Source organism: Yersinia massiliensis CCUG 53443 (assembly GCF_000312485.1).
Classification (GTDB): domain Bacteria; phylum Pseudomonadota; class Gammaproteobacteria; order Enterobacterales; family Enterobacteriaceae; genus Yersinia; species Yersinia massiliensis.
The window spans coordinates 837,163-894,833 of record NZ_HE997643.1 but is presented as its reverse complement, the minus strand read 5'-3'; the positions used below and the strand labels follow the sequence as shown (position 1 = coordinate 894,833).

Below are 57,671 nucleotides of genomic sequence, written 5' to 3'. Positions count from 1 at the left end.
GCACAGCGAAAGACGCCTCTGGTTCACCGTCGGCTAACTGCTGATAGGCTTGATGTATGGATTGTTCGAATTCAGGATGGAATGGCGTCTCAATGACCCATTGACGAATCTGTGCGCCGGCTTTGGCTAATGCCGCGATATCATCAACGTCAGTTTGGTCCAACAGTTGATAGATACGTTGGTTAACACCGCTTTGCTCCAGAAAGTCATTAAACGCCTGAGCGGTTGTGGCAAAACCATTGGGTACCGAAACACCCAGTTCAGAAAGGTTGGTTATCATTTCACCCAGGGAGGCATTCTTGCCGCCAACCCGATCAACATCTTGCATGCCAAGCTGGTTGTACCAAAGCACATTACACAGGTTTAGGCCGTTGTTGGACATCGAAACAATCCTTTTTACATTGTTTATAGTGACGATACCGTCTGTAGGGGACAAATCGTGATTACCGCAGCTGATAAATCAGCAACACCCAATGTCATTGACGTGGCAGGTAGGCAGCAAACAAACGAATCCCGATGAACACCTATTCAATAGGGCCAACGGCAGTAAGTGATTCGGGTGAGTGCGTGCCGCTAACACCCCTGCAGCGTCAAGGACGAAGGATATGTTTTAGACTAGCATAATCATCCATACCCCATGGACAGGTGAATCGATCAAGCCAACAAGAAAAGTTATTTTTGGGTGATTTTGGCAGCAAACACTTTACCGTGTTGCCGAATAAGGCACACTGATTGCGCTAAACTTGCACAATGATGGTCTTTTAAGGAAGGTCATTTATCCCAACAGCAAAATATCGAGGAGTCCGCGTGGAGAGAAGTGTGTTTTATATTTCGGATGGGACAGCTATTACCGCAGAAGTTCTGGGGCATGCCGTTTTGTCACAATTTCCGGTTAAAGCCACCACCTTTACGTTGCCATTTGTTGAAAGTGCGGCCAGAGCACAAGAGGTTTGCCAAAAAATTAATGATATTTACCAACAAACCGGCGTCAGACCACTGGTGTTTTATTCGATAATCAGCCCTGATGTGCGGGAACTCATTCAGCGCAGTGAGGGGTTTTGCCAAGATATCGTGCAGGCCTTAGTTGCACCACTCCAGAGTGAACTCGGTGTCTCACCACAACCGGTACTTAATCGCACCCATGGTTTAACCGAAAGTAATCTCAGCAAATATGATGCCCGGATAGCCGCTATCGATTATGCCCTGGCCCACGATGATGGCATTTCTTTACGTAATCTCGACCAAGCACAGGTGATTTTATTGGGTGTTTCTCGCTGCGGTAAAACCCCCACCAGCCTCTATTTAGCCATGCAATTTGGTATTCGTGCCGCCAACTATCCATTTATCGCCGATGATATGGATAATTTGCAACTTCCTGCCGCACTAAAACCCTTTCAGCACAAATTATTTGGCCTGACGATTAACCCTGAGCGTCTGGCAGCTATTCGCGAAGAACGACGAGAAAATAGCCGTTACGCATCACTGCGCCAATGCCGGATGGAAGTGGGCGAAGTAGAGGCATTATTTCGCAAAAATCAGATTCGCTATCTGAATTCTACCAACTACTCTGTCGAAGAGATCTCTACCAAAATTTTGGATATTTTGGGGCTAAGCCGCCGGATGTTCTGATTGATTATTTGCCAAATTTATTATTTACGATTTATTTTATAAAAATTCGTATTAATAGCAGGAAGGCGGTTGAATTCATCGAGTTTTGGTTTATTGTGATCGCCATCACTTCCCGGTATTCCTGCCGCAGAGAAGAACAGATTTAGAGACTTTCCATGCACAAAACAGATGAACTGCGGACCGCGCGCATCGACAGCTTAGTTACGCCATTACAACTGGCGGAAAAGTTGCCGATCTCTGAGGCCATTGCAGATAACGTGACAGCGTCACGTAAACGGATCGAGAAAATACTCACCGGTGAAGATCCACGCCTGTTAGTCGTCGTTGGCCCTTGTTCGATTCATGACCTTGATGCTGCTATTGATTATGCTACTCGCTTGAATGTATTGCGTGAGCGTTATCAAGACAGCCTCGAAATCGTTATGCGCACCTACTTCGAGAAACCTCGCACCGTGGTGGGCTGGAAAGGACTGATTTCTGACCCTGCTCTTGATGGTTCTTGTCAGGTCAATCTTGGTATTGAGATGGCACGTCGCTTGTTGCTGGCAGTTAATGAAATTGGGCTACCGACCGCAACTGAATTCTTGGATATGGTGACCGGTCAGTACATCGCCGACCTGATCAGTTGGGGCGCAATTGGTGCGCGGACCACTGAAAGCCAAATTCACCGAGAAATGGCCTCTGCGCTCTCTTGCCCTGTCGGCTTCAAAAATGGCACTGACGGCAATACTCGCATTGCCATTGATGCTATCCGCGCCGCTCAAGCCAGCCATATGTTTTTATCGCCGGATAAAAATGGCCAAATGACAATTTACCAAACTAGCGGGAATCCTCACGGGCACATCATTATGCGTGGCGGTAAAACCCCTAACTATGGCGCATCAGATATCGCAGCCGCTTGTGACAGCTTACGTGAGTTTGATTTGCCAGAGCACTTGGTGGTGGATTTCAGCCACGGTAATTGCCAGAAAATGCACCGTCGCCAACTGGAAGTTGCTGCCGATGTCGGTCAGCAGATCCGCAACGGCTCAACCGCTATCGTCGGAGTGATGGCCGAAAGCTTCCTGATCGAAGGAACGCAGAAAATCATTGCCGGACAACCGCTGACCTATGGGCAATCTATCACTGACCCATGCCTGAATTGGGCCGATACCGAGCAACTATTGAGCTTACTGGCCGATGCTGTTAGTAGCCGATTTTAACTCGCGCAGTGATAGAGCAGAACAAAAGGCCCAATGGGTCCCTCAATAAGCTTCTGTTCTATCACTGTATTAAGTCATATCACTGCATTTAGTCATCTGAAGTGTGTAGCGTTAGCGAATATTAGCTTGAGCAAGAGATTTCCAGATGCTTTCCCCAATCGGGCGGTAAAGCAGCAAGGTCATCAAACTCAGGTTGATCTTTGAAAGGTTGCTGCAACGCCTGATGTAAACGCTGTAATGGCTGTATATCCTCTTTTTCAGCGTGCTCAATCGCGTGCTGAGCCAAATAATTGCGCAATATATACTTTGGATTCACGGCTTTCATGAGCAACTGACGCTGAGCATCCTCTGCCGATTCTTGTTTCAAACGTGAACGATAGCGTTTGTACCAACTGTCAAAGCTAGCTCTATCAACAAAATCATCCCGCAATGGCGATTGCGCCGAATTGACTTCAACCTCGCTCAACAACCGGAACGTGCGTGTATAATCGCGACCTTCTTTGATCATTAAACTCAATAATTCCGTCAACACATCATTATCTTGGTCGGTTTTTTCAGTAAAGCCCAACTTAGCACGCATCTGTTGACCATAAGCGGCCATAAGCTCCGGCTCATATGCCTCTAGTGCCAACTCTAATTGCTGTACTGACATCAAGCCAGACAGCGCTTGACCTAATCGATGCAAGTTCCATAGCGCAACAGCGGGTTGATTATCGAACGCATATCGACCTTGGTGATCGGAATGGTTGCAGATATAACCAGGGACATAGTCATCAAGAAAACCGAATGGGCCATAATCCATAGTGATACCCAGAATCGACATATTATCGGTATTCATCACACCATGGGCAAAACCGACGGTTTGCCAGTGGGCCATTAAACGCGCAGTGCGTTTGACGACGTCGGTAAACCACAATAGATAAACCTCTGATTGCCCTACCCACTGCGGCCAATGGCGAGCAATAACGTAGTCAGCAAGTTGCTTAACCTGCTCAGGTTGTTGCCGATAATAAAAATGCTCGAAATGGCCGAAACGCACATGGCTTTCAGCCACCCGCAATAGCATCGCACCGCGCTCTGGTTGCTCGCGATAAACAGGATGATTACTGGTGACGATGGTCAATGCTCGGGTGGTCGGTATCCCCAAATGGTGCAGGGCTTCTGAGGCCAAAAACTCTCTGACCACAGAACGCAACACGGCGCGGCCATCTCCCATTCGCGAATAGGGGGTTAGACCCGCACCTTTCAAATGCCAATCCATGCTGCGGCCATCACTGAGTTGCTGCTCCCCCAGCAAGATACCGCGTCCATCACCCAACTGGCCCGCCCACATACCAAATTGGTGACCACTGTAGACTTGCGCCAACGGGTCCATACCGGGTAAAACCGCATCGCCCGACCATATAGTCGCTTTGGGGCCACTAAACCAACTGGCATCTAACCCCAGTTCTTGCGCCAATGGCTCACTATGATAGAGCAACCGCGCGCCTTTTAATGGCGTGGGGGTTAGTGGCGTATAAAAACCCTGCAATTGATGTGCATAGCTGTTATTAAATTGTGGGGCATTATCGAACTCGGGCGTGTTATTCGAGCTAGAAATATTATCTGAGGCCATTACCGTAATACCTCCACCAACCAGTGGCGAACTTGCTGTAACTCAGATTGCGACTCAGGGAAATCATCGCTTAATTGTTCACATACAGCGTGAATGGCATCCGGCTGATATGCCACACCTTGCAAGCGTTCTGCCAATGCCTCCAATGGTGCTGGATTCAAACTGTCAGTAAAGATTTGACAGCGATCGATTGCGCCCTGTAATACATCAAAATGTAGCTCAATTCCGCCCCAAGCAAAGCGGGTATCGACCAAATGGCTAAAAGCTGGCGCCTGACCGAAATTCCATGCCCAACTGCTCTGTTTGGCAAATTGCTCAGTGAAACCTGGTAGGTCAGGCAAAGCTTGTGGCGAGATAATTTCTGCGGCGACTGTCTCATCGTAATAATCGAAGAATGACTGTTCAATGGCTGCACAAATTTGCTGGTGGTCGATCCCCGGTAACAGCTCCACTAAGTTGGTGACTCGAGAACGTACCGAGGTAATCCCTTTCGCCTGCAATTTTTTTGGATCGGGATTGAGGTAATCAGCCAAACGGTTGAGATCAGCACTCAGCAATAGTGTGCCATGATGGAAGCCTCGATCTTTGGTTTCTTTATAAGCTGAACCCGACACTTTACGCTCGCCATCTTCTTTGATCACCACGAGGTCATTACGGCCGGAAACCGTTGCTTGAATGCCCAATGAGGACAGTGCATTGAGAATAATTTGAGTGGATATGGTTTTATCGTATTCCGGTTTACCCGCCATAAAGGTAAAACAGGTATTGCCCAAGTCATGAAAGACGGCCCCGCCGCCACTGCTACGACGCGCCAACTTCACGCCATCTTGCTCCATACGCCGAGTATTGCACTCTTTCCACGGATTCTGGGCGCGTCCGATGACCACGGTATTCGCGTTTCTCCACAAAAAAAGTACCCGCTGATCTGGGGACATTTGGCGGAAAATACACTCTTCTACCGCTAAATTAAACCAAGGGTCATAAGAGTCAGAAATGAGTAAGCGAAGGGATGACATAAACGCGGCTCCGAACCAAAATAGGCAGCCACTAAGATAACATAACCCGTGCCGATATCTTCAGGTTCAGCCTATCGATTCAATATCCTACTTAGATACGGCGCGCTTGCCAGTAGACACGTTTCCAGTACACATTTTCTAGCGATGAGCGAATAACGCCTTTACTGGTTGAGGCGTGAATGAATTCATCATTGGTATCGTAAATACCGACATGTAAGCCATTCTGACCACTACCAGTTTTGAAAAAGACTAAATCGCCGGGCATCAACTCATCACGAGAGACTTTCGTCCCGAGTGTGGTTTGCGCCACTGTCGTGCGGGGTAATTGCATATCAAAACGATCGCGGAACGTACGGTAAACAAATCCAGAGCAATCAACGCCGCGCTGATCCAATCCACCATTACGATAAGGCGTGCCTTCCCATTGACGCAGTTGCTCGTTCAGTTTGGCAACCACTACAATAGAATCAGACAAATGACCACTTGGTGTCGGAGCATGGCTGCTACAACCGGCTAGAATCATGCTGACCAGAAAGATCCAGAAACGCATCCGCATCGATATTCCACCAAGGGTAAGGGCTCAGCCAATTCACCGGACAACGAGATATACGGCGGGACATCTGGCTAGCAACAGGCATCATTAGGGCTAATTTAGCTATCGAGTGCGGAAAAAACAAGTTATATGAATGAGATAATGGCTTTAATCGACTTTGAGCGGTTTTGAATTGACCAACCAGATGCCCAATAGAATGAAACCTGCCCCGATCGTTTTCAGTAGCGTTGCAGGCTCATTGAACCAAGGCAGTAACACCGCGGCCAAATAAACCAGTGCGTAGCTGAGACTGAGTAGCGGGTAAGCACGATTGAGAGGCAAGTATTTTAAGGCAAAAAACCAGCACATCATTGAGAAAGCATACCCTGTCAGCCCCAAGGTCACTGCGAATAATTGTGTAAGATGACGCGCTAAGAACTCCGCATTGATATCAGCCAAAGACATCAATGGTGTGTGCATCATGCCCCATTTCAGCATTAATTGGGCTACCGTCACCAATACCACACTGCCGATTCCCCACAGATAACCTTTCATCAATGCCAACTTATTAACAGAATGCCAAACATAATGGCAGCGATTCCCAACCAATGGCGAAGCGTTGCCTTTTCGCCATAAAAAAGCTGCGCAGCCAGTGTGACCAACACGAAGTTAAAACTGAGTAACGGATAAGCGACACTCAGCGGCAGATGTTGCAGTAAACGTAGCCACAGCAACATCCCCAAACCGAGTAATAACACGGCCAAAGCAAGCCAACGCAATGTCAGAGCCAGCCTCGTTTCATGAGACTGCTCCCAACATTGCGCAGCTTGTTTTTGACACAACTGGCCCGCACAGGTCAATAAGCTGACCATGACCAAAAGCAGGTAGCTTGTCATTGTGATTTTTTGTACCACAAAAGAGCCAACCGATTCATCAAGTTAACCTTATCTGCCGCAGGTAAATTAGCAGGAATTTCCCCCTCGCGAGACATTTGTACCACTAGCGATACGTCACCTTGTTGCCTTGCATGCGCCAGCCATTGGCTGAACTCTTCACCACTGACGAATTGATCTTGGCTGTCAGCGTAGTTCAACCCATACTTTAACTCGCCCTTCTCATTGAACATCAGGATATCGCTACGTTTCAGTTCCCATGCTAATCCTGCGGCAACACCCACACTATCAGTGAGAACATAGCGACTCCCCTTTAGCTCATCGATATTATTCTGAATAAAACTTTGTGGCTGTTTGCTATCAATCACCTGCTGCGGGATAAGGTAAGCAACCAGCAGAATGAACAGCAATGGACATGCCGCTGCCCAGCGCCAGTGACGGGCGTTATGGCGCAACGTAATGAACCCCACCAGCCCCCATCCAGCAAAGGAAAGCACACCTAGAGCCACTTTGAGGTTTTCTTGCGGCCCATAAGCCACCAAGTGATTGACTAGCCCTACGCCAATCACTAAGACGGCTAATGCACAGACCACCCCAAAGACGAGGTTTATCATGCCGTTTATTTTTAATGCTCGCATGCGCAGACTATTTGCGCAATCTGTCGCGTAGGCCGCCATTAGCAATGAAAGCGGTGCCATGCATGGCAAGATATAGGTCGGTAATTTACCTTTTGCCACACTAAAAAATAGAAATGGCATCAGTACCCAACTGAGTAAAAAGAACAATTCTGGTCGCGTAACGCGTTCACGCCACCCTTTGAGAAGCGCACCTGGCAATAATCCCAACCACGGTAAAACACCAAGACATAGAATCGGTAGGTAATACCAGATTGGCGCCTTATGTTGCGCATCTTGCTCGGCAAACCGTTGAATATGTTCAACCCAGAAGAAGTAATGCCAAAAATCGGGTTCGCGTTGGGCAATCGCCAAGGCCCATGGCAGGCTGAGTAGTACCGCACTCAGTATCGCCAGTGGGCCAAAAATAAGCAGTTCTTTGACTCGTTTTTGCTGTATGACAATCGGCAGCACAGAAATGACGGGAATGGCCAACGCCAGAAAGCCCTTGGTCATGAACCCCATCGCGCAGGCAAGGCCAAGCAACAAATAGGCCCCGACTTTCTGTGCTGAGGTTGTTGCTCTTAACGTGAGATAAAAGCAGACCATCGACGCGGTGAGCCACAATGAAATCATGGGGTCAAGAACTGCATAAGTCCCAATACTAAACACCAACAACATAGAGAGATAAATTAATGTTGCTAATACGGATGTCGAGCGATTACGCCATAACAAATTGGCTAACCAATAAACCAATATCGCACTTAGCGCAGTACTAAAAATTGAACCAAAACGAACGGCAAAATTGGTGTCACCGAATATCCACTGGCTAATATTATTAAACCAATATCCCGCAATCGGCTTTTCGAAATACCGAATACCCAGCAAATGCGGCACAATCCAATCGCCACGTTGCAACATTTCACGGCTTATTTCTGCATAGCGTGTTTCATCAGGTTGCCAAAATAAGCGACTATTGACGGGTAATAGATAAACCAGCACAAAAAATAGCGATAACAGTACTACCCCACTTCTTTTTAACACACTCATCCCACACCCTTTATCTCAGTCTGACATCCTAGCCAACCCTCTCGTCCAGGAAAGGCTGCACGTACAATTTTACCCACGGGTAATGAATCCAGATTCTCAGGTAAAAGTTCGTTGAGAGGACAAAACTGGATATTTTGTTTTTTTGCTCGCAGCAATAACTGCTCAAACATGTCGGCCTGAGACATACCTTCAACTTCTGCATGGATGGTATAAACCGGAACACCTTGATCACGCAAAATAGCAGCAATAATAAAATCATTAAAATCTTCGGCACGGACCTCGCTGCCGACAACTTCGTCATAGGTAGGTAACGTGACAGGGATTTGTACGCTGCCTAAGCTGCCATCCGGTAATTGTGGACGAAAAGGATGCGTGCCCCGGCAATCACTGTTATAGCGAAAAGAAAATGGCTGCTTTACCGCGAGCACACGATCATCTGCCCGCCACCCCGCAGAGGCAGAACAAGTCACCGGCTGTTGAATGCTGTGTTGTAAAGCATCTACACCTAATTGTACTTGTTCAGTCAGTTGCTGCATCGACCACGATGCAACACGCGCCTGCCAGCCTTGGTGGTCCCAGGCATGTAAACCGACCTCATGACCTGACTGCAGTGTCGCTTTCATGACCGGCCCCAGATCTTTTGCGATTTTTTTACCTGGCCAAGCCGTGCCCGCCAGCAAAATATCCCAACCATAAAGCGAGGCAGCATTTGAGCGCAGCATTTTCCACAGAAAGCGCGGTCGGAAAAGGCGCCATAAATGGCGCCCCATATTATCCGGCCCAACACTGAAGAAGAAACTGGCGCTAACCCCGTATTTTTCCAAAACAGTCAGTAATGACGGTACGCCTTCCTTGGTTCCACGGTAGGTATCAACATCAATCCTCAGGCCAACTTTCTTCATACGTGATAATCGTCCTTTTGAGTTTCGCTCTGTTCAAGTACCGCGCCACGCAAGAAGAAATCAAGAGTTTCAGCGACGGTCTGTTGCAAAGCGACCTCAGGTTGCCAATGTAAAATGCGGCGAGCATTACGAATACTCGGCGTACGATATTCCACATCTTGATAACCTTTCCCATAATAGGCGCTGCTTTCAATATCTTTAAAACCAGCAAATGGCGGGAAGTGACCACGTAATTCATGTTGTTCGAAACTGTTCAGTAGCATTTCAGCTAGCTCACGAATACTCGCTTCATTGGTTGGATTGCCGATATTAATTATCTGACCATCACAGCACCCGTCATGGTTCTCAATAATCCGGAACAACGCTTCGATACCATCATGAATATCGGTAAAGCAGCGTTTTTGCGCCCCACCATCAACCAGCTTAATCGGTGAGCCTTCGACCAAATTCAAAATTAGCTGTGTAATAGCGCGAGAGCTGCCAATACGTGCTGCATCCAGATTATCCAACCGTGGCCCCATCCAGTTGAAAGGACGGAACAAGGTGAATTTTAAGTTTTCTTTCGCGCCGTAGGCCCAAATAACACGATCTAATAGTTGTTTGGATACAGAATAAATCCAACGCTGTTTATTGATAGGGCCAACAATCAGCCGCGAAGTGTCCTCATCGAATTCTTTATCGTCACACATGCCATAAACTTCAGACGTGGACGGGAAGACAATACGCTTATTGTACTTAACGCAATCACGCACAATTTTCAGGTTTTCTTCAAAATCTAATTCAAACACACGCAATGGGTTACGGGTATATTCGATAGGCGTGGCGATTGCCACTAATGGCAAGATAACGTCACATTTTTTGATGTGGTACTCGATCCACTCAGAATGGATACTGATATCCCCTTCCACGAAATGGAAATAAGGGTTATTGAGGAAGCGGCTAATGGCATCCGAACCGATATCCAGCCCGTAAACTTCGTATTGGTCATCGCGTAATAAACGTTCGGTTAAGTGGTTACCAATAAAGCCGTTCACGCCAAGAATCAACACCCGCGTACGTCTTTTCAATGTTTTGCTGGGCTTATTCGCTAAACGCACATCAGCCACGATCCCCATCTCTAATGCGAGACGGTTGCCCTGAACATACAGACCACTTTCCCCCTGACCAGTGACAATCTCCAATGCACCTTCACCACAGGCAACAACAAGTGGTGATGTGGAGAGTACCGTGCCGGGGAGCTTTTCGTGTGCAATATCCAGCGGGCGGGCACGCCAAATAATCAATTTACGTTGCCCCAGATAGCTGAAAGCACCGGGATACGGTTCCGTCACAGCACGCACTAAATTATTGATAGCAAAAGCCGATTTATGCCACTGAATTTCACCATCAGCGGCAGTGCGACGCCCATAATAGCTGGCTTCAGCTTCATTCTGAGGAGTAAAGTGCAGTGATGTGCCTTTCATTTTTGGCAGCAAATCACGTAACAGCTCTTGGGATGCTTCACGCATTTTCTCGTGTAACGTTATTGCGGTATCTGTATCGCTAATAGTGACCTTATGTTGACCGACAATGGGGCCAGCATCCGCTTTTCTAACCATTTGATGCAGTGTCACACCGGTTTCAGTTTCTCCGTTGACCAACGCCCAGTTGATTGGCGCACGGCCGCGGTATTTCGGTAGGAGCGAACCATGTAAATTAAACGCGCCCCGTGGGGCAGACGACAAAATATCGTCACAAAGCATATTGCGATAATAGAAAGAGAAAATAATATCAGGCTGCAATTGCTGGATGCGTTCAATCCACAGCGGGTGATTAACATCCTCCGGTGCAAATACCGGTAAATCTAAATCAGCGGCGACTCGCGCGACTGACGAGAAAAAGCGATTCTCATTAGGATCATCAGTATGGGTAAATACCGCCTGAATATCATAACCCGCCTCAACGAGCGCTTTTAGTCCTACACAGCCAATATCATGATAGGCAAATACAATCGCTTTCATTTTTCTACTTCCTGATTATTTTCGGTCTGCTCACCGCCGACCACTTTCTGAATAAAGTAACGTGGGCGTGCACGTACATCGTTATAAATACGGCCGATATATTCGCCAAGTAACCCCATTCCGACGAATTGGGCACCAATGAACATGAACAGCACAGCAAACAGCGTGAAGACACCGCCGCCAGCCCACTCGGGGCCAAAGACCAAGCGTAAAACCACTAACAAGACGGCGAGTGTGAACCCCGAAAGAGCGATGACGCTGCCCACTAGGCTGAGCAAGCGCAAAGGCGTTGTCGTCAAGCAGGTGATCAGGTCATACATCAAATTGATCAGTTTCATCAGGCTGTATTTCGAGTCGCCAAACTCACGTTCAGCGTGATGGACAGTGATCTCAGTGGTACGGCGAGCAAAAGTATTTGCCAAGATAGGAATGAAGGTACTGCGTTCGTGACAGTGTAACATCGCTTCAACAATATGACGGCGATATGCCCGTAGCATGCAGCCATAGTCCCCCATCGACTTCCCTGTGGCGCGTTGAATCATCATGTTGATCATGCGGGAGGCCGTTTTACGGAACAGCGAGTCCTGACGGTTCGATCGAACCGTGCCAACCACGTCATAGCCTTCTTCCGCCACCGTCACTAGCCGGGGGATCTCTTCTGGTGGGTTTTGCAAATCAGCATCCAGTGTTATCACTAAATCGCCGCTGACTTGATTAAATCCAGCCATAATCGCCGAGTGCTGGCCGTAATTACGATTAAGTAAAACAGCAATAATGCAGCTATCAGGCTCATTCGCCGCGGCTGTCAGGATATCGCCAGAGCTATCACTGCTGCCATCATCAACCAAGATAATTTCGTAAGGTTGAGTCAGATGCTGGCAGGCAGCCGACGTTCTTTCGATTAACGCTGGCAAGCTCTCTTGTTCGTTATAAACAGGGATAACAATTGAGACTTTCTTGATTGCTTCATTTTGCGACACGGTATGGCCCCATAATCGTTGTGAGTGCATCAACCACCCGATCAACATCGCTGTCCTGCATGTCGGGGAAAAGGGGCAATGTGCATAATCTGGCCGAGTTCCATTCGGTATTCGGTAGGTGTAGATGTGGATAACGTTCGCGGTAATACTTTTGGGTATGTGCCGCGCGGAAATGGAGACCCGTCCCAATCCCACACTCTTTCAACTGGGCCATCAGTGAATCCCGGCTAATACCACAATGCTCTTTATCCACGCGAACCATGAAAAGATGCCAAGCGTGTTGGTGGGAATAATCAGGAACTGCCAGTGGTTGCAGAGGTGAACCCGCAAGTGCGGCATGATAACGAGCGACTAATGCCTGACGACGGGCATTGATTTCAGGTAAGCGTTGTAGCTGGACAACAGCAATAGCCGCGTGAATATCAGATAAATTGTACTTATAGCCTGGTTCAATGACCTCAGCTTGTGGGCTACGGCCTTGAATTTGGCGGTCAAAGGCATCGACGCCTAAGCCATGAAACTTCAGTTGACGAACCTTTGTGGCGAGTTCGTCATCATCGGTCGCAATTAAGCCCCCTTCCGCGCACGTCATATTTTTGATGGCATGAAAAGAGAAAATAGCCGTGCCCTTCTCGCCAATCCATTGATCCTTATACCTTGTACCAGCAGCGTGAGCCGCATCCTCAATGAGTGGAATTCCCCGTTGCAGAGCTATGGCGCGTAAAGGATCAAGATCACAAGGGGCACCCGCGTAATGTACCGGAATAATGGCTTTAGTTTTTGATGTAATGGCGGCTTCAACTTCAGCCGCATTGACCATTAATGTGTCGCGATCAACATCAATCATGACCGGTTCAGCGCCAAGCAGCACAATCATATTCAGCGTCGAAACCCACGTCTGAGAAGGCGTAATGACTTCATCACCAGGGCCTATCCCTAATGCCATCAGGGTGATGTGCATACCCGCAGTGGCAGAACATACCGCCACCGCATGTTTGCATCCAAATGCGGTACAAAAATCGGTTTCTAATTGCTGATTCTGTGGGCCTGTGGTGATCCACCCAGAACCGAGGACGCTGACAACAGCGTCAATTTCATCCGTACCAATTGCGGGACGAGAGAAAGGCAAAAAATTCTGCATTAATAAATCCCTAAGACACTTTAAGCTATCGGCAACTATAGGCCCGAATAAGTTAACGAAAACTAAACGTTGCTCAGATAGATTCGCGGCTGACTTGGGGAAAGTTTAGTGCATCAACCTTAGATAAACCTTAAGAACGGTTTATTTAGTCGATATATTTTTTGCCATAGACTTAATTCCAAAAAAGACAAATTAATATGTAAAATCATAGTGATAACTAAAGTAATTATATTATCTAACAAGGGATTTAATTGATTGTAGCGTGGCGGAAGTGTTGAAAAGGAAACTATTAGATTCATACGCGAAATTATCAATATATAATTTTTAATGCCTACTATTGATAAATTAACAAAAGTAACGATCAAACCTTATTTGTCATAATCCAATTCTGTTGATTAAAGCTGTGTATTTGAAAGTCCACCTCAAATACGCTTGATAATGTCTCTGCTTGCATAACATGCTGTGTGTCCCCATGTGCAAGCACCTTCCCTTGAGCCATTAGCCATACCTGATCGGCCTGTTGTAAAGTGTGGTTCAAATCATGTGCGCTAATGATTACGCTGCGACCTGTTGAACAAAATTCACTTAGCAATTTATCCAATGCGACTTTCTGCGCTACATCTAACCCAGTATAGGGTTCATCGAGCAGCAATAACTGACTGTCTGGATTGATATCTGGCCAGACTTGCAAAAATATAGCCGCTAAACGAACTCGCTGCCACTCACCACCAGAAAGTTGCGACACCATACGAGGTAATTTGTCAGTTAATCGTAGTTGGTTACAAAGATAGCCAATGGTTGTTGCGACAGACTCTGGCTCGGCACCAGCAGGTTGATACAGCGAAAGGTATTGAAAAACCGGCATCATCGTCAGTGCTGATTGCTGTTGACTCAAGTAGGCCCTTAACCGAGCTAATTCATGTCCGGAATAGCAAGATAGCGGTTTGCCTGCGATAAGAAGATCGCCGTGCGCGGGTAACAAACCCGCTAGCGCTGCCAGTAATGTGCTTTTCCCTGCCCCATTTGGGCCGATCAGATGAATTTGCAACCCAGCTGTTACCTGAGTAGAAAAAGGAGCAAGGCGGTGTTCTACATTGAGTTGGCTGAGTTGCAATAACATCAAAATAACATTTTCATCCGTAAATTAGTGGAGACCCAGTGCGCGTTTAATCGCATCAAGAATAATGGGATCTTCTGGTGTCATATCAGGGGCGAAGCGCTCGAGTACCACACCATCACGGCTAATCAGAAACTTTTCAAAATTCCACAAAATATCACCCGGCTGTTTTGGCTCGCGCCCCTTGCTCGCTAAACGCTGATAAAACTCACTGCCCTCGGGTTTGATAGCAACAGATTTGGCGGCGATTAATTGCTGATACAACGGATGCCGTTGCGGGCCATTCACTTCAATTTTGCTGAACATTGGGAATTCAACACCAAATGTGCCGCGACAAAAAGCGTTTATCTCTTCATCGCTCCCAGGTTCTTGACCTGCAAACTCATTGCTTGGGAAACCTAATACTTCAAAACCTTGTTGATGATAGGTTTTATACAGATTTTCCAACCCTTCATATTGCTTAGTCAGGCCACACTGAGAAGCCACATTCACCACTAATAGAACCGAACCTTTATATTTCTCTAGTTGAACAGATTGATGATCAATGGTTTTGACTGGGATGGAATAGATTGAATGACTCATCAAGATAACCTCTTATTCAGCAATGATACACCGGTGAATTCACCCTAAAGTGACGCAGTGACAGCAGCTCACTTTACACTTTTCACCCGTGTCAGCAACCAGATAAACAACGGCGAACCGAGCGTGGCGGTCACTACGCCAATGGGTAATTCCGCCGAGAATAAGGCAATGCGCGCGATAACATCAGCAAACAGCAGTATTCCTCCCCCCGCCAACGCACAACCCAATAATAGCCGACGTTGATCAGTTAAACCGCTCAATCGTAGGATATGGGGGATCACCAATCCAATAAAACTGATCACGCCCGCTAAGGCGACACTGATTCCCACCAGCAATCCAATGGCCAACACCAACAAATTACGCCATAAATGCAACGGAATACCCAGTTGATTAGCTTGCTGCTCACCTAAGGACATATAATTGAGCACTCGCCCTTGGCAACAAAGCCAGACCACGATAGGGAGTAACGCAAGCACCAAGCCCTGCTGCCGCCAATCAATGCCACTGAAGCCCCCCATCATCCAATACATCAGTTGACGTAAATCCAAACTGGTACTGAAATAGACAGCCCATGTCATGATGGCACTGCAAACGATCCCCAAAGCCACGCCGACCAGTAATAAGCGGGCATTGGTTAATAAGCGGCGACGAGCAAAACCAAGCAGCAGCACCGTCATCAATAAGGCACCCGCAATCGCACAAGCACTTAAAAACCAAATAGGTAGCAACCCGTGTCCGAGCAAAACAGCCATGACCAGCGCAACACCTGCGCCATTAGCAACCCCGAGTAAACCAGGCTCCGCTAATGGGTTTTCAAATAATGCCTGCATCACTGCACCAGAAACCGCGAGACTCGCACCAACCATCATCACTGCTAATGCTCGAGGCAAACGCAACTGCCAGACAAATAATTTCCCGCTATCACTGAGCCATTGAGTCGGCATAATCCAAACATCACCAGCGCACAAGCTGATGATTAACGCTAATAACAGCAGGGCCACTAAACCGAAAAGGTAGCGGTGATCGCGCTGACGTTGCCGTTGTTGGAGTGCGGAAAATAGCTGACTGGTCTTCATTATATCCTCGGGATGACCTCAGGATTGACCTGAAAATGTCTGATTTTCATGATTAGTCATAGATAGTAGGGGGTTAACGTGATGAGGGGAAGTTTTGCATCAAGATTAGGGCGTTTTATGATGTGAAAACGCTAATGTTGCCAGCTTATTTTAGTCGCAACATTAGCGCTTTTTTATTGGTTTCTTGCTATCAACATTGATTCACTATCAACGTTGTTCCTTGCTTTGCGGCGGATAAACCTGTTGCTCGCCGCCGCCATTGTTAGGGCCATTTTGATTCCTTTGACCGCTGTTACTTGCCCCACCTTGGCTGTGATTTGCGCCGCCTGGATTATTCGAACCACCATGCAGTCCCTGTCCACCCACATTATTCGGTTGGGCGCGCTCATTATCGCCGCCATGATGATTGTTGCGTGGAGATGGAGTATCCTGACCGCCGCGCTCATTTCGACCGGACTCCCCGCGCTGCTGTCCGCGGAATGGATTATGCCCCTCCTGAGCTGAAGGCGGCTGCCAACGTCCACCATCCCAGTAATAACCGCGTTCATTGCGATCACCAATGTGCCCACCTCGATGCTCATGCCACCACTGCGGTGGCCGCCAATCATAGCCATCCCAGAAATAGCCTCGGTTATCTTGGTCCCCTAAATGCAAACTAACCCCAGGTATATTGATATCAAGTGATACGCCAGCCTGCGCACCAAAAGGCATCAACGGTAGAAGACACAGTAGTAATAAATACTTTTTCATATAAATCCAAAAATAGCCTTTAAACGTTGATGGATTTATATCAGTGAAAATCAGAAGCCCCAATCAGATAACCTGCACTTTTCAATTCAATTTCACATCGCTTACAGATTTCATACAGTTATTTCTGAATGGATCATATACAGATCAGCGTATTACAGTGATCACACTTCTTAAGCGTTCAATTAAAAGCCAGTTATTGGTTTATTTTTGAGCGATTATGTGTAAAATGCTGCCTCCCAGAAGGATACTTAGGAACACATAAACCAAGGATAGCCATTCACTTGCTGTTTTAGACGTAGATATGCTTAAGATTTTTATTCATTCAATGGTGGTGTTAACCGCATTAATTACATTTTCAGCTTCAGCCTCGACGGATACTCAACGAAAATTCTTTCAGTCATCCACGATGACGCCAACGCCCAGCCAAGATTTTTCTGCGCATAATGACACTGAAAAACTTAAAAAAATCCTGACTCATTATGATAAATGGGAAGGTGTCAGCTATAAGCTCGGCGGTAATTCACGTAAAGGTATCGATTGCTCTGCTTATATGCAGCGCATTTTTGAAGACGAATTCGCTCATAGCTTGCCAAGAAATGCCCGAGAGCAGGCGAAACAAGGTGCGAAAATCAAGAAAGACTCTCTGCAAACGGGCGATTTGGTCTTTTTCAAAACTTCAAGGCGGACAAGCCATGTCGGTGTGTATATTGGGGAAGGAAAGTTTGTTCATGCATCCAGTAGCCTGGGGGTAACTATCTCGAATCTCGATAGTAAATACTGGGGTTCTCGGTACGAGCAAGCTCGTCGAATCAAGCACAGCGAAGTATAAATATCGCACCAATAATAAAGGGACAATGATTGTCCCTTTATCTTTTTATATCATTGTGCTGCACGTCTCATCTAACGGCGGGCATCAGCCAAATCGCTGGGCATAGTCCCCTGCATACTGTGCCAAATCGCCCCACTCTCTTTACCATAAGTACGCAGACAATCCAGCACTTGGTCATAGGCTTTTTCATCACAGAGTGTCGATAACTTGTGATAGAACGTCAGCGCCAATTTCCGCGCTTCTGGATTAGAGAAGTAGTAACGCCCAACTCGGGTATAAAGCCCTTTCAACCCATTCAGTATCAAACCATAAATCGGATTGCCTGAAGCGAAAGCTAACCCACGAAATATACCGTAATCCAACGCAGTGAACGCCTCTGAACTGTCATCAACGGTCAGTGCTTGCGCGAGAATTTCCTGCGATTTTTCTGGATGATTACGAATTGCCGTCCGAACAAAAATCGTCGCGATATTGGTTCGAACAGCCAGTAAGTTATCTATCAATTGGGGAACACTGTCATGGTCAAGCCGTGCGAGCGTTTCCAATATATTGAGGCCAGAAGTTTCCCAAAAATTGTTTACTTTCGTCGGTTTACCGTGCTGAATAGTGAGCCAGCCATCGCGGGCTAGGCGTTGCAACACTTCACGCAATGTTGTGCGAGTCACACCAATGAGCTCAGAAAGTTCACGCTCCGCGGGCAAAATGGTGCCTGGAGGGAAGCGATTATTCCAAATACTTTCGATAATATACTCTTCCGCGAAACCGGCAGGACTTTGCGCCTTTATAACCATATTGTTGACGTTCCGTAGCAATAAATATTTGCGATTTAATGCGCTCATCATACCAGACGACTTTAATACGATATAGCGCCTGAATCGAACAAATGGCAAAAGCTGCCATAAAGTTGCAAAAATTGTGTAGATGTAAAGATAGGCAGGCAATACATATCGCTTTTAGACGAAGAACGTAAAGTAAAAAGTAACTTTGCATATGAATAGCATCATAAAAAATTATTTATGGAGACCCTAACTCACAATGGATATGACAATAAGACAAGCTGCACTCAAGAATTTTCTTGGCGGCTCTCCAGATTGGTACAAATTGGCTATCGTCGGATTTCTCATTGTTAATCCGCTGGTATTTTTCTTTGTTAACCCCTTTATTGCGGGGTGGATGCTGGTAGTAGAATTTATCTTCACACTGGCAATGGCGCTTAAATGTTACCCATTACAACCGGGTGGTTTATTAGCCATTCAGGCCATCGCGATTGGTATGGCCAGCCCTCATCAAGTGGCTGACGAAATTGCCAATAATTTAGAGGTGCTGCTGCTCTTGGTCTTTATGGTGGCGGGCATCTATTTTATGAAGCAACTATTACTGTTTGTCTTCACTAAACTTTTACTCAATATCCGCTCAAAAATCGTTCTCTCATTGGCTTTCTGTGTCGCCTCCGCTTTTCTCTCAGCTTTCTTAGATGCCTTAACCGTTATCGCCGTTGTTATTAGCGTGTCTGTGGGGTTTTATACTATTTATCACCATGTTGCCTCGAATCATGCAGATCAAGATATTACTGATGATAGTTGGATAGACAATCAAGAGAACCGTAAAACGCTGGAACAATTCCGCGCATTTCTGCGTAGCCTGATGATGCATGCCGGCGTGGGGACGGCACTAGGCGGTGTGATGACCATGGTCGGCGAACCTCAGAACCTTATCATTGCCAAAAGTGCCGGTTGGCATTTTGCTGAGTTCTTCCTACGAATGTCACCTGTCACGTTACCGGTGCTGGTTTGCGGTTTGCTGGTGTGTGTATTGGTAGAACGGTTCAAACTATTTGGTTACGGGGTCGAACTTCCTGAACGTGTTCGTCAAGTACTCACCGATTATGATAAACAGAACAGTGCCAAACGTAGCCGACAGGAGAAAGTAAAACTTCTGACCCAAGCATTAATTGGTGTTTGGCTGGTACTGGCATTGGCATTTCATATTGCGGAAGTCGGCTTAGTCGGGCTCTCAGTGATTATCCTTGCGACCTCGCTATGCGGCGTCACAAATGAGCATGCACTGGGAAAGGCATTTCAGGAAGCGTTACCATTTACCGCTTTACTGACGGTATTTTTTGCCGTAGTCGCAGTCATCGTTGAGCAAAGCCTATTCACCCCCATCATTCAATTTGTCTTGCGGGCCTCACCATCAGCTCAGTTATCACTGTTTTATCTGTTTAACGGCTTGCTGTCCTCTGTCTCAGACAATGTCTTTGTCGGTACTGTTTATATTAATGAGGCTCGAACGGCATTTGAACATGGCGTTATTTCTCTTCAGCAGTTTGAATTATTGGCAGTGGCAATCAATACGGGGACTAACCTGCCATCAGTTGCCACACCAAATGGTCAAGCCGCTTTTTTGTTCTTGTTGACTTCCGCACTCGCGCCACTCATCCGCCTTTCGTATGGCCGAATGGTTTACATGGCTCTGCCTTATACTCTGGTGATGACTGGGGTGGGTCTATTGGGTGTGGAATACCTATTAGTGCCCGTCACCGAATGGATGACACAAAATGGTTGGATAAGTTTGCCTCAGATCTTGTCTAGGGTTAGCATCACAAACTAATTACGTGCATTATACTATCTGCCAGCTCTATACCCTCCTCGCTATAAGGAGGGATGCGCTGGCAAAACAATCCAATATGTTACCCAAAGTCCAATTCATGCCCGTGATAGGTTGCCACGCGCGAGAAATAGCTGATTTTTGGCTAATTTTATTCTTAGGTAGCTGGCAGCAAAGAGGAATTGGTTTACACTGCCGGTACAATTGCTTACTGCATGGAAAATAAAGATATGTTGCAATTCCTTAACCGCTGCTCTAAAGGGCGCGGTGCTTGGCTGTTAATGGCCCTGACTGCACTTGCATTAGAATTAGTTGCGCTCTATTTTCAACACGTGATGTTGCTACAGCCTTGCGTAATGTGTATTTACGAACGTGCCGCATTATTCGGTATTCTGGGTGCTTCGTTGTTAGGTGCTATCGCCCCTAAATCTCCCCTACGCTATTTAGCTATTTTGGTTTGGATCTACAGCGCATGGCGTGGGGTTCAGCTCGCTTGGGTGCATACAATGCTACAACTGCATCCTTCGCCATTCACGACCTGTGACTTCTTTGTGAGTTTCCCATCTTGGTTACCATTGGATAAATGGGTGCCTGCTGTCTTTGTCGCCAGTGGTGACTGTTCAGTAAAACAATGGGAATTTCTGTCCTTAGAAATGCCCCAATGGTTGGTCGGGATCTTTGCCGCCTATTTATTGGTTGGCGTACTCGTACTGATCAGCCAATTTGTGAAGCCGAAAAGACGCGATCTGTTTGGCCGATAATAGCTGTACATATTTTTATCGATTGTAGGCGCCTTTTTGGCGCCTTTTTTATTTCTATTTTATCGCGTGCTTATCTTGCGTGACACCTTGTATTCAACATTCGAACTCACCCACAAAAACAAAAAGGCCACCCTGAGGTAGCCTGATATTTATCTAACAGTAAGTAAATTACGCTTTCGTATGGGTACAAGTGTATTGATTAGCCTGCTCGCCATCAACAATAGCCAGACGAATGGGTAGCCCAGAGATATTAAGGGAAGCAATAACTTGCTCTTGGCTGTTCGCTTTCTGGAAGATAAGTGATTCCCCTTGGCCTTCCGGATTCACTTTAACAAACTGAAATACGGACTGATCAATGGTCAACTGCTGATTTGGGCCATCCAATACCGCAGTAATTTGGTTGCCGTCTTTCAACTGACAATCAAGATTGATTAATGAAGTTCCACCCGCCAGGGCCTGATGCGAAACGCTACCTAAAGTAGCGGAGATGCCGATGATAACAGCGGCTAACGTTGAATATTTCATTATATTAAGTTTCTTGGTTAAATTTTGGCGTTAGTATGCCATAGCAACCCAATGAAGAGGTACGGGTTATCTAGCCCACTGAGGTTTATTCAGGATGTGGTCCTGCCAGTCAACCACTTCACTCTCACGAACAGCAATATGACGCACAGAGATCCGTTCACCGTGCATAGCCGATTTTGAACCGGTTAATAACGGATGCCAATGAGGTAAGTCATGCCCTTCGCCAATAAGACGATATGCGCATGTAGGGGGTAACCATTCAAAGGTGACGAGATTTTCGCGGGTTAACTTGATGCAGTCTTCTTCCAATTCGAAACGACGATCATAGTGTCGACACTGGCAAGTTTTGATATTGAGCTGATCGCAGGCGACATTAGTGAAGTAGATTTCATCGGTGTCTTCATCGATCAGTTTGTTCAAACAGCATTGGCCGCAACCGTCGCACAGCGATTCCCATTCACTATCTGACATCTCAGCGAGTGTTTTTTGTTGCCAAAATGGACGTTGTGACATATCGGTATCCGGTGTGAATAAATGAGCGGGTCGTTATAGACGCTTTAGCGGTCAGATGCAAGTCTTGCCGCCTAGCCCAAAGGCATAAGCGGCAGTGGTGTTATTAGATGATGCGGGTGTTCAATGTCTTACCATTCAGCATTATTTTAAGCATATCACCCGATTTCATTGGGCCTACACCCTGCGGCGTTCCCGTCAGGACAATATCGCCTGCTCTTAATGTAAAGAAGCGACTGATGTAACTGATCAGCGGAATGATTGGGGTAATCATATCGCGAGTATTACCCTGCTGACGAATTTCATCGTTGATAGTTAGGGATAAATCCGCCTGTTGTGCATCACCAAATTCAGCCACAGGGATAAAACCGGAGATCGGGCATGAACCATCGAATGCCTTGGATTTCTCCCACGGCTGCCCCGCCTTCTTCAAGCCCGCCTGCAGTTCGCGTAGCGTAAGATCTAACGCAACACCGTAACCCGCAATCGCACGTGCGACTCTATCTTCGCTGGCTTGCTTTAGCGGTGTTCCGATCAAAACGGCCAACTCAACTTCGTGATGGACAGCGCCGAAGTCTTTGGGAATGGACACAGGTTGACGAATATCACATAAGGCCGTTTCAGGTTTAATAAACAAAACCGGCTCGACTGAGGCTGTGCTCCCCATTTCTTTAATATGCTCTGCGTAGTTACTGCCAACACAAACCACTTTACTCACTGGAAAATCCAGCAAAGCCCCTTGCCAGTCTCTATGTTGATACATACTGCCTCTCCTGAATTTACATCCTGATAGACGCGACACCACAATCGAACGACTATGGCATACAGATACTATCACGCCAACTCAATAATCAAGTCTATCCGTAATTTAACCTGTGATGCCGACAAGTATTTTAGCCAAACCCCGCAACCTGCAACAAATAACGGATAGATGAGAATGCTAGAAACCTAAACTAGGATTGCACGTTGTTTTCACCCAAATGCATTTTCAGCAAGCTCTCGGGTGGCGGTGGGACTTGCAGATAGAATCCCTGTTCAATCAATGCGCTTTTAACTTTATCAATATCGGCTGTCGCGAGTTTTTCACGGTTGTTTAGCGCAAGTTGCATCGCAAATTGGGGTTTGCCAAAACTAGCAAGTAGCTCTGCGGGCACCCTTGAGAAATCATCTTTCTTTTCGATATAAAGGTAGGTTTGATCCCGTTTCGGACTTCTGTAGATAGCACAAAGCATGTTCTGCACTCTATTGGATGTTTTTGATAATAGGATTGTACGGATGCCAAAAATTATAACACGCTCAACCAGACTACACTCTCATCACCTTGGGATTTGTCGACGACTCGGTGAGATTTCTCCGAAATAATACTGCCAAAGTTTTCATAGAACCGATAATAATCAGGTGTGGCGATCGTACTTATAAAAGACAATCGGTCACGATAATAAATCATGACGTTTGATAAAATGATGAATTTTACGAATACCGCCAGTTTAGTATTGAGAAAAATTAATTGTTGAAAAAATAAACAATCCAAACACGACAGTGATATCAACCAAATATAGGCCGTTCAGGGCTAGCGATTAAGTAGAAGTTATGCTGTAATTTCTTATCAGATTGGTGTCATTGTAGTCTATAGATTTCAATATATTGATACGGATAGATTTATCTTTATATTACCTATAACATGCTTAGGAACATCAGAATATTGTACCCCCGAATGATATTCTGGGGATTAAACGTAGCTGAAACTGAGTCAGGATAGATGTCACAAACGCCAATTGAGTTAAAAGGCAGTAGTTTTACCCTTTCGGTCATTCATTTACATGATTCGCGACCGGAGGTAATCCGTCAGGCATTGCAGGAAAAAGTGGATCAAGCACCCGCATTCCTGAAAAACGCCCCTGTTGTGATTAACGTTGCAACGTTACCTAACGGTGCTAACTGGAAAGATCTCCAACAGGCTGTCACCTCAGCAGGTCTGCGTATTGTTGGCATCAGTGGTTGTCAGGATGAGCGTCAAAAGAGAGCGATAGCACGTGCAGGTCTTCCGTTACTGAGTGAGGGGAAAGGCCAAAAAGTCGCACCGGAACCTGTTATCAACCCACCGGAAAACGCGCCGACCAAGACACGAATCATTAATACACCAGTCCGTTCCGGCCAACAGATTTATGCGCGTAATTGCGATTTGATTGTTATCAGCAGTGTCAGTGCTGGTGCTGAATTAATTGCCGATGGCAATATTCATATTTATGGAATGATGCGAGGCCGTGCGCTAGCAGGTGCATCCGGTGATGCCCAATGCCAGATTTTTTGCACACACCTAGGTGCTGAACTAGTCTCTATCGCAGGGCAGTACTGGTTGAGTGATCAGATCCCGCGCGACTATTTTGGTCAGGCCGCACGTCTACATCTGCTAGATAATGCACTAACTATACAACCTTTAAATTAAGCCCTTTTGACAAGGAATCCATTTCATGGCACGCATTATTGTTGTTACATCGGGTAAAGGGGGCGTTGGCAAGACCACATCAAGCGCGGCTATCGCAACCGGCTTGGCCCAAAAAGGTAAAAAAACCGTGGTTATCGATTTTGATATCGGCCTACGGAACCTAGATTTGATTATGGGATGTGAACGCCGGGTCGTTTATGATTTTGTTAATGTCATTCAAGGTGATGCCACTTTGAATCAGGCACTGATAAAAGATAAGCGTACAGATAATTTGTATATTCTGCCTGCTTCTCAGACCCGTGATAAAGACGCCCTGACTAAAGAGGGTGTTGAGAAGATTTTGAATGATCTTGGCGAAATGAATTTTGAGTTCGTTGTCTGTGACTCTCCAGCAGGTATCGAGAGCGGCGCTTTGATGGCACTGTACTTTGCTGACGAGGCCGTTATCACGACGAACCCAGAAGTTTCTTCAGTCCGTGACTCAGACCGCATCCTTGGGATACTGTCTTCTAAGTCTCGCCGGGCTGAAAATGGCCAAGACCCGATTAAAGAACACCTGCTGTTGACCCGCTATAATCCAGGGCGTGTTAATCGCGGCGATATGCTTAGCATGGAAGATGTCCTTGATATCCTGAGGATCCCATTGGTTGGCGTTATCCCAGAAGACCAGTCTGTACTGCGTGCCTCGAACCAAGGCGAGCCTGTGATTCTGGACAAAGAGTCAGATGCTGGTAAAGCTTATGACGATACCGTTGACCGTTTGCTAGGAGAAGAACGCCCCTTCCGCTTCATTGAAGAAGAGAAGAAGGGCTTCCTGAAACGCCTTTTTGGGGGATAAACCATGGCTTTGTTAGACTTTTTTCTGTCCCGCAAAAAACCGACAGCCAATATAGCCAAGGAACGGCTGCAAATTATCGTCGCTGAACGTCGTCGTGGGGATAGTGCTCCCCACTATCTACCTGACTTAAAACGCGATATTTTGGCGGTTATTTGTAAATATATCCAAATCGAACCTGAAATGCTGCATGTGCAATTTGAGCAAAAAGGGGATGATATTTCGGTGCTCGAACTTAATGTGACATTACCGGAAACGGAAGAAACACCTAAATGATGTCTTCGCAATAACTCACCCCTGTATTTATTTACAGGGGTGTTTGTTTTCTGCTGCTTATTTATTGCTAGTGCGAAGTTTCACAACTGGATATACGTCCAGTTTTATTATTGCTTTTATATATCGTTTCGACAAAAGAAGAGAATTCCTGGCCTATATTTTAGTTATTCACCAAATGTCGATGAATTAAGAATTGAGTTAATCAGAGTAGAGATAAGTCCCCCACCCTGAATATCAATTAATACTGCTGTAAGATCTCCATCAATTCTTCAGATAACAGATCACCCCGCCAGCCACTTAATAACTCAGGCTGAGAATCAGATAATTTGAGCTTCCAATGCCAGCTCAATAATTGGTTTATTTGACGACGTGATGCCAGTAATTCACTGCTCAGCCCTGAGCGGTCACTGACAGCCGATATTAATGCTTTAATATCCTTAAACACCTTCTTATAGCCAGGATGGTCGATCAAGTTAGCCACTGGTGGTGGAAGTTGGTCATCAGGTACTTCATTGCCCTCGGCAACCAGTGCAAGCAGAGTACGCCCATGATAGCGAATCTCCTGCCCGCTTAACCCCAGCGAATCCAACTCACCCAGCGAGGTTGGCTGGTAACGAGCCACCTGCCAGAGGTTTTCCTCTCGCACCACGAAATTCACCGCCAGATCACGTTCACGGGCCTGACGCAAGCGCCAAGATGCCAACTTCTGCAAGCACGCTAACTGGTGGCCTCGTAGCTGCCAAGCATTGGTGATTTCACGGTAGGCTAATTCAGGGTCCAGAGTCTCACTGCGACGGCGGCATAACAGCAGGCATTCATCTTTTGCGGCATCCATACGCCCTGCTGCTTCTGTTGCTTCCACTAATTTGGCGGCGAGTGGTAACAAGTAAAAAACGTCAGCGGCGGCGTAATCACACTGTTTTTCACTTAATGGACGAGCGATCCAATCAGTACGTGATTCACTTTTATCTAATTCAACACCTTCAAATTCGTTGACCAGCATCGCAAAACCGCAAGAAAGCGAGCGCCCAGTAAAAGCAGCTAATACCTGAGTATCGATCATCGGGGTTGGCATCCCGTCGAAGGCATTGAGAAACACCTCAAGATCTTCACTGCCAGCATGCAAATATTTCACTACATTCAAATCTTGCAGCAATTCGCGAAAAGGTTGCCATTCGGTAATTGGCAAAGGGTCAATCAGTGAAAGTTGTTCACCGTCATACAGTTGAATCAGGCCCAACTGAGGGTAGAAAGTGCGTGTTCTGACAAACTCTGTATCCAGCGCGATATGGGCATGTTTCCGGGCTTGTTCGCAGACTTGCTGCAACGCACTATTGGTCGTGATCAACTGATAATTCAAAACGTCATTCTCATGGTCGTTATACCCGCTCTTTTGCAAGTGCGGCTATATATGGCAAACACAACAACGCCGGTGATGACCGGCGTTGTGGATAATGATTGGGTGATGCTGTTACGTTAAGCTGCGTCTTGATCGCCAGACTTATTCATAACCAATTCGTCACGCAATTCCCTTCGTAAAATCTTGCCGACATTCGATTTCGGCAACTCATCACGGAATTCTACTATTTTCGGTACTTTATACCCAGTAAGGTAGCGACGGCAATGGGTTAGCAGTTCTTCCTGTGTCAGTGACGCATCTTTTTTCACGACAAACAGTTTCACTGCCTCACCGGAAACCTCATTAGGCACGCCAATGACCGCAGACTCCAGCACTTTTGAATGCAACGCGACGACATCTTCAATCTCATTGGGATAGACGTTAAAACCTGAAACCAAAATCATGTCTTTCTTACGATCGACAATGCGTAAGAAACCCTGTTCATCAAGTGTCGCGATATCACCTGTCGCTAGCCATCCGTCTTTTAGGACTTCATCTGTGGCGGCTGGCCGTTGCCAATAGCCTAACATAACTTGTGGGCCACGCACCCATAGTTCACCCGGCTCACCGAATGCCACTTCTTGGCCTTCATCATCGACCAATCGAACATCTGTTGAGGGGACTGGCAAACCAATACTGCCGCTGTAATGTTTCAAATCATAAGGGTTACCCGTCACTAATGGCGAACACTCGGTCAAGCCATAACCTTCGAGCAAATGCTTCCCAGTGAGCTTTTCCCACCGTTCAGCCACGGCTTGCTGGACTGGCATACCGCCACCTACCGATAACCGTAGTGTGGAAAAATCTAGCTTGTGAAATTCTTCGTTGTTTAACAACGCATTGAATAGCGTATTCACTCCCGTCATGGCGGTGAAGGGATAATGGCTTAGCTCTTTCACCAATCCGGGAATATCTCGCGGGTTGGTGATCAGTAAGCTACGTCCGCCTAATTCAATAAATAGCAGGCAATTCATTGTTAACGCAAAAATGTGGTAAAGCGGCAACGCAGTGACCACTAATTCATGACTAGGCTGGAGCAAGGGCGCATAAGCTGCTTTTGCCTGTTCCAAATTTGATTGCATATTGCGGTGAGTTAACATCGCCCCTTTCGCGACACCGGTCGTACCGCCGGTATACTGCAAAAATGCCAGATCAGTGTTGATGACATCCGGTTTAACGTATTGTAGACGTCGGCCTTTTTGCAACGCAGTACGGAAAGAAATGGCATCCGGTAAATAGTATTTGGGTACGAGCCGCTTAATGTATTTCACCACGAAATTCACTAGCGTCCCTTTCGCTGTGGACAATTGATCGCCCATACGCGTTAAAATAACGTGTTTAACTTGGGTGTTAAAAACCACTTTTTCTAGCGTATGAGCAAAGTTAGAGACGATAACGATTGCCGCAGCGCCGCTATCCGTCAACTGATGTTCCAACTCGCGTGGGGTGTAGAGCGGGTTAACGTTCACTACAACCATGCCTGCACGTAAAATACCAAACAGAGCAATAGGATATTGCAGCAGGTTAGGCATCATTAAAGCGACTCGGTCACCCTTTTGCAAACCCAAACCTTGCTGCAAATAAGCAGCGAAAGCACGACTACGTTCTTCCAATTTACGGAAAGTCATGACCTCGCCCATATTGATGAATGCAGGTTGGTCCGCATATCGCAACGCTGCGTTCTCAAACATTTCCACCAAAGAAGAATAGCGATCCGGGTCTATTTCTGCGGGAACATCTGCCGGATAACGCTTTAGCCATACTTTTTCCAAGGTAGTACTCCTGAAATTGTTATTGGTCGCTAAGAAAGACCCAAATTTACACCAGAACTTTAACAATATTTTAACTCAGCGTACCAGTTTGCTTTTAAACAATTTTAAGGTTGGGAGATACATCACTATTTTCTTGTGCCATAGTTCCAGATAAGACTAAGGTGGCGACAGTCACTCATTAATATCTAACAAAATCAACTGGTTAATATTTTACATTCATGTAATAAAACCTAACAGATTGATTTTATAATTATTTCAACTAAGTCCCGTACTCTGACACACATAAAAAAGGCGCTATATTCAGCGCCTTATCTTCTTCATATCACCATTTAAACAAATCGCGCTATTCAGTCACGATAGTTTGTATTGGCATTGGACCGGGACCGTACCATCCCCAGCCTGGTCCCCACATATCTGGATGACGGTAGCCCCATGGCCCCATAGTAGGTGGCATCATCACTTGCTGTTCAATATGCCAACGCTTATACCCTGTGGCATTCATCACGACGAACTTATAGGGCGTCTTGCCAATGCGACCTTCTTCAACACCGGTAATTGGCCCGACAACCGTGACGAGATGACCACGGAAATCGGCTGGCTCGAGGAAGCCATTCACATAGGCAATCACTCGCCCTTGCGAAGGTTCACCCAAAATAGGTCTGGCACCAGAATCTAACGGCACACTTGAAATCTCAAGGCGGGTACGGTGTACCTCGTTCGCTACACTGATGACCGTGCCACCAAAACGCGCTTCTTGACCGACAAAGACCGTTGGATCGGTTCGAACCAAATTAAGATTTTGCTGTGGCGTGGCTGTCGTACCCTGAATCGCAGGCGGGATCGTCACACAACCAGACAGTAATAGAGCCCCCAAGCCCAGAAAACCTCGTCTCCATTTACGGTTTTTATGATTTGTCGATTGAGTTATCGATGTTTTTATCATCATAGTCTGTACGCCCTATTATCATTAGCTATTCTGATATTTTAGACTCTAATTCCGATAACAAGTTGCTCAGCTCATTATTTTCAATCGGTAAATGTGGAACAACACACTTTTAACGGCCAGGCAATTTCTTCCAAGTCACTTCATTACGCAAATATACTGGTTCAGCATTTTCCACGCTGACGGCTTTTCCACTCGCCCATAATGACAGTGCCAAAGGCAGCATATCTTCGGCGTGAGGCAAAACCATTTGACCATCAGCCAACAACAAATGCTCACCGCTAATCAAATCTGGGTAAGTTTGCCAACCCGTGCCGACCGTTGCCCAATGACCACTCAACACTTCAGCGCGAACCTGCGCCTGTGCTGGCGTCATCACCGCTTCAGTCGTATCACCAAGCCACTGCCCTTCGGTATTTCGCTCAAACTCCCCCCAATAAACCTCACCCATTCGAGCATCTATCGCAGCCAACACTCGAGAAGCGCCAGCGAGACGAAATGCCCCTTGCGCCATAGTTTGTAAGGTGGATACCCCAATCATTGGCAAATCTGCACCCAGTGCCAGTCCCTGCCCAATGCCAATACCAATACGTACGCCGGTAAAACTACCAGGGCCACGACCAAAAGCGAGTGCATCAAGCTGGCCTAAAGCAATGCCCGATTCAGCTAAAATTTGCTGCACCATCGGTAAAATTCGTTGGGTGTGTTCCCGTGGACAAAGCTCGAACAACGCATGAACGTCGCCGTTATTCCAGAGTGCAACTGAACAAGCTTCTGTTGCGGTATCGATCGCTAAAATTCGCGTGGACATGCCAACCTCGGCAGGAAAAAATATGAATTCAACACAGGGCGCGCATGATAGCACACCCTTCCTCGCTTTGCCCTTGCTCGCTTAATCTGGCTTGCGCTGCTGGAGAAAAGCGATGGCTTTCGCCAAGTTACGCGTTCGGGGGGCGGGCGGCAGACTATTAAGGAACATTGCGCCATAAGGCCGCATCACTAGCCGATTATCACAAATGACCAATACCCCACGATCATCAATGTCACGAATCAGACGCCCCACCCCTTGTTTTAGCGTAATGACCGCATCAGGCAATTGCACATCGTTAAACGGGTCCCCCCCACGTAACCGGCAATCCTCAATTCGAGCTTTTAGTAAAGGATCATCTGGTGAGGTGAATGGTAGTTTATCGATGATAACGCAAGATAATGCATCCCCGCGCACATCCACCCCTTCCCAAAAACTGCTGGTGGCCACTAATAAAGCATTACCTGCCGCCACAAACTGCGCCAGTAACTGACCTTTGCTGGTTTCACCTTGAACCAATACCGGTAAGGTCATACTGGCGCGAAACTCCTCCGCCAGCCCTCGCATCATCTGATGAGAAGTACATAAGAAGAAACAACGTCCTTTATTCGCATCAATCAGCGGTTTGAGCATGACCGCCAATTTTCGTGCAGCACCTGGCTCATTAGCGGAAGGGAGATTACGCGGAACACAGAGCAAGGCTTGATTGGCATAGTCAAATGGACTGGGTAACAGCAAAGTTTTAGCGTTCGTCAGGCCTAATCGAGTGGTGAAATGCGACAATTGATCATTAACAGATAACGTCGCGGAGGTGAAAATCCAGGTTCCCGGTTTCTCTTCGATTAATTCGCGAAAACGGTCAGAGACAGAAAGCGGCGTCAGCGCTAAAACAAAATGGCGTGAATTGCACTCATACCAATAGCTGTAACCTGGCATTGTGACGTCTTTTAAACGTTTAAGGCGGTTACGGTAAACTGTGGCACGTTCAAAGGCCGCATCTAGCATGGCTGAGCGCCCCAATGACAATTTCATGACGTCGTAGCAGAGTTCTAGCGCATCATCGAGCAGCAACAACGCACGTTGAATAGCAGGTTGCTCCATGACATCACGTAAATTGCCACGATAACCGGGGTCGCCCAACACCAAACGGAAGTCTTGGGTGCTTTGCGACAACCGGTCAGCACTTTTCTGCAACTGTGCGGAATCCCGTACTTCTGTGCGATAAGCAATAATAATGTCTTTCGCCAGATCCATCAGTTGCCTGCTGGAGAGCTGCTGACCAAAGTATTGACTGGCAATATCAGGGATTTGATGAGCTTCATCGAAAATCATCACATCTGCGGTGGGAATTAGCTCAGCAAAACCACTCTCTTTGACCACCATATCGGCCAGAAATAAATGATGGTTAACCACGACAACATCAGCGTCCATCGCTTTACGCCGAGCTTTCACCACGAAACACTCTTTATACAACGGGCAGTCGCTGCCCAGACAGTTATCATTGGTGCTAGTGACCAATGGCCAGACGAAACTGTCCTCCGCGACTTGTCCACAAGTGCTGATATCGCCATCAACAGTTTCCGCCGACCACCCTCGCAAACGAACCAAATCGACCAATGTCTCACTGGCCAACTCGCCACCAGCTAATGATTGTTGCTCAAGACGTTCTAGACAAAGGTAGTTTGAGCGCCCTTTCAGTAAAGCCAACTTCCCTTTGTATTTTAACGCACTGGCAACTGTCGGCAGATCGCGAGAATAGAGTTGGTCCTGCAACGCTTTAGAGCCGGTAGAAATGATCACTTTGCAATCAGCCCGTAATGCCGGTGCCAAATAGGCAAATGTTTTACCCGTGCCGGTGCCCGCCTCTACGACCAATTGCTGCTTGGCATCAATAGATTCACTGATAGCCGCAGCCATCAGGCGTTGGGATTCTCGGGGATTAAAACCTGTAATGGCCTGCGCTAATACGCCATCTGTTGCAAAATCGTCTATCACTCTGTCTCTTCCGGGCGAAATCAGCGCTGATTATGCCAATCCTATCGCCCTACGACCACACATTCTCGCCACAAGCTATGCTACCCTTACGCCAACAACTGAGATTGACATTGATGCAAGGGAGCGAAAATGAGTATTGAGCGAATTAATCCAGAAAAACGTTGGTCTGATGCGGTAGTTCACAACGACACCATCTATTACACCAGCGTGCCGGAAAATTTGGACGCTGATGCCACTGCGCAAACGGCCAACACCTTGGCTGCTATCGATATGATATTGAACCAACTGGGTTCTGATAAAAGTCGGATTCTAGATGCCACCATTTTCTTGGCGGATAAGGCAGATTTCGCTGCGATGAATGCAGCTTGGGACGCTTGGGTCGTTGATGGCAATGCACCGGTACGTTGTACCGTCGAGGCCAAATTGATGAATCCGAACTATAAAGTTGAAATTAAGATCATTGCAGCAATCTAGTTTTCTGCCTCTTACGGGCAAAAGTCAAAAATTATTCTGTCGCCATGAGTGTTGCAGGGGCATTTCCCCTGCAACTGACTTTCCGATGTAACTTACAGTATACCGTCGATATCAAGACAGCTTGATCATGACCATTCCAGCCAGTAGCAACGCCAAGCCTATCCAGCCTTTATAGTTGAGCCTTTGGTTAAATAGAATCCAACCGGCAGCCACTGTTGCGGCAATACCAAAACCGCCCCACAAAGCATAAGCTACTGACAACTCAATGCCTTTTACCGCTTGTGCCAAAGCACTAAATGCCCCTAATACCGACAGTAACGATAAGATACCCAGCCACACGCGGCGAAAACCATCTGACATTTTCAGCAAGATATTCGCGATAATCTCCAGAATGACCGCCAAAATCAGAAAAGCAATATGGTACAACTCAAGCTGTTGCATGATGCTCACCTACACGCCTGTTTTGGTCGCTTGGCTTTTTCGGTTTACGTGTACCCGACTTCACTAACATGATGCCAGCCACTAAGGTCGCTAAACCCGCTATTTTCATTGCCGATAAACTTTCATCAAACCACAGCACGCTGAAAATAGTGATAATCAGGATCCCGATCCCTTCCCATAAAGCATAAGCCACACCCAAGGCGACTTTTTTTACCGCCAGCGCGAGCAAAATATAGGAGCCAGTTATCATAAAATACATCACGATATGCCCCATCATTTCACCGCTGACACTGGCGTATTTCATTGACAAAGTGCCAATAATTTCAGCGACAATCGCTAAACCTAAAAATATCCAATAAATCATTTTTCTTCTCCTAACATACAGATACCCGATAGATTTCAAGATGTAGGAAGCTGGTAAATCTGTTAATCCTGATAGGCTGACTCGAGCCGGACTTTTGGCTTAACAAAGGCAGCAAACGTACAACAATTTGAAATAACGGGTACAAACGCACGCTAAGGTCTATTTATTACGGTTATCCTTATTCGACGCCCTATAGTTCAGGAATAGGCGTGCATAGGCCGTAAGAAATAGAAACTCACTTGGCGTATAAATTTTGTCAAAAATTTACTGACGACTGAAGAAGAAAGACGCTACAGCTCGCTGCACCAGTGATGCTCACTGGCCAGAATGGCAGACAGGAAGAGTTGGCAGGTAGACGGTTTGAAAGTAATTCCATTAGTTTTAATCATAATATATCTCTTTTTTTTAGCTACACCTGTTAGTGCCACATACTTGTTAGCAAAAACCAGTGCGATACGCCTAAAACCCTCATCAAGTTGGAATAATTCACTGTTGTATTTTTACCACAGCCAATTTTATAAAGCAAACCATCAATTTGACAAATAGTTTAAAAAAGAGATTTAAAAATAATAAGTTAGTGATATGGAAAAATAAAATTCAGCCTTATCCTCCCACTTTTGGCCTGTGACGCCTGGTTGGTTTACTTTTCATTGAGCTAATGTGCTTGGGTCAGATATTAATTAGCAAACGTGTCTATCGACCGCTTTATTGCTGCTAAGTGTTTGTTAAATAGGCACACCATGTTGGATGACAAAGTTTTAAGGAGCCCAAGTTATCTCTTTCCCTTATAAAATAAGTTAAAAATCCCCCTTAAAATCATTATTTATCACTTATCTGCCTTAATAATTGTGACCTTTTTCGACTTATGTTGGTCCCGCCTTAGCCCTACAGCCCAATTAAGGATAGATGCGCTAGAGTGCCTCTCCCGTAAATTATCTTTTTAACTTAATTCAGCCTTCACTGTAATTCATTGGAGTTGAATGCTATCTGGAGATAGCTTTATGTTACCCCCTAAATTACGTACTACACCTATTGCCCTGAGCTTATTACTTGCTTTGGGGTTCTCATCCACGTTATCCGCGGCCGTTTCAGATGTTCGAGTCAACCCGTCAGTTCAACAAGCTGAAACAACTGGCAATCATCTTGAAGCCTCTCGACAAATTCGGGTAGTCCAGAACGGTTCTCCCACTTATTTTCTAGAGCAACAGAAGCGTAAGTTCTTATCTCATCCGACTCAATCCAGTGGCTTCTGGGCGAACAAAAGCGAGACGTTGAAGATTGAATATCAGCATCATGGCGAAGACATTAATCTGTTGCCTGAATTATGGATTGTGCCAATCAATAAGGGTAAAGATGAAAACCGTGATAAGCAGATTGTTAAACTGAAACCGGGTATTAATGAAATCGAAGTTAAGCATGCCGGTGCAATTTATTTTGCTGCAACGAATCAACCCGGCAGCAGCGAAATCATCATTAATTTGCTCGAAGGCGGAAAGCCAATGCCTCGCTTTATCCTAGGTGAGAATACCGCTGAAGATTGGCAGATAAGTTTGAAAAAGTATGGCGACTCACCTTTTGCTGAACTGGTTGGCAAGCGCATGATCCTCACCATGCCAATTAAAAATATGCGTAAGCAGGCAACCGACCCTGAGGGAGTACTCGTGTTATGGGACCGCATCGTTGATCTCGCCGAAGAACAATTTGGACTCAGTTCTAAAAGAGCCTTCCCCCATCGTGCAACCCCATTCCAATATCAGTTCACCAGTAAGTCTGACAGCACATCAGGTTACATGTCAGCGTCGAATTTCTGGTTAAAAACGAACATGCCGGGTATTCCAGAGGTGATAACGACTGAGCTATTAAAAAAAGCATGGGGACCATGGCATGAGTTAGGTCACCACTACCAAATGCGAGCGTGGACTTTTGATAACGACGGTGAAACAACTGTCAATCTGACTTCTTTGTATGTCCAACGTGCGTTAGGCGAAACATCTCGTCTTGAGGCAGAGTCGCGTTGGGATAGTGTTTACGCGTTAATGGAGTCAAAGGGCCATATTTATGAAGATGTAGACGTCTTTATCCGTTTGGCTATGTTTTGGCAGTTGGATCTGACTTTCGGGCAAGACTTCTACCAACGACTGGGCGATCGTTATCGCACGATGACACCCACTGAGCAGCCAAAAAACAACGATGAAAAAAAGCAGCGCTTTTTGATTGAAACGAGTCGAGTTGCGGGCGTAAACCTGACCTCGTTTTTCCATCGTTGGGGTCTGAAACCGACTAAGGATACAAGCGCTCAATTAGAAGCGATGAATTTACCTCAGTTAACGAAGCCGATTTGGTTGAATACCGACACTAATATTGCTCACACTTACTCACTGACTGAGCAGAATATGACTGGTGATGTCCGCCTCCCTGACACGGTCAATGCAGGGGATATATTCAGCGTATCTGTCGATGTGACTAACCGAGATGCTTCAGCGCTGACTTACCGCTGGGATATTCCGTCCGGCGTTCAAGTGATTACGGATAGAGGCCATGAGATCACCCTGCGTGCGCCTCATAACGTACTTCAAAATGCGATGTTATCAATTCCAGTTACAGTGACCGATAACAATAATATGGCAATGAGGCTAGCCAGCTCGACTCGATTGAAAACCACGGGTGACAATATATCGTTTCGTGACGCTTTTAACGATGTCATCAAGCAACGTTACCAAATAGAAGGAGACATTAATCTTTGGAACGATGCATCACCTAAAGGTGTTGTTGGCACTTATTATCAATCCGACAATACATTAACTCATACCCGTGACTATTACCGACTAAAAACGCGCTCATATTGGTATTTCCCTTCCAATCAGACCAGTAATGAATATTGGGAATATTTGGAGAGTTATGATGGTAGTCAATTTTTAAATGGTGAAGTAGGAGATGTGGACCAAACCATTGAAGCTGAGCAAGTTGTGGAAGAAATTAAGCCGGTAGCTCAATGCAATGTGCCCTCTTGGGAGGCAAAAGCTTACAGTGAGCCGACTACCATCAGCAAAAATGGCCGCATTTACACGAATAAATGGTGGGTATCCGCTACTGCTATGCCTGGTGATGTTGCTCAAACAGACACAACTGGCAACGGCACAGGATGGGGTAAAGTTTGGGAAGATAAGGGCCCATGCGATGTCGCCGTTAAAGACGAACTGCAATCTGTCATCGAATCCAACCCCATCACACCTCAACAATGTAGTGCGCCATCATGGGAACAGAAAGCCTATGGTGAACCGACAAAAGTGAGTAACAATGGGCGGATTTATATCAATAAGTGGTGGGTTGCTGCTGACAACATACCCGGTGATGATGCTGTGACTGACACTACCGGCAACGGTACGGGTTGGAGCAAGGTCTGGGAAGATAAAGGTGCTTGCTAAAACATAATGTATAAAAGGCAGGGGAAACCCTGCCTTTTACTGCTCACGTTGCTGGGATTAACTCTTCAACTTCGGGAGTGAGTCAATTATGCGGTAGCACCCGCAACAGCTTGTTTCGCTAATTCAGTGATACGCGCATAGTCACCATTTTCCAACGCATCCGCAGGAACCAACCAAGATCCGCCAATACACAGGACGCTTTTTAGCGCCAAATAGTCGCGGTAGTTATTCGGTGTAATGCCACCGGTTGGGCAGAAGCGCACTTGGGAGAACGGGCCGCCAATCGCTTGCAATGCTTTAACACCACCATTTGCTTCAGCCGGGAAAAATTTAAACTCACGCAGACCATAGCTCATACCAAGCATTAATTCTGAAACTGTACTGATCCCTGGGATTAGTGGGATATCACCTTCAGTGGCCGCTTTAAGCAATTCATCCGTCAACCCTGGGCTGATGGCAAACTGGGCACCAGCGTCAACGACGTCAGCTAACTGCTGCGGGTTAAGCACTGTGCCTGCACCCACAATCGCTTCTGGGACTTCTTTGGCGATGGCGCGGATGGCTTCAACAGCACAAGAGGTGCGCAGCGTCACTTCCAATACCCGAACGCCGCCTGCTACCAAAGCTTTTGCCAAAGGTACAGCTTGCTCAAGCTTGTTAATCACAATCACCGGGACAACGGGGCCTGCGGTCATGATCTGTTCTGCGCTCGTTTTCCAGCTTTTCATCAGTTGTTATCTCCACTTATGCCGATTGGCATGTACTCACCCGAAGGTGCCAGTTGAAATATGGCACGCAGAATATTCACAGATGCTTTCCGCCTGCCATAAAGAATCAGAGTGCGAGCCAGCTAACAGCTCTTTATTATTGCGCGGGCTTCCTGCCCCTAGCTGCCCGCCCTGCTTCCTTGGCGGTGGCACGCCACCTAAATTACGGGAGGTGGCGTAACTTGTTAGGACGAGTAGCCTACTCGAACTCGTTCCAAGAACGGCCATCACGGGTAATCATGGCAACGGATGCCACTGGCCCCCATGTGCCAGCTTGATACGGCTTAGGCGCTTCGTTATCAGCAGCCCATGCATCCATGATGGAGTCTACCCACTTCCAAGCCTCTTCGACTTCATCACGACGAACAAACAGTGCTTGGATCCCACGCATGGTTTCTAGCAACAGACGCTCGTAGGCATCTGCGAGATGCTGCTCGTTGAAAGTCTTAGAGAAGCTGAGGTCAAGTTTGGTGGTTTGCAGACGATGCTTATGTTCCAGACCCGGTACCTTATTCAGCACTTCGATTTCAATGCCTTCATCTGGCTGCAAACGGATGGTCAGCTTGTTTTGTGGCAGTTGTTGGTAGGACTCGCGGAATAAGTTCAGCGCAGGATTTTTGAAGTAGACCACGACTTCAGAGCATTTACTTGGCAAGCGCTTACCTGTTCTCAGATAGAACGGCACGCCAGCCCATCGCCAGTCATCGATGTCAACGCGAATAGACACAAACGTCTCAGTGTTGCTGCTCTTGTTGGCTCCTTCTTCTTCCAGATAGCCAGGCACTTTATTGCCTTGCACAAATCCTGCCGTGTATTGGCCACGTACAGTGGTTTCACGCACATTGGTGTGATCGATACGGCGCAGCGATCGCAGCACTTTCACTTTTTCGTCACGGATACGGTCGGTACTTAAATCCGCAGGCGGTGACATGGCGATCATGGTCAGAATTTGCAACAGATGGTTTTGGATCATGTCACGCATCTGGCCAGCTTGATCAAAATAGCCCCAGCGCCCTTCAATCCCAACTTCTTCTGCAACTGTAATCTGCACATGGTCGATGGTGCGATTATCCCAGTTGGAGGCAAACAATGAGTTAGCAAACCGCAGTGCCAACAGGTTCAATACCGTTTCTTTCCCCAAATAGTGGTCGATACGGTAGACCTGACACTCGTTGAAATATTCGGCGACCTGATCGTTAATCACCCGTGAAGACGCTAAATCCGTCCCCAGTGGTTTTTCCATGACGACTCGGCTTGGCTCTTTATTCAGCCCCGCTTCGCCCAACCCTTTGCAAACCGCACCAAAGGTGCTGGGTGGCATGGCGAAATAGTTAATAGTGGTACGATTTTTTTGGTCTAACATTTTGCCTAGCTTGGCAAAATGCTTGCTGTCGTTGACATCTAAATTACAGAAATCGAGGCGTGAACTGAGCTTTTGCCACAATTCATCATCCAATTTCTCTTTCATAAAGGTATCGAGGGCTTCCTTTACCACGGCTGTGTACGCGTCTTTATCCCATTCGGCACGGCCTACGCCGATGATCCGAGTATCAGGGTGGATGTGACCCGCTTTCTCTAATTGGTAAAGGGAAGGCAGCAGTTTGCGGCGAGCCAAGTCTCCCTTAGCGCCGAAAATCACCAGATCACACGCCTGGGCTGCTTGGGCTGTATTAATTACCGCCATGTTATTCTCCTCGTTGCAGGATATTTGTAATTTTCTTACATTACTAATGTACTCTCTTTGGCTATAGCCAGTAAACCCAGATAAAAGCAGGTCAAAAAAGGTTAAAAAACATCCATTCAGGCGCCAAGCCGCGTCAAATCAGGCGGCGCAACTTAAAAATGTAATTTTATGACGTTTTTGACTACGATTTACCATTATGAAAATTAGACACAGGTCATATTCTGGTGAAAAAGCCTCACATCCAACCAGATGCCACTGCCAACGGGTCCCAGCTCGTAGTATATTTTCATTAAACCGACATAGATTTCTCCTTTAAATGAAATCGGTAAAACCCATGGGTGACTCTCGTTATATGAATACGCTGGAAAATATCCAAAATAATCTGGACCTCCTGAGCAAATCAGAAAGGAAAGTCGCCGAGGTGATCCTCGCCTCCCCGCAAACCGCTATCCACTCTAGTATCGCCACTCTCGCCAAAATGGCGAACGTCAGCGAACCAACGGTAAACCGTTTTTGCCGTCGACTGGACACCAAAGGTTTCCCTGATTTTAAACTTCATTTGGCGCAAAGTCTGGCTAATGGCACACCTTATGTGAATCGAAATGTTGAAGAAGATGATAGTGTAGCCGCTTACACTGGCAAAATTTTCGAATCCACTATGGCTAGTCTGGATATGGTGAGAACCAATTTAGACATTACCGCCATTAATCGGGCCGTTGATTTGTTAACGCAAGCGAAGAAAATATCCTTCTTTGGCCTTGGTGCATCGGCTGCTGTAGCCCATGACGCGATGAACAAATTTTTCCGCTTCAATATTCCAGTAATTTATTTTGATGATATCGTGATGCAACGTATGAGTTGCATGAATTCCAGTGAAGGTGATGTGGTGGTATTAATCTCCCATACCGGCCGCACAAAAAGCTTGGTGGAGCTCGCTCACCTAGCCCGTGAAAACGATGCCACCGTGATAGCCATCACCTCACGCGATACTCCACTGGCACATGAGGCAACATTGTCGCTGCTGCTAGACGTACCAGAAGACACCGATGTGTATATGCCGATGGTGTCACGCATTGCTCAGCTCACCTTAATTGATGTCTTAGCGACGGGGTTTACTTTGCGCCGAGGGGCAAAGTTCAGAGATAACCTGAAACGAGTTAAAGACGCATTGAAAGAGTCACGTTTTGATAAAGGTTTACCGCGCGTCAACAGTGGCGAATAGCGGTAATGGCAAGAAAAGTATCTGGCAGAGAAGTCACTTTGTATTGTGTTAGCGCATCTTCTGCCGTAACAATTTGACGTATTATTGAAGAATAGTCGTCACTTTGGCTCAGGAAAATACGACCAGAGCCGGTATGCTTAACACTAGCTCACTGGGTAATTCGATTGTTTTTTGTGAATTAATCGTATTACATCTGCAAGCGGGTAACATGCATGACACTATTTTGTCGTATACATGACAAACTTTCGTCGTAAAACATGAATAGGTTTCGTCGTAAAATTTGTAACTGAATGACATTTTACTATCGGATTCATTATCCGCTGTTTTAACAACACCATGCTTCATCAGTCAACGGAGTAAGAGATGTCCAGACGGCTCAGAAGGACCAAGATTGTTACTACACTGGGGCCGGCTACGGACCGCGACAATAATCTGGAAAAGATTATTGCCGCTGGTGCAAACGTAGTCCGCCTGAATTTTTCCCATGGTAGTGCTGAAGATCATGAGTTGCGGGCCAATAAAGTCCGTGAAATTGCCGCTCGCTTAGGGCGTCATGTTGCTATTCTTGGCGATTTGCAAGGTCCTAAAATCCGTGTGTCTACGTTTAAGGAAGGAAAAGTTTTCCTGAATGTGCACGATAAATTCCTGCTCGATGCCAACATGGCAAAAGGCGAAGGCGATAAAGACAAGGTCGGTATCGATTATAAAGGCCTGCCTGCTGATGTAGTCCCTGGCGATATCTTGCTGCTTGATGATGGTCGGGTACAACTGAAAGTTGTTGAAGTTCAGGGCATGAAAGTCTTCACTGAAGTCACCGTGGGTGGCCCGCTGTCCAATAACAAGGGCATTAATAAACTCGGTGGTGGCCTGTCTGCAGAAGCGCTAACAGAAAAAGACAAAGCTGACATTATCACTGCCGCTAAAATTGGTGTCGATTTCTTGGCTGTGTCTTTCCCACGTACAGGCGAAGACTTGCACTATGCTCGTCGTCTGGCCCGTGATGCAGGTTGCAACGCGCAAATCGTGGCGAAAGTTGAACGTGCTGAGGCGGTAGCAACAGACGAAGCCATGGATGACATCATTCTAGCGTCTGATGTCGTGATGGTTGCTCGTGGTGACTTGGGTGTCGAAATTGGTGACCCAGAGCTAGTCGGTATCCAGAAAAAACTGATTCGCCGTGCGCGTCAGCTTAACCGTGCGGTGATCACCGCGACTCAAATGATGGAGTCGATGATTACCAACCCAATGCCAACACGTGCTGAAGTCATGGACGTGGCAAACGCCGTGTTAGATGGTACCGACGCCGTCATGCTCTCAGCAGAAACCGCAGCAGGTCAGTATCCTGCAGAGACAGTGGCCGCGATGGCACGCGTGTGTCTGGGCGCAGAAAAAATCCCGAGTATCAATGTGTCAAAACACCGCTTGGATGTGCAATTCGACAATGTCGAAGAAGCTATTGCGATGTCGACCATGTATGCAGCAAACCACCTCAAAGGCATCACCGCTATTCTCGCGATGACCGAATCGGGTCGTACTGCACTGATGATGTCCCGTATCAGCTCCGGTTTACCGATTTTTGCAATGTCTCGTCATGACCACACCTTAAATCTAACGGCCATCTACCGTGGTGTGACGCCGGTTTACTGCGATACCCACACTGATGGTGTTATGGCTGCGACTGAAGCGGTGAATCGCCTGAAAGATAAAGGCTTCCTGATTTCTGGTGATCTGGTTATCGTGACACAAGGTGATGTCATGGGGACGATTGGTACCACCAATACTAGCCGCATCATTCGCGTTGAATAATCAGTTTTAAGCCTTAATGAATAAAAAACCCGCTGATTAATGGCGGGTTTTTTTATGTTCAATTATCTCATTTAGGCTAAAGGGCCTTGCGGGCGCTTAACGAGATGGCATTAAAGATCCTTGCGAACATAAGGCTCAATCTCGCCTTCCTTACGGGTTTTCAGCAGTTTAAGAATCCAAGTGTATTGCTCTGGGTTCGGCTTAACCAAGATTTCAACTTCTTCATTCATCCGGCGAGCGATGTAGGCATCATCAGCGTCCGCCAAATCATCCATCGGGGGACGTATATAAATATCGAGGCGATGTTCACGATAATTATAAACGGGGAACATCGGGACAATTGCCGCTTTGCAGACTTTCATTAAACGCCCGACAGCAGGGAGTGTCGCTTTATAAGTAGCAAAAAAGTCAACAAATTCACTTTGTTCAGGACCATAGTCTTCATCTGGCAAATAGTAGCCCCAGAATCCCTGACGCACTGAGCTGATAAATGGCTTAATACCGCTTTCCCTTGCATGGATACGCCCACCAAACCGCAAGCGCGCACTATTCCACAAATAATCCACCAGCGGATTACGCTGATGGTGGAACATACCTGCAACCGGTTTACCTTGCTCGGCTAACAACATTGCTGGAATATCAATCGACCAGGCATGAGGTACCAGCAGAATAACATTACGTTCCTGCTGCTGTAGCCCATCCAAAATATCTAATCCGTGCCAATGGACGCGGGATAAGACTGTTTTAGGGTCACGAAAACAGAGTTCAGCCATCATCATTAGTGGTTGCGCAGCCGTCGCAAACATCTGATCAATAATATGCTCACGTTCAGCTTCTGGCAGATCCGGCATGCAATAAAGCAGATTAATACGGGCGCGACGACGGGCGCTTTTAGCGAACTTCCCCGCAAGGCGGCCAATGCCGGCCAACAAGGGATCACGAAATCTCGGCGGCACATACGCCATTCCCGCCATTAAGCCCGTCCCTAACCACACGCCCCAAAAACGTGGGTGCAGGAAAGACTTTTTAAATACCGGAATAAAACCAGCAGCGTCGTTTTTCTCTTTATGCATGGAAGAACTCTTGGAATTTTCGAGTGGACTAATAATAGATTTTATTTTTTGAGTCTACAGGGTGACTGGCATCAGATATAGACAATCCAGTAGCCTAACGGCTACTGGATCAACATTAATCTAATTGCAGTTGTGGAATAACCTGCTTAGCGATAGCCAGATAATCACTGCGGTCTTTACCACTTAACCCTTCCGAACGTGGCAATTTCGCAGTCAGTGGATTCACTGCTTGCTGGTTCATCCAGAATTCATAGTGCAGATGCGGGCCTGTAGAACGACCGGTATTACCTGACAACGCGATACGATCACCGCGTTTAACTTTCTGCCCAGGTTTCACCAGTAATTTCTTCAAATGCATATAGCGTGTGGTGTATTGGCGACCATGGCGAATCGCCACATAGTTCCCCGCCGCTCCACTGCGTTTTGCAATAACCACTTCACCGTCACCGACAGCAAGTACTGGTGTCCCTACCGGCATCGCAAAATCTACACCCTTATGGGGTGCGACACGCCCTGTTACTGGGTTAAGGCGACGAGGATTGAAGTTAGACGAGATCCGGAATTGCTTCAATGTGGGGAAACGCATAAAACCACGGGCCAAACCAGAACCTTGGCGATCATAGAACTTACCGTCATCGGCACGGATAGCATAGTAATCCTTGCCTCCGGAGCGCATACGCACCCCAACCAACTGACTTTGCTCACTACGACCATCTAGAATTTCGCGAGACATCAAGACCGAGAATTGATCGCCCTTGCGCAACTTCGCAAAATCGAGCTGCCACTGTAATGCTTTAGTCACTGCGCGAATCTCAGAATTGGTTAAACCTGCTTTCTTCGCACTGGTGACAAAACTGCCATCAAGGCTTCCCGTTAGAACTTTGTTGCTCCACTCACCTTTTTGTAGCTCTTTCGTCTCTTTAAAATTATTACCAACACGGTCATAAACACGTGTTTCACGGCGAGAGACTTCCCAGGTCAGACGTTGCAAATCACCGGCATCATTCACTGTCCAAGAGATTTGCTGCCCAATCTTCAAGTTACGCAGATCACGGTTTTGCGTCGCAAGCAAGGATACATCTGAAATATCAATACCATACTGAGTCAGAATGCTGCTCAACGTATCCCCTGTTGAGACAACATACTCATGGACACCCGTTTCACTGACATCTTTAGCATCTAATTCGTCTTGCGGGATTTCATCATCAGGTGTTGGTTGATCGATAGGTTCACTGGCTTCGGGCAATAAAATGCGGGGTTGGGCGGTATCCAGTACCACACTTTTAGCGATCGGCTCATGCTCTGGGTTATATACAAAAGGCCGCCAAACCGCGACGGCCAGTGTCATAACAGTCAACGACCCCAGCATAACGCGATGGGGCCGAGGGAGATTGCTATACGCAAGGGTGATAGTTCGGACTATCTGCTGCACTTATAAGTATCCTTTTAATCTTACTTCAGGCAGCTCACGTATTGGTTCGACAACTGAGACAAGAAGTTCACATAGCTGTCCTGACCTAATACTATACCGCTGCCCAACGGATCCAACGTTCCTGAACGAACGTCTGTTCCTTTGGCAACGGCATCAATGACGGCTGGCCTGAATTGTGGCTCAGCAAAAACGCATACCGCTTTATGCTCAACCAACTGTGTTCGAATTTGATGTAAACGCTGTGCACCAGGTTGTATTTCGGGGTTGACTGTAAAATGCCCTAACGGGCTCAAGCCAAAGTGTTTTTCAAAGTAGCCATAGGCATCATGAAAAACGAAGTATCCCTTACCTTGGGCAGGCTTTAGCATATTAGCAATATTTTTTTCATTTTGCGCTAATTGATCCTCGAATCGGCGCAGGTTAGCATCTAGTTTGTCCTTATTTTGCGGCATAAGTTCCAATAATCGGTCGTGAATCGCGATTGCAGATTGTTTTGCGATGGTTGGCGATAACCAAATATGCATATTATATTCGCCGTGGTGGTGCCCATCATCGTGACTATCTTTAGCATGATCATGGTCATGCCCTGCTTCTTCACCTTCATGCTCGTCATGTTCATCGCCTTTCATTAACAATGGCATAACCGAGGGAAGCTCAGATAGCGCAATCTGTTTATTATCAGCTAGTTGAGAAAGTGGTTTAGCTAAAAAGGCTTCCATTTCCGGTCCAACCCAAATAACCAGCTCAGCACTGCGTAACCGCTGGACATCCGATGGACGAAGCGCATAATCGTGCGGAGAAGCGCCATCAGGCAATAAAACCTCGGTCGGTAACACGCCTTCTGCGATGGCTGAAGCAATAAAACCTAATGGCCGTACTGATGTAACGACCGCTGCTGAGGCAATATTAAATGGATTTGCGATGATAATTGCACTGGCTAGCATGGCCCGCTTCAGCCACTTATTTTTATGTAACATAATACGAATTCTCGACGTTTAGTTGAGTAAAGCGTAATATTATAACATTCACTCGGTTCTGCAAACGTAATCATAATGTCCACTTTGGTAACTCTAAATAAAATATCCGTCACTTTTGGTAACCGGCGGGTACTGAATGATATTTCTCTTTCTCTGCGTCCTGGAAGGATACTGACCTTGCTTGGCCCGAATGGTGCCGGTAAATCGACACTGGTTCGCGTTGTGCTTGGTTTGATTGCCCCTACCAGCGGCAGTTTGATTCGTGAACCGGGTTTACGCATTGGTTATGTGCCGCAAAAACTCCATCTTGATGCGACATTGCCGCTCACCGTCAGCCGCTTTATGCGTTTGAAGCCCGGTGTCAAAAAAGCCGATATCCTGCCAGCGTTGAAACGTGTTCATGCCGCACATTTGTTGGACCAACCGATGCAGAAATTATCCGGTGGTGAAAACCAGCGAGTACTGCTCGCGCGCGCGTTACTCAATCGGCCACAGTTATTAGTGTTAGACGAACCAACGCAAGGTGTTGATGTTAATGGTCAACTGGCACTGTATGACTTAATAGAGCAATTGCGTAAAGAATTAGGCTGCGCTGTATTGATGGTGTCGCACGACTTGCATTTGGTGATGGCAAAAACCGATGAGGTATTGTGCCTTAACCAACATATCTGCTGCTCAGGCGCACCAGAGGTGGTTTCTACCCACCCAGAATTTATTGCTATGTTTGGTCATCGCGGTGCTGAACAGCTCGCCGTTTATCGCCATCACCATAACCATCGCCACGATTTGCACGGAAAGATTATTTTGAAAAGCAGTGGGAGCCGTGACGCATGATTGAGTTATTACTACCAGGTTGGTTAGCCGGTATTCTCTTGGCGACTGCCGCTGGCCCACTCGGTTCTTTTGTCGTCTGGCGGCGGATGTCCTATTTCGGCGATACATTAGCTCACGCTTCTTTATTGGGGGTCGCTTTTGGTTTACTGCTCAATGTGAACCCATTTTACGCCGTGATCGTTATGACGATGGTACTCGCACTCATTCTGGTGTGGCTCGAACGCCGTCCACAGCTTGCGGTTGATACCTTATTAGGGATCATGGCTCACAGTGCGTTATCACTGGGTTTAGTGGTCGTTAGCCTAATGCACAATGTCCGGGTCGATTTAATGGCCTACCTATTTGGCGACCTGCTTTCCGTCACACTAAGTGATATCTGGCTTATTGCAGCGGGTGTGATAGTGGTATTAGGGGTGCTTTGCTGGCAGTGGCGTGCTTTGTTGTCAATGACTGTCAGCCCTGAACTGGCTCATGTTGATGGGGTTAACTTGGAGCGAGTGCGGATGCTGCTGATGCTAGTCACCGCCCTGACGATAGGGCTGTCGATGAAGTTTGTTGGCGCTCTGATTATTACTTCATTACTGATCATTCCTGCTGCTGCAGCTCGTCGCTTTGCCCGCACACCTGAACAAATGGCGGGCATTGCAGTTGGTATCGGTATGATTGCGGTGACTGGCGGCTTAACTTTCTCTGCTTTATATGACACGCCAGCAGGGCCATCAGTGGTGCTTTGCGCTGCGGCGATGTTCGTACTGAGTCTGTCACAAAAAGCACGTGGATAATGATTTGATTAAACGGGGGCTATCACAATAGCCCCCGTTTTTAATGGTTCCCTTCCCACTTGAAACGAATCACACCCCACCTTTATCCGCTGTGTTTTATTCTTCCCGCGTAATACCGAAATGTTTGTAAGCGTGATTGGTGGCAATTCGCCCACGGGGTGTGCGCTGGATAAAGCCTTGTTGGATTAGATAAGGTTCCAATACGTCTTCGATGGTTTCCCGCTCTTCACCAATGGCAGCCGCAAGGTTATCTAAGCCCACAGGGCCGCCCATAAACTTATCAATCACGGCCAGCAAGAGCTTACGGTCCATAAAGTCAAAGCCTTCGGCATCCACATTCAGCATATCCAATGCTTGCATGGCAATATCACCATTAATGGCACCGTCTGCACGTACTTCAGCAAAATCGCGTACACGACGTAACAAACGGTTAGTAATTCGCGGAGTTCCTCGCGAACGACGCGCCAGTTGGTGCGCGCCTTCAGCAGTGAGATCCAATCCCAAACACTTAGCACTACGAGAGACGATATGTTCTAAATCAGCCACCTGATAAAACTCGAGGCGCTGCACGATACCAAAGCGATCACGCAGCGGTGACGTCAACGAACCCGCACGCGTTGTTGCGCCTATCAGGGTAAAAGGAGGTAAATCGATTTTGATTGAGCGTGCGGCTGGACCTTCACCAATCATAATGTCTAACTGGTAGTCTTCCATCGCAGGGTACAGAATTTCTTCTACGACGGGTGACAAACGGTGGATCTCATCGATGAACAATACATCGTGCGGCTCTAGGTTGGTCAACATCGCCGCCAAGTCGCCCGCTTTCTCCAACACAGGGCCGGAGGTGGTACGCAAACTCACGCCCATCTCATTAGCGACAATATTTGCCAATGTCGTTTTACCCAAGCCCGGAGGGCCAAAGATAAGCACGTGATCAAGTGCATCACCACGCTGTTTTGCCGCCTGAATGAAGATTTCCATTTGCTCACGAACATGGGGTTGCCCGACATATTCAGCCAACAATTTCGGGCGGATAGCGCGATCAAGGCTCTCTTCATCACTGATAACACCCGCTGAAATCAGACGGTCTGCTTCAATCATCATCTACCTCTTTATATCCATCGTGCTTGGTGCTACAGAGAAGTTCGCAGCCTTTTGTGGTTGTCTAGCCGCAACGCCAATGACTTTAGCCTATAAATTCATTATCTATAATGCTGCACGTAAGGCATCACGGATCAACGTTTCACAATCCGCACCCGGTTTGGCTATTTTGCTGACCAAACGGCTAGCTTCCTGAGGTTTATAACCTAAAGCAACCAACGCTGAAGCCGCTTCAGATTCGTTATCTGCATCAGAGACTTGCGCAGAAGTGGATACAGGTAAGGTAATATCACCGGTATTGTTGAACAAATCACCATTCAAGCCTTTGAAGCGATCTTTCATTTCAACAACCAAACGTTCTGCGGTTTTCTTGCCAACGCCGGGTAATTTCACCAATGTGGTAATATCTTCGCGCTCTACGGCTGAAACGAATTGCTGTGCTGACATGCCGGAAAGAATGGCTAGTGCCAATTTCGGCCCGACGCCGTTAACTTTGATCAATTCACGAAACAGCGCCCGCTCCTGCTTATTATTGAAGCCATACAAGAGTTGCGCGTCTTCGCGGACGATAAATTGGGTAAAGATGATGGCTTCTTGCCCCAGCTCGGGCAGCTCATAAAAACAGGTCATGGGCAGTTGGACTTCATAGCCAACACCGTTTGTTTCCAGCAGCACTAGCGGCGGCTGTTTTTCCAAAATGATACCTCTGAGGCGCCCTATCACGTGAATCTCTCCTTACCCAAAAACGTCGTCTTTAAAGCAACCGACAAATACGCAATTTTCACTGGCCCGAGGGCATGTTCATTTGCTGCTGTTCTGCCACTTTAATAACATTGTGTACAAACATAATTGGCTGTTTATAGCATAAAAAAGGCTGGATGAATATCCAGCCTGTCATAACAGTTAACTTGCTCGCATTAAAATACGGCTCAACGGATCCGGCCTCGTGCTAACGTCAGCTGATCATTGCCCATTCGTAGGGTATTTTGGCTGAGATGGCAGTGCGTGATAGCAATGGCTAATGCGTCAGCCGCATCGGCCTGAGGATTCGCAGCAAGTTTCAACAATGTGCGGACCATATGCTGAACTTGGCTTTTCTCAGCCGCTCCTGTTCCAACCACGGTTTGTTTGACTTGGCGAGCAGCGTACTCGGATACCGGTAAATCCAGATTAACCGCAGCAACAATCGCCGCGCCACGCGCTTGCCCCAGCTTTAAGGCTGAATCAGGATTTTTCGCCATAAACACTTGTTCGATGGCAAAAAAATCAGGATGAAATTGGGTAATGATCTCCGTCACGCCAGCATAAATCAACTTCAGACGAGTGGGCATATCATCAACAACGGTACGAATACAGCCACTCCCCAGATAAGTGAGTTGGCGACCTTGTTGGCTGATCACGCCATAACCGGTGACACGAGAACCGGGATCGATACCTAATACGATCGCCATACCAGTTTTTTACCTTGTTTGTGGCGCTACAAAAGCGCTGGCCACAGAGTGTGACCAGCGATACTGACAGATATTGCGAATGAGCAGAATGTGATAACGCTTTTTAGAGTGTTGCTGCAACTTCATCAGAGATTTCACCGTTGTGGTAAACCTCTTGCACATCATCAGAATCTTCCAGCATGTCGATCAAACGCAGCAGTTTTGGTGCAGTTTCTGCGTCTAAGTCTGCTTTGGTTGATGGGATCAAAGAGACTTCTGCGCCTTCTGCAACCAAGCCTGTCGCATCCAAGGCATCTTTCACCGCACCCAATGATTCCCAAGCCGTGAACACATCGATGGCACCATCGTCATACACCACGATATCATCTGCGCCAGCTTCCAACGCCGCATCCATCACTGCATCTTCTTCCAAACCTGGCGCGTAAGAGATGACGCCTTTTTTGGTGAACAGATAAGATACAGAACCATCCGTTCCCAAGTTGCCACCGGTTTTGGTGAAGGCATGGCGAACTTCAGATACGGTACGGTTACGGTTATCACTCAAACATTCAACCATCACGGCAGTGCCACCTGGGCCATAACCTTCGTAAATGATGGTTTCCATGTTGTTATCTTCGTCACCACCGACGCCACGTGCAATCGCACGGTTCAGGGTGTCGCGCGTCATATTATTGGACAGCGCTTTATCAATAGCTGCACGCAAACGTGGATTTGAACCAGGATCGCCCCCGCCCAAACGTGCCGCAGTCACTAATTCACGGATAATTTTAGTGAAAATCTTACCGCGTTTGGCATCCTGCGCCGCTTTGCGGTGTTTCGTGTTGGCCCATTTACTATGACCTGCCATAAGTATCTCCAAAATAGCCTAAAAGACGTACTCTTCAATCGCCTGCTGATTGCTCCAGGACTTTGTCAAGGCAGCGGCATCTGCTGCATTGAGCCACTGGTAGGCAAGATGTTCGGTGATAACCACATCTCGCTCCTCGGGTATTGCCACACAGAACCAATGTTCTTTATTCCGCGTGACACCCGGTGCATAGCGGCGGCGCAAATGCGCAAAGAGTTCAAATTCCACACAGCGATGGCAGTCTAGCAGCGCTAAGTTCTCACCCAGTATATCGATGCCGACTTCTTCCTTTACTTCGCGCTGTGCAGTTTGCAACGGCGTTTCCCCCTCTTCCAGACTGCCGGTGACAGACTGCCAGAAGTCAGGGTCATCTTTGCGTTGCAACATCAGCACCCGACCGCTGGATCTGGCGTAAATAACCACCAGAATCGATTCGGGGCGTTTATAATTCATTACTGGTTCTCTTCTTCCGCCGCACCTTTCTTCGCCACGACGCTGATAGACAACTCTTGCAACGAAGCAGGGTTGGCAAAACTTGGCGCGTCAGTCATCAGACAAGCCGCAGCCGTAGTTTTCGGGAAGGCGATAACATCACGGATATTATCCGTACCGGTCAACAGCATCACTAAACGGTCCAGACCAAAGGCCAAACCTGCATGCGGAGGTGTGCCGTATTTCAATGCGTCCAGCAAGAAGCCAAACTTCTCACGCTGTTCGTGCTCATTGATCCCCAGAATACCAAATACCTGCTGTTGCATTTCAGTGCGGTGGATACGAACAGAACCGCCACCCACTTCATACCCGTTGATCACCATATCGTACGCATTGGCGATAGCCGTGGTCGGTGCCGCAGCCAATTGTTCAGGGCTCATGTCTTTCGGCGCAGTAAACGGATGATGCATCGCCGTCAAGCCGCCTTCACTGTCATCCTCAAACATTGGGAAATCAACAACCCACAGCGGTGCCCAGACATCAAGTTGAGTTAATTGCAGGTCGCGCCCAACTTTCAAACGCAGTGCACCCATCGCATCAGTCACGATCTTATTGCTATCCGCGCCGAAGAACAGAATATCGCCACTTTCGGCCTGAGTGCGGGTCAGAATCGCCTCTAACACTTCAGCGCTGAGGAATTTAGCGATAGGACTTTGCACGCCGTCCATCCCAGCAGCACGGTCATTGACTTTCAACCAAGCCAAGCCTTTTGCACCGTAGATGCCGACGAACTGACCGTACTCATCAATTTGCTTACGCGTGACGTGAGCGCCGCCCGGTACGCGCAGTGCCGCAACACGGCCTTTAGCGTCATTTGCAGGGCCGGAGAAGACTTTAAACTCAACTTCTTTGACCAGATCGGCCACATCCACTAATTCCAATGGGTTGCGCAGGTCTGGCTTATCAGAACCGTAACGGCGCATGGCTTCCGCAAAAGTCATCACTGGGAAATCGCCCAGATCAACACCTTTGGTTTCCTGCCATAGTTCACGGACCAGCTTCTCCATCACCTCACGCACTTGGTCAGCGGTCATGAAAGAGGTTTCAACGTCTATCTGGGTAAATTCAGGCTGACGATCAGCGCGTAAGTCTTCGTCACGGAAGCATTTTACAATCTGATAGTAGCGGTCAAAACCAGACATCATCAGTAATTGTTTGAACAACTGTGGTGACTGAGGCAACGCGTAGAATTTGCCTTTATGTACACGGCTTGGTACCAGATAGTCACGCGCACCCTCAGGAGTCGCTTTGGTCAGCATTGGGGTTTCAATATCAAGGAAACCATGGCTGTCCATGAAGCGACGAACAAAACTGGTGATCTTAGCGCGATTTTTCAGGCGGTCAGCCATTTCTGGGCGACGTAAATCCAGATAGCGATATTTCAGGCGCTGTTCTTCACTGTTGGTCTGATTAGAGTCCAGTGGTAACGGCTCAGAGCGGTTAATGATATTCAGCGCGTTAGCGAAGATTTCTACTTCACCCGTCGACATATCTTTATTAATTTGGCTATCAGGACGTGCACGCACAGTACCAGTGATCTGGATGCAGAATTCGTTACGCAGCTCAGAAGCTTGCTCATAAGCGGCTTTATGGTCTGGATCGAAGAACACCTGAACGATGCCTTCGCGATCTCGCATATCAATAAAAATCAGGCCACCCAAGTCACGGCGACGATTAACCCAACCACAAAGAGTCACTTCTTGGCCAACATGGGACAGATTCAACTGCCCGCAATACTCAGTACGCATACAATATCCTTTTACTCAGCCGATGCCGCACGCGTTATGCACTGCCCGTGCAGCTGTTTTCTTAGGTATTCTGGAGTTAAGACTGTCGAAAAATGGGGGCTATTATAAAGGAAATTCGAGGCGTAGATAAGAGCGAACGCACAGCTCAGACACGACTTAATCTCTTTCGGCGGTGTTTTAACACATCATTTAACAAATTTTCCCCCTCACAGGGACGGGTCGATAACATATGCTGACATAAATGGGCTGCCAGTTTACCCCTTTTGTCCATCATCAAACGTTATGATATCGAGGCTAGACACAATGAAACTTGATGCTAAAACCACCGCATTGGTGTTGATCGACCTGCAACAGGGAATTTTACCCTACGCCAAAGGCCCGTACAGTGCTGAGCAGGTTATCGCGGTTAACGCCCGCTTGGCGGATAAATTCCGCCAACTCGGCGCTCCCGTCATTTTTGTGCGTGTAGGCTGGTCTGACTCATTCGCTGATGCACTTAAACAACCGGTCGATCAACCAAGCCCACCGCCTGAGGGTGGCTTGCCTGATTACTGGTGGAGCTTCCCTGAGGCACTTGCTGTCACACAGCATGATATTCAGGTGATTAAGCATCAATGGGGTGCGTTTTACGGTACCGATTTAGATTTACAATTGCGCCGTCGCGGCATAAAAACCATCGTGTTAGCTGGAATTGCCACCAATATTGGTGTGGAGTCGACCGCCCGTGCAGCTTGGGAACACGGTTATGAATTAGTGATTGCCGAAGATGGTTGCAGTACCGCAAGCACCGAGATGCAGCAATTTGCCGTCAATAATATCTTCCCGCGGATATCACGTGTGCGTAGCAGCGCTGAAGTGCTTGCAGCACTGGGCGCATAACGCTAAATTCGAGCGAAACAAAACCGAATCACTCATTCCAGTCAGTGATTCGGGCGAATGAACGCCGCTAACAACGCGGCAACGTCAAGTTAAGCTGGAATATCCAAACTAATTGGCGTTGCGGCTAGGCAGCAAGTGAGTGAATCCCGATGAACTGACTCCAGTCAGTGATTCGGGTGAATGAACGCCGCTAACAACGCGGCAACGTCAAGTTAAGCTGGAATATCCAAACTAATTGGCGTTGCGGCTAGGCAGCAAGTGAGTGAATCCCGATGAGCTGACTCCAGTCAGTGATTCGGGTGAATGAACGCCGCTAACAACGCGGCAACGTCAAGTAGGAAGGATATTTGTTTATAGGACTGCCGCAATGGCAACACCCCGCCTGGAACCGGCTGGGCATCAAGGATCTCGCTGATTACAGCCGCTATTTCAACTGCGTTGAAGGTAATACGACCTTTTATGCCCTGCCTCGATTAGAAATCGTGCAGCGTTGGCGTGATATGACCTCCGACAGTTTCCGTTTTTGCTTTAAATTCCCTTCGACTATCAGCCATCAGGCTGCTTTACGTGAATGCGAGCAAGAACTGCATGCTTTTTACCAATGCTTAGCGCCTTTGCATGCGCGTATTGGTCAGTTATGGCTACAGTTACCCGCCGCCTTTGGGCCTCAAGATTTAGGCCGCTTATGGCAATTTTTGGATAAATTGCCTCATAGTTTTCATTACGGGGTCGAAGTTCGCCACCCTGAGTTTTTCGCCAAAGGGGCTGCGGAACTGGCGCTGAATCAAGGCTTACACCAACGTTCCATCAATCGAGTCATCTTAGATAGCCGCCCCATTCATGCGGCAAAACCTTTAACGCCCGCCGTGCGAGATGCACAGAGTAAAAAGCCACGTTTACCCGTCCATGCCGTCGTCACCGGTGGGCAACCGTTGGTGCGTTTTATTGGTGGCGACCAGTTCGATGATAATTTGGCCCTATTTGCACCTTGGATGCAGAAACTCCCCCTCTGGGAACAGCAATATCAGCCTTATGTATTCATTCACACACCTGATAATGGCGACTCCCCACAACAGGCACAAAAGATTTGGCAACACTTGGCTGCAATGATCCCGATGCTAGCACCGGCACCCGATTGGCCTGAACAAGACACATTATTTTAAGTTCATCTTTCCAAACGGTTAACTTAACCCCATGAAATGACCTTCCCGTGATTTTTCTAGCGACAGTTACCCAGTAGGCGGTTATCATTATTCAGCCAGTCTATGGTTGGGCAATGGAGTTGAAAATGGTTAGCTCGCTTTATGTTGTGTTGGGCGCACTGTTATTGATCAAGCTTTCATTTGATGTCGTGAAGTTAAGAAACCAGTATCGGGTTGCTTACGGTGATGGTGGTTTTTATGAATTACAAACTGCCATCCGCGTACACGGTAATGCCGTAGAATATATTCCTATTGCTGTAATTTTACTCATCATGATGGAGATGAACGGTGCGTTGACGTGGATGATCCACCTCTGCGGATTGATGCTGATAGTTGGCCGCTTGCTACATTATTATGGTTTGCGTCATCGCGAAATTCGCTGGCGTCGCTCGGGGATGAGTGCCACTTATGTTTCTTTGGTATTAATGGTTATTGCCAATATTTACTACTTACCTTGGGATCAGATTTTCAGTCTAACCTGACCCCATTTTTACGTTCTCTGTGTCCTGCAACGCTAAGGCGGGAACACGATTAGCTCGGGCGGGTTCCCCCCGCCTTCATGCCTTGCCCCGCCGTTCTCTTACCTGCTCTCGGTTTATCGCGCTTATCTGTGCCTTTTTCTGTTATAATACGCGCCTTAAATTTCTTGTTAATGCCAATGACAGTCATGCCAAATCGCGATACTCAATCTCAAAACGACGCGCAACGCCATCCATCTGGGGCGGCAGAGCCACTGCGTGATAGCCTGTTCGCAGCCCCGATCGCCAAATTAGGCGACTGGACCTTCGACGAAAAAGTCGCTGAAGTGTTCCCCGATATGATCCAGCGATCAGTCCCCGGCTATTCCAATATTATTTCGATGATAGGCATGCTAGCGGAGCGCTTTGTACAACCGCACAGCCAGATATACGATCTTGGTTGTTCGCTTGGCGCGGCCACACTGTCAATGCGCCGCAACATCAAAGCCGAAGGCTGCAAAATCATTGCCGTAGATAACTCTCCCGCCATGGTTGAACGCTGCCGTCGTCATCTCGATGCTTTTCGGGCTGATACGCCTGTCGAAGTGGTGGAATCCGATATTCTGGATATTCAGCTAGAAAACGCCTCAATGGTCGTGCTTAATTTCACGCTGCAATTCCTCGAACCTGCGGATCGTCAACGGCTACTTAATCAGGTGTATCAAGGGCTTCGGCCGGGCGGTGCCTTAGTGTTATCCGAGAAATTCAATTTTGCAGATAGCGATATCGGCGAACTGTTGTTTAACATGCACCACGATTTTAAGCGCGCCAATGGCTACAGCGAGCTGGAAATCAGCCAAAAGCGCAGCATGCTTGAGAATGTCATGCTGACCGACTCCGTTGAAACCCATAAACAACGCCTACACCAAGCAGGTTTCGAACATGCAGAGGTGTGGTTCCAGTGTTTTAATTTTGGTTCGCTGATTGCCCTGAAAGCAGGAGACGCGCAATGATTGAATTTGGCGACTTTTACCGACTCATTGCCAAAGGTCCGTTAAGCCCGTGGCTTGATACCCTGCCCGCTCAACTCAGCGCTTGGCAACGTGAATCCTTGCACGGCAAGTTTAAAACGTGGTTTAACGCGGTCGAGCATTTACCGCTACTCACGCCAACCTCTTTAGATCTGCGTGAGGGTGTGCGGGCTGAAATGTCACCGCCGATTTCTGCGGGTCAGCGTGAAGGCATGGAAAATATGTTGCGCGCCTTAATGCCATGGCGCAAAGGCCCCTTCTCTTTATATGGGCTGGATATCGATACCGAATGGCGTTCTGATTGGAAATGGCAACGCGTGTTGCCGCATATCAGCCCACTGGCTGGGCGTACTATTTTGGACGTTGGCTGTGGCAG

Annotated in this window: 57 protein-coding genes (2 of these 57 only partly in view); 19 read left to right on the top strand and 38 right to left on the bottom strand. The window is 47.2% G+C overall.

The annotated features are described in order from the left end of the window. Positions 1–382: the 5' end (the start) of a phosphoenolpyruvate synthase gene (gene ppsA / locus BN68_RS04040; RefSeq protein WP_019209871.1), read on the bottom strand. The gene continues 2,018 nt to the left of window position 1, outside the view; 382 of the gene's 2,400 nt are visible here — the first part of the coding sequence; it begins with the start codon at positions 380–382; the stop codon falls past the left edge of the window. 425 nt (positions 383–807) lie between these two features. Between ppsA and ppsR the strand changes: the two genes are divergently transcribed. Continuing rightward, complete coding sequence (gene ppsR, locus BN68_RS04035) at positions 808–1,629, top strand: posphoenolpyruvate synthetase regulatory kinase/phosphorylase PpsR (protein WP_042806392.1); 822 nt, start codon at positions 808–810, stop codon at positions 1,627–1,629. A gap of 155 nt (positions 1,630–1,784) precedes the next feature. After that, the gene (locus tag BN68_RS04030) at positions 1,785–2,831 is read left to right on the top strand and encodes a 3-deoxy-7-phosphoheptulonate synthase (protein ID WP_019209869.1); all 1,047 of its coding nucleotides are present in this window, start codon (positions 1,785–1,787) and stop codon (positions 2,829–2,831) included. Between the two features lie 121 nt (positions 2,832–2,952). Here BN68_RS04030 and BN68_RS04025 read toward each other — a convergent pair whose 3' ends face one another. The 14 genes from BN68_RS04025 to BN68_RS03960 form a co-directional block, all read right to left on the bottom strand. Next, positions 2,953–4,446, bottom strand: a complete 1,494-nt coding sequence (locus tag BN68_RS04025; protein ID WP_019209868.1) for a protein adenylyltransferase SelO — start codon at positions 4,444–4,446, stop codon at positions 2,953–2,955. Next, positions 4,446–5,462, bottom strand: coding sequence for a lipoate--protein ligase A (locus BN68_RS04020; protein ID WP_042806391.1), 1,017 nt, complete (start codon positions 5,460–5,462; stop codon positions 4,446–4,448). The genes BN68_RS04025 and BN68_RS04020 overlap by 1 nt, the downstream gene beginning before the upstream one ends. 91 nt (positions 5,463–5,553) lie before the next feature. Then, the gene (locus BN68_RS04015) at positions 5,554–6,018 is read right to left on the bottom strand and encodes an NlpC/P60 family protein (RefSeq protein WP_019209866.1); all 465 of its coding nucleotides are present in this window, start codon (positions 6,016–6,018) and stop codon (positions 5,554–5,556) included. A gap of 144 nt (positions 6,019–6,162) precedes the next feature. Beyond that, entirely contained in the window at positions 6,163–6,549 is a 387-nt protein-coding gene (gene arnF, locus BN68_RS04010) for a 4-amino-4-deoxy-L-arabinose-phosphoundecaprenol flippase subunit ArnF (RefSeq protein WP_019209865.1), read from the bottom strand. Next, positions 6,549–6,890 (bottom strand): 4-amino-4-deoxy-L-arabinose-phosphoundecaprenol flippase subunit ArnE, encoded by a 342-nt coding sequence (arnE, locus tag BN68_RS04005; RefSeq protein ID WP_019209864.1) that lies wholly within the window; start codon positions 6,888–6,890, stop codon positions 6,549–6,551. Before arnE ends, arnF begins: the two co-directional genes overlap by 1 nt. Then, positions 6,887–8,551 (bottom strand): lipid IV(A) 4-amino-4-deoxy-L-arabinosyltransferase, encoded by a 1,665-nt coding sequence (gene arnT / locus BN68_RS04000; protein WP_019209863.1) that lies wholly within the window; start codon positions 8,549–8,551, stop codon positions 6,887–6,889. The genes arnE and arnT overlap by 4 nt, the downstream gene beginning before the upstream one ends. Then, positions 8,548–9,453: a 4-deoxy-4-formamido-L-arabinose-phosphoundecaprenol deformylase gene (gene arnD / locus BN68_RS03995; protein ID WP_019209862.1), complete on the bottom strand. Its 906-nt coding sequence runs from the start codon at positions 9,451–9,453 to the stop codon at positions 8,548–8,550. Before arnD ends, arnT begins: the two co-directional genes overlap by 4 nt. After that, on the bottom strand, positions 9,450–11,453 hold the full coding sequence (gene arnA, locus BN68_RS03990; protein ID WP_019209861.1) for a bifunctional UDP-4-amino-4-deoxy-L-arabinose formyltransferase/UDP-glucuronic acid oxidase ArnA: 2,004 nt from the start codon (positions 11,451–11,453) through the stop codon (positions 9,450–9,452). Before arnA ends, arnD begins: the two co-directional genes overlap by 4 nt. Further along, on the bottom strand, positions 11,450–12,433 hold the full coding sequence (arnC, locus tag BN68_RS03985; RefSeq protein ID WP_019209860.1) for an undecaprenyl-phosphate 4-deoxy-4-formamido-L-arabinose transferase: 984 nt from the start codon (positions 12,431–12,433) through the stop codon (positions 11,450–11,452). Before arnC ends, arnA begins: the two co-directional genes overlap by 4 nt. Next, on the bottom strand, positions 12,420–13,574 hold the full coding sequence (gene arnB / locus BN68_RS03980) for a UDP-4-amino-4-deoxy-L-arabinose aminotransferase (protein WP_019209859.1): 1,155 nt from the start codon (positions 13,572–13,574) through the stop codon (positions 12,420–12,422). The genes arnC and arnB overlap by 14 nt, the downstream gene beginning before the upstream one ends. Positions 13,575–13,935: 361 nt before the next feature. Further along, positions 13,936–14,694 (bottom strand): vitamin B12 ABC transporter ATP-binding protein BtuD, encoded by a 759-nt coding sequence (gene btuD / locus BN68_RS03975; RefSeq protein WP_019209858.1) that lies wholly within the window; start codon positions 14,692–14,694, stop codon positions 13,936–13,938. A gap of 24 nt (positions 14,695–14,718) precedes the next feature. After that, positions 14,719–15,273 (bottom strand): glutathione peroxidase, encoded by a 555-nt coding sequence (locus BN68_RS03970; RefSeq protein ID WP_019209857.1) that lies wholly within the window; start codon positions 15,271–15,273, stop codon positions 14,719–14,721. Positions 15,274–15,341: 68 nt separating this feature from the next. Further along, complete coding sequence (btuC, locus tag BN68_RS03965) at positions 15,342–16,349, bottom strand: vitamin B12 ABC transporter permease BtuC (RefSeq protein ID WP_019209856.1); 1,008 nt, start codon at positions 16,347–16,349, stop codon at positions 15,342–15,344. 207 nt (positions 16,350–16,556) lie between these two features. Continuing rightward, a complete protein-coding gene (locus BN68_RS03960) occupies positions 16,557–17,099 on the bottom strand; it encodes a DUF2502 domain-containing protein (protein ID WP_042806511.1) in 543 nt (180 codons plus the stop codon). A gap of 301 nt (positions 17,100–17,400) precedes the next feature. On the opposite strand from BN68_RS03960, the gene BN68_RS03955 reads away from it, so the two are divergent. Continuing rightward, a complete protein-coding gene (locus BN68_RS03955) occupies positions 17,401–17,928 on the top strand; it encodes an NlpC/P60 family protein (protein WP_019209854.1) in 528 nt (175 codons plus the stop codon). Between the two features lie 71 nt (positions 17,929–17,999). Here BN68_RS03955 and fadR read toward each other — a convergent pair whose 3' ends face one another. Beyond that, complete coding sequence (gene fadR, locus BN68_RS03950) at positions 18,000–18,719, bottom strand: fatty acid metabolism transcriptional regulator FadR (RefSeq protein ID WP_042806510.1); 720 nt, start codon at positions 18,717–18,719, stop codon at positions 18,000–18,002. A 244-nt stretch (positions 18,720–18,963) separates the two neighbouring features. On the opposite strand from fadR, the gene nhaB reads away from it, so the two are divergent. Further along, on the top strand, positions 18,964–20,538 hold the full coding sequence (gene nhaB / locus BN68_RS03945; protein ID WP_019209852.1) for a sodium/proton antiporter NhaB: 1,575 nt from the start codon (positions 18,964–18,966) through the stop codon (positions 20,536–20,538). A gap of 227 nt (positions 20,539–20,765) precedes the next feature. Continuing rightward, positions 20,766–21,296 (top strand): disulfide bond formation protein DsbB, encoded by a 531-nt coding sequence (gene dsbB, locus BN68_RS03940; protein WP_042806509.1) that lies wholly within the window; start codon positions 20,766–20,768, stop codon positions 21,294–21,296. A 168-nt stretch (positions 21,297–21,464) separates the two neighbouring features. Here the strand turns inward: dsbB and BN68_RS03935 are convergent, their stop codons facing one another. The 4 genes from BN68_RS03935 to BN68_RS03920 form a co-directional block, all read right to left on the bottom strand. Beyond that, on the bottom strand, positions 21,465–21,821 hold the full coding sequence (locus tag BN68_RS03935; RefSeq protein WP_019209850.1) for a hypothetical protein: 357 nt from the start codon (positions 21,819–21,821) through the stop codon (positions 21,465–21,467). Positions 21,822–21,887: 66 nt separating this feature from the next. Further along, positions 21,888–22,334, bottom strand: coding sequence for a YcgN family cysteine cluster protein (locus BN68_RS03930; protein WP_019209849.1), 447 nt, complete (start codon positions 22,332–22,334; stop codon positions 21,888–21,890). Between the two features lie 103 nt (positions 22,335–22,437). Then, the gene (locus BN68_RS03925; RefSeq protein WP_019209848.1) at positions 22,438–23,094 is read right to left on the bottom strand and encodes a fumarylacetoacetate hydrolase family protein; all 657 of its coding nucleotides are present in this window, start codon (positions 23,092–23,094) and stop codon (positions 22,438–22,440) included. Between the two features lie 190 nt (positions 23,095–23,284). Next, positions 23,285–23,563 (bottom strand): YcgL domain-containing protein, encoded by a 279-nt coding sequence (locus BN68_RS03920; protein ID WP_019209847.1) that lies wholly within the window; start codon positions 23,561–23,563, stop codon positions 23,285–23,287. 527 nt (positions 23,564–24,090) lie between these two features. Between BN68_RS03920 and minC the strand changes: the two genes are divergently transcribed. The 3 genes from minC to minE are packed head-to-tail and all read left to right on the top strand — an operon-like array spanning position 24,091 to position 25,888. Next, on the top strand, positions 24,091–24,777 hold the full coding sequence (gene minC / locus BN68_RS03915; RefSeq protein ID WP_019209846.1) for a septum site-determining protein MinC: 687 nt from the start codon (positions 24,091–24,093) through the stop codon (positions 24,775–24,777). A 25-nt stretch (positions 24,778–24,802) separates the two neighbouring features. Next, entirely contained in the window at positions 24,803–25,615 is an 813-nt protein-coding gene (gene minD, locus BN68_RS03910; RefSeq protein ID WP_004874204.1) for a septum site-determining protein MinD, read from the top strand. 3 nt (positions 25,616–25,618) lie between these two features. After that, positions 25,619–25,888: a cell division topological specificity factor MinE gene (gene minE, locus BN68_RS03905; protein WP_004874203.1), complete on the top strand. Its 270-nt coding sequence runs from the start codon at positions 25,619–25,621 to the stop codon at positions 25,886–25,888. A 238-nt stretch (positions 25,889–26,126) separates the two neighbouring features. Here minE and rnd read toward each other — a convergent pair whose 3' ends face one another. The 5 genes from rnd to BN68_RS03880 all read right to left on the bottom strand — a co-directional run bounded on the left by rnd (position 26,127) and on the right by BN68_RS03880 (position 32,805). Then, on the bottom strand, positions 26,127–27,248 hold the full coding sequence (gene rnd / locus BN68_RS03900; RefSeq protein WP_019209845.1) for a ribonuclease D: 1,122 nt from the start codon (positions 27,246–27,248) through the stop codon (positions 26,127–26,129). Between the two features lie 116 nt (positions 27,249–27,364). Next, positions 27,365–29,059, bottom strand: a complete 1,695-nt coding sequence (gene fadD / locus BN68_RS03895; RefSeq protein ID WP_019209844.1) for a long-chain-fatty-acid--CoA ligase FadD — start codon at positions 29,057–29,059, stop codon at positions 27,365–27,367. Between the two features lie 343 nt (positions 29,060–29,402). Next, positions 29,403–30,005 (bottom strand): Slp family lipoprotein, encoded by a 603-nt coding sequence (locus tag BN68_RS03890; protein WP_019209843.1) that lies wholly within the window; start codon positions 30,003–30,005, stop codon positions 29,403–29,405. Between the two features lie 109 nt (positions 30,006–30,114). Continuing rightward, entirely contained in the window at positions 30,115–30,813 is a 699-nt protein-coding gene (gene tsaB / locus BN68_RS03885) for a tRNA (adenosine(37)-N6)-threonylcarbamoyltransferase complex dimerization subunit type 1 TsaB (protein WP_042806508.1), read from the bottom strand. An 81-nt stretch (positions 30,814–30,894) separates the two neighbouring features. After that, entirely contained in the window at positions 30,895–32,805 is a 1,911-nt protein-coding gene (locus BN68_RS03880) for an ATP-dependent DNA helicase (RefSeq protein WP_019209841.1), read from the bottom strand. Positions 32,806–32,934: 129 nt separating this feature from the next. Here BN68_RS03880 and BN68_RS03875 point away from each other — a divergent pair, with 129 nt between their 5' ends. After that, on the top strand, positions 32,935–33,279 hold the full coding sequence (locus BN68_RS03875; protein ID WP_019209840.1) for a RidA family protein: 345 nt from the start codon (positions 32,935–32,937) through the stop codon (positions 33,277–33,279). Between the two features lie 111 nt (positions 33,280–33,390). On the opposite strand, the gene mdtI is transcribed toward BN68_RS03875, so the two are convergent. Continuing rightward, positions 33,391–33,720, bottom strand: a complete 330-nt coding sequence (mdtI, locus tag BN68_RS03870; protein WP_019209839.1) for a multidrug/spermidine efflux SMR transporter subunit MdtI — start codon at positions 33,718–33,720, stop codon at positions 33,391–33,393. Then, the gene (gene mdtJ, locus BN68_RS03865) at positions 33,707–34,084 is read right to left on the bottom strand and encodes a multidrug/spermidine efflux SMR transporter subunit MdtJ (protein WP_019209838.1); all 378 of its coding nucleotides are present in this window, start codon (positions 34,082–34,084) and stop codon (positions 33,707–33,709) included. Before mdtJ ends, mdtI begins: the two co-directional genes overlap by 14 nt. Before the next feature lie 1,001 nt (positions 34,085–35,085). Between mdtJ and BN68_RS03860 the strand changes: the two genes are divergently transcribed. Continuing rightward, positions 35,086–37,509 (top strand): M60 family metallopeptidase, encoded by a 2,424-nt coding sequence (locus tag BN68_RS03860; protein ID WP_019209837.1) that lies wholly within the window; start codon positions 35,086–35,088, stop codon positions 37,507–37,509. 86 nt (positions 37,510–37,595) lie between these two features. Here BN68_RS03860 and BN68_RS03855 read toward each other — a convergent pair whose 3' ends face one another. Together BN68_RS03855 and zwf are read right to left on the bottom strand one after the other, a co-directional pair. Beyond that, positions 37,596–38,237, bottom strand: a complete 642-nt coding sequence (locus BN68_RS03855) for a bifunctional 4-hydroxy-2-oxoglutarate aldolase/2-dehydro-3-deoxy-phosphogluconate aldolase (protein ID WP_019209836.1) — start codon at positions 38,235–38,237, stop codon at positions 37,596–37,598. Between the two features lie 238 nt (positions 38,238–38,475). Further along, positions 38,476–39,960 (bottom strand): glucose-6-phosphate dehydrogenase, encoded by a 1,485-nt coding sequence (gene zwf, locus BN68_RS03850; protein WP_019209835.1) that lies wholly within the window; start codon positions 39,958–39,960, stop codon positions 38,476–38,478. A gap of 352 nt (positions 39,961–40,312) precedes the next feature. On the opposite strand from zwf, the gene BN68_RS03845 reads away from it, so the two are divergent. Together BN68_RS03845 and pyk are read left to right on the top strand one after the other, a co-directional pair. Beyond that, positions 40,313–41,182 (top strand): MurR/RpiR family transcriptional regulator, encoded by an 870-nt coding sequence (locus tag BN68_RS03845; RefSeq protein ID WP_051144535.1) that lies wholly within the window; start codon positions 40,313–40,315, stop codon positions 41,180–41,182. 363 nt (positions 41,183–41,545) lie between these two features. Beyond that, a complete protein-coding gene (pyk, locus tag BN68_RS03840; protein ID WP_019209833.1) occupies positions 41,546–42,988 on the top strand; it encodes a pyruvate kinase in 1,443 nt (480 codons plus the stop codon). 110 nt (positions 42,989–43,098) lie between these two features. Here the strand turns inward: pyk and lpxM are convergent, their stop codons facing one another. The 3 genes from lpxM to znuA all read right to left on the bottom strand — a co-directional run bounded on the left by lpxM (position 43,099) and on the right by znuA (position 46,470). Continuing rightward, the gene (gene lpxM, locus BN68_RS03835; RefSeq protein WP_019209832.1) at positions 43,099–44,061 is read right to left on the bottom strand and encodes a lauroyl-Kdo(2)-lipid IV(A) myristoyltransferase; all 963 of its coding nucleotides are present in this window, start codon (positions 44,059–44,061) and stop codon (positions 43,099–43,101) included. A 115-nt stretch (positions 44,062–44,176) separates the two neighbouring features. Next, positions 44,177–45,493: a murein DD-endopeptidase MepM gene (mepM, locus tag BN68_RS03830; protein WP_042806390.1), complete on the bottom strand. Its 1,317-nt coding sequence runs from the start codon at positions 45,491–45,493 to the stop codon at positions 44,177–44,179. A 20-nt stretch (positions 45,494–45,513) separates the two neighbouring features. Next, positions 45,514–46,470, bottom strand: a complete 957-nt coding sequence (gene znuA, locus BN68_RS03825; RefSeq protein ID WP_019209830.1) for a zinc ABC transporter substrate-binding protein ZnuA — start codon at positions 46,468–46,470, stop codon at positions 45,514–45,516. Between the two features lie 75 nt (positions 46,471–46,545). Between znuA and znuC the strand changes: the two genes are divergently transcribed. Then, a complete protein-coding gene (znuC, locus tag BN68_RS03820; RefSeq protein WP_019209829.1) occupies positions 46,546–47,304 on the top strand; it encodes a zinc ABC transporter ATP-binding protein ZnuC in 759 nt (252 codons plus the stop codon). Further along, positions 47,301–48,086 (top strand): zinc ABC transporter permease subunit ZnuB, encoded by a 786-nt coding sequence (gene znuB / locus BN68_RS03815; RefSeq protein WP_019209828.1) that lies wholly within the window; start codon positions 47,301–47,303, stop codon positions 48,084–48,086. Before znuC ends, znuB begins: the two co-directional genes overlap by 4 nt. Positions 48,087–48,182: 96 nt before the next feature. Here the strand turns inward: znuB and ruvB are convergent, their stop codons facing one another. The 6 genes from ruvB to aspS all read right to left on the bottom strand — a co-directional run bounded on the left by ruvB (position 48,183) and on the right by aspS (position 53,725). Continuing rightward, a complete protein-coding gene (ruvB, locus tag BN68_RS03810) occupies positions 48,183–49,187 on the bottom strand; it encodes a Holliday junction branch migration DNA helicase RuvB (RefSeq protein WP_019209827.1) in 1,005 nt (334 codons plus the stop codon). A gap of 105 nt (positions 49,188–49,292) precedes the next feature. Continuing rightward, positions 49,293–49,910, bottom strand: a complete 618-nt coding sequence (gene ruvA, locus BN68_RS03805) for a Holliday junction branch migration protein RuvA (protein WP_019209826.1) — start codon at positions 49,908–49,910, stop codon at positions 49,293–49,295. 206 nt (positions 49,911–50,116) lie between these two features. Further along, positions 50,117–50,638: a crossover junction endodeoxyribonuclease RuvC gene (gene ruvC / locus BN68_RS03800; RefSeq protein ID WP_019209825.1), complete on the bottom strand. Its 522-nt coding sequence runs from the start codon at positions 50,636–50,638 to the stop codon at positions 50,117–50,119. A gap of 103 nt (positions 50,639–50,741) precedes the next feature. Further along, positions 50,742–51,485: a YebC/PmpR family DNA-binding transcriptional regulator gene (locus tag BN68_RS03795; protein WP_019209824.1), complete on the bottom strand. Its 744-nt coding sequence runs from the start codon at positions 51,483–51,485 to the stop codon at positions 50,742–50,744. 18 nt (positions 51,486–51,503) lie between these two features. After that, positions 51,504–51,938: a dihydroneopterin triphosphate diphosphatase gene (gene nudB, locus BN68_RS03790; RefSeq protein ID WP_019209823.1), complete on the bottom strand. Its 435-nt coding sequence runs from the start codon at positions 51,936–51,938 to the stop codon at positions 51,504–51,506. Then, positions 51,938–53,725 carry an aspartate--tRNA ligase gene (gene aspS / locus BN68_RS03785; protein ID WP_019209822.1) on the bottom strand — a complete coding sequence of 596 codons (1,788 nt, stop codon included), beginning with the start codon at positions 53,723–53,725 and terminating at the stop codon, positions 51,938–51,940. The genes nudB and aspS overlap by 1 nt, the downstream gene beginning before the upstream one ends. Before the next feature lie 303 nt (positions 53,726–54,028). Between aspS and BN68_RS03780 the strand changes: the two genes are divergently transcribed. From BN68_RS03780 to cmoB, 5 genes are all read left to right on the top strand, one after another. Continuing rightward, entirely contained in the window at positions 54,029–54,604 is a 576-nt protein-coding gene (locus BN68_RS03780; protein WP_019209821.1) for a hydrolase, read from the top strand. 347 nt (positions 54,605–54,951) lie between these two features. Beyond that, positions 54,952–55,767, top strand: a complete 816-nt coding sequence (locus BN68_RS03775; RefSeq protein ID WP_019209820.1) for a DUF72 domain-containing protein — start codon at positions 54,952–54,954, stop codon at positions 55,765–55,767. Between the two features lie 125 nt (positions 55,768–55,892). Further along, entirely contained in the window at positions 55,893–56,288 is a 396-nt protein-coding gene (locus BN68_RS03770) for an MAPEG family protein (RefSeq protein WP_019209819.1), read from the top strand. Positions 56,289–56,473: 185 nt separating this feature from the next. Next, positions 56,474–57,277, top strand: a complete 804-nt coding sequence (gene cmoA, locus BN68_RS03765) for a carboxy-S-adenosyl-L-methionine synthase CmoA (RefSeq protein WP_019209817.1) — start codon at positions 56,474–56,476, stop codon at positions 57,275–57,277. After that, positions 57,274–57,671, top strand: partial view of a tRNA 5-methoxyuridine(34)/uridine 5-oxyacetic acid(34) synthase CmoB gene (gene cmoB, locus BN68_RS03760; protein WP_019209816.1) — the beginning only. The gene runs 574 nt beyond the window's last position; the window shows 398 of its 972 coding nt (coding positions 1–398); its start codon is at positions 57,274–57,276; its stop codon lies beyond the right edge, outside the window. The genes cmoA and cmoB overlap by 4 nt, the downstream gene beginning before the upstream one ends.

What these genes read in the sequence shown, in the direction of transcription:
- BN68_RS04030 (WP_019209869.1), top strand. Translation starts at nt 1,785, where the DNA reads ATGCACAAAACAGATGAACTGCGGACCGCGCGCATCGACAGCTTAGTT.
- BN68_RS04025 (WP_019209868.1), bottom strand. Translation starts at nt 4,446, where the DNA reads ATGGCCTCAGATAATATTTCTAGCTCGAATAACACGCCCGAGTTCGAT.
- BN68_RS04020 (WP_042806391.1), bottom strand. Translation starts at nt 5,462, where the DNA reads ATGTCATCCCTTCGCTTACTCATTTCTGACTCTTATGACCCTTGGTTT.
- BN68_RS04015 (WP_019209866.1), bottom strand. Translation starts at nt 6,018, where the DNA reads ATGCGGATGCGTTTCTGGATCTTTCTGGTCAGCATGATTCTAGCCGGT.
- arnF (WP_019209865.1), bottom strand. Translation starts at nt 6,549, where the DNA reads ATGAAAGGTTATCTGTGGGGAATCGGCAGTGTGGTATTGGTGACGGTA.
- arnE (WP_019209864.1), bottom strand. Translation starts at nt 6,890, where the DNA reads ATGACAAGCTACCTGCTTTTGGTCATGGTCAGCTTATTGACCTGTGCG.
- arnT (WP_019209863.1), bottom strand. Translation starts at nt 8,551, where the DNA reads ATGAGTGTGTTAAAAAGAAGTGGGGTAGTACTGTTATCGCTATTTTTT.
- arnD (WP_019209862.1), bottom strand. Translation starts at nt 9,453, where the DNA reads ATGAAGAAAGTTGGCCTGAGGATTGATGTTGATACCTACCGTGGAACC.
- arnA (WP_019209861.1), bottom strand. Translation starts at nt 11,453, where the DNA reads ATGAAAGCGATTGTATTTGCCTATCATGATATTGGCTGTGTAGGACTA.
- arnB (WP_019209859.1), bottom strand. Translation starts at nt 13,574, where the DNA reads ATGCAGAATTTTTTGCCTTTCTCTCGTCCCGCAATTGGTACGGATGAA.
- btuD (WP_019209858.1), bottom strand. Translation starts at nt 14,694, where the DNA reads ATGTTATTGCAACTCAGCCAACTCAATGTAGAACACCGCCTTGCTCCT.
- BN68_RS03970 (WP_019209857.1), bottom strand. Translation starts at nt 15,273, where the DNA reads ATGAGTCATTCAATCTATTCCATCCCAGTCAAAACCATTGATCATCAA.
- btuC (WP_019209856.1), bottom strand. Translation starts at nt 16,349, where the DNA reads ATGAAGACCAGTCAGCTATTTTCCGCACTCCAACAACGGCAACGTCAG.
- BN68_RS03960 (WP_042806511.1), bottom strand. Translation starts at nt 17,099, where the DNA reads ATGAAAAAGTATTTATTACTACTGTGTCTTCTACCGTTGATGCCTTTT.
- BN68_RS03955 (WP_019209854.1), top strand. Translation starts at nt 17,401, where the DNA reads ATGCTTAAGATTTTTATTCATTCAATGGTGGTGTTAACCGCATTAATT.
- fadR (WP_042806510.1), bottom strand. Translation starts at nt 18,719, where the DNA reads ATGGTTATAAAGGCGCAAAGTCCTGCCGGTTTCGCGGAAGAGTATATT.
- nhaB (WP_019209852.1), top strand. Translation starts at nt 18,964, where the DNA reads ATGGATATGACAATAAGACAAGCTGCACTCAAGAATTTTCTTGGCGGC.
- dsbB (WP_042806509.1), top strand. Translation starts at nt 20,766, where the DNA reads ATGTTGCAATTCCTTAACCGCTGCTCTAAAGGGCGCGGTGCTTGGCTG.
- BN68_RS03935 (WP_019209850.1), bottom strand. Translation starts at nt 21,821, where the DNA reads ATGAAATATTCAACGTTAGCCGCTGTTATCATCGGCATCTCCGCTACT.
- BN68_RS03930 (WP_019209849.1), bottom strand. Translation starts at nt 22,334, where the DNA reads ATGTCACAACGTCCATTTTGGCAACAAAAAACACTCGCTGAGATGTCA.
- BN68_RS03925 (WP_019209848.1), bottom strand. Translation starts at nt 23,094, where the DNA reads ATGTATCAACATAGAGACTGGCAAGGGGCTTTGCTGGATTTTCCAGTG.
- BN68_RS03920 (WP_019209847.1), bottom strand. Translation starts at nt 23,563, where the DNA reads ATGCTTTGTGCTATCTACAGAAGTCCGAAACGGGATCAAACCTACCTT.
- minC (WP_019209846.1), top strand. Translation starts at nt 24,091, where the DNA reads ATGTCACAAACGCCAATTGAGTTAAAAGGCAGTAGTTTTACCCTTTCG.
- minD (WP_004874204.1), top strand. Translation starts at nt 24,803, where the DNA reads ATGGCACGCATTATTGTTGTTACATCGGGTAAAGGGGGCGTTGGCAAG.
- minE (WP_004874203.1), top strand. Translation starts at nt 25,619, where the DNA reads ATGGCTTTGTTAGACTTTTTTCTGTCCCGCAAAAAACCGACAGCCAAT.
- BN68_RS03890 (WP_019209843.1), bottom strand. Translation starts at nt 30,005, where the DNA reads ATGATGATAAAAACATCGATAACTCAATCGACAAATCATAAAAACCGT.
- tsaB (WP_042806508.1), bottom strand. Translation starts at nt 30,813, where the DNA reads ATGTCCACGCGAATTTTAGCGATCGATACCGCAACAGAAGCTTGTTCA.
- BN68_RS03875 (WP_019209840.1), top strand. Translation starts at nt 32,935, where the DNA reads ATGAGTATTGAGCGAATTAATCCAGAAAAACGTTGGTCTGATGCGGTA.
- mdtI (WP_019209839.1), bottom strand. Translation starts at nt 33,720, where the DNA reads ATGCAACAGCTTGAGTTGTACCATATTGCTTTTCTGATTTTGGCGGTC.
- mdtJ (WP_019209838.1), bottom strand. Translation starts at nt 34,084, where the DNA reads ATGATTTATTGGATATTTTTAGGTTTAGCGATTGTCGCTGAAATTATT.
- BN68_RS03860 (WP_019209837.1), top strand. Translation starts at nt 35,086, where the DNA reads ATGTTACCCCCTAAATTACGTACTACACCTATTGCCCTGAGCTTATTA.
- BN68_RS03855 (WP_019209836.1), bottom strand. Translation starts at nt 38,237, where the DNA reads ATGAAAAGCTGGAAAACGAGCGCAGAACAGATCATGACCGCAGGCCCC.
- zwf (WP_019209835.1), bottom strand. Translation starts at nt 39,960, where the DNA reads ATGGCGGTAATTAATACAGCCCAAGCAGCCCAGGCGTGTGATCTGGTG.
- BN68_RS03845 (WP_051144535.1), top strand. Translation starts at nt 40,313, where the DNA reads ATGAATACGCTGGAAAATATCCAAAATAATCTGGACCTCCTGAGCAAA.
- pyk (WP_019209833.1), top strand. Translation starts at nt 41,546, where the DNA reads ATGTCCAGACGGCTCAGAAGGACCAAGATTGTTACTACACTGGGGCCG.
- lpxM (WP_019209832.1), bottom strand. Translation starts at nt 44,061, where the DNA reads ATGCATAAAGAGAAAAACGACGCTGCTGGTTTTATTCCGGTATTTAAA.
- znuA (WP_019209830.1), bottom strand. Translation starts at nt 46,470, where the DNA reads ATGTTACATAAAAATAAGTGGCTGAAGCGGGCCATGCTAGCCAGTGCA.
- znuC (WP_019209829.1), top strand. Translation starts at nt 46,546, where the DNA reads ATGTCCACTTTGGTAACTCTAAATAAAATATCCGTCACTTTTGGTAAC.
- znuB (WP_019209828.1), top strand. Translation starts at nt 47,301, where the DNA reads ATGATTGAGTTATTACTACCAGGTTGGTTAGCCGGTATTCTCTTGGCG.
- ruvB (WP_019209827.1), bottom strand. Translation starts at nt 49,187, where the DNA reads ATGATTGAAGCAGACCGTCTGATTTCAGCGGGTGTTATCAGTGATGAA.
- ruvC (WP_019209825.1), bottom strand. Translation starts at nt 50,638, where the DNA reads ATGGCGATCGTATTAGGTATCGATCCCGGTTCTCGTGTCACCGGTTAT.
- BN68_RS03795 (WP_019209824.1), bottom strand. Translation starts at nt 51,485, where the DNA reads ATGGCAGGTCATAGTAAATGGGCCAACACGAAACACCGCAAAGCGGCG.
- nudB (WP_019209823.1), bottom strand. Translation starts at nt 51,938, where the DNA reads ATGAATTATAAACGCCCCGAATCGATTCTGGTGGTTATTTACGCCAGA.
- aspS (WP_019209822.1), bottom strand. Translation starts at nt 53,725, where the DNA reads ATGCGTACTGAGTATTGCGGGCAGTTGAATCTGTCCCATGTTGGCCAA.
- BN68_RS03780 (WP_019209821.1), top strand. Translation starts at nt 54,029, where the DNA reads ATGAAACTTGATGCTAAAACCACCGCATTGGTGTTGATCGACCTGCAA.
- BN68_RS03770 (WP_019209819.1), top strand. Translation starts at nt 55,893, where the DNA reads ATGGTTAGCTCGCTTTATGTTGTGTTGGGCGCACTGTTATTGATCAAG.
- cmoA (WP_019209817.1), top strand. Translation starts at nt 56,474, where the DNA reads ATGCCAAATCGCGATACTCAATCTCAAAACGACGCGCAACGCCATCCA.